General features: G+C 69.7%; 45 protein-coding genes and 1 pseudogene (1 of these 46 running past the window's edge). 28 read left to right on the forward strand and 18 right to left on the reverse strand.

The genetic code is table 11. The features are described from left to right. Window positions 1-385 precede the first annotated feature (385 nt). Window positions 386-862: a hypothetical protein gene (locus JCR33_RS22015; RefSeq protein WP_198884298.1), complete on the forward strand. Its 477-nt coding sequence runs from the start codon at window positions 386-388 to the stop codon at window positions 860-862. 119 nt (window positions 863-981) lie between these two features. Further along, a complete protein-coding gene (locus JCR33_RS22020) occupies window positions 982-1947 on the forward strand; it encodes an NAD(P)H-dependent glycerol-3-phosphate dehydrogenase (RefSeq protein ID WP_198884299.1) in 966 nt (321 codons plus the stop codon). A 199-nt stretch (window positions 1948-2146) separates the two neighbouring features. Here JCR33_RS22020 and JCR33_RS22025 read toward each other — a convergent pair whose 3' ends face one another. The 3 genes from JCR33_RS22025 to JCR33_RS22035 are packed head-to-tail and all read right to left on the reverse strand — an operon-like array spanning window position 2147 to window position 5953. After that, window positions 2147-4399 carry a xanthine dehydrogenase family protein molybdopterin-binding subunit gene (locus tag JCR33_RS22025; protein ID WP_198884300.1) on the reverse strand — a complete coding sequence of 751 codons (2253 nt, stop codon included), beginning with the start codon at window positions 4397-4399 and terminating at the stop codon, window positions 2147-2149. Beyond that, window positions 4392-5462 (reverse strand): FAD binding domain-containing protein, encoded by a 1071-nt coding sequence (locus JCR33_RS22030; protein ID WP_198884301.1) that lies wholly within the window; start codon window positions 5460-5462, stop codon window positions 4392-4394. Before JCR33_RS22030 ends, JCR33_RS22025 begins: the two co-directional genes overlap by 8 nt. Beyond that, window positions 5459-5953: a (2Fe-2S)-binding protein gene (locus JCR33_RS22035; protein WP_198884302.1), complete on the reverse strand. Its 495-nt coding sequence runs from the start codon at window positions 5951-5953 to the stop codon at window positions 5459-5461. The genes JCR33_RS22030 and JCR33_RS22035 overlap by 4 nt, the downstream gene beginning before the upstream one ends. A 176-nt stretch (window positions 5954-6129) precedes the next feature. Between JCR33_RS22035 and JCR33_RS22040 the strand changes: the two genes are divergently transcribed. Beyond that, complete coding sequence (locus tag JCR33_RS22040; RefSeq protein WP_198884303.1) at window positions 6130-6696, forward strand: TetR/AcrR family transcriptional regulator; 567 nt, start codon at window positions 6130-6132, stop codon at window positions 6694-6696. A 52-nt stretch (window positions 6697-6748) separates the two neighbouring features. On the opposite strand, the gene JCR33_RS22045 is transcribed toward JCR33_RS22040, so the two are convergent. The 6 genes from JCR33_RS22045 to JCR33_RS22070 all read right to left on the reverse strand — a co-directional run bounded on the left by JCR33_RS22045 (window position 6749) and on the right by JCR33_RS22070 (window position 13275). Further along, entirely contained in the window at window positions 6749-6889 is a 141-nt protein-coding gene (locus JCR33_RS22045) for a DUF3096 domain-containing protein (RefSeq protein ID WP_198884304.1), read from the reverse strand. A 72-nt stretch (window positions 6890-6961) separates the two neighbouring features. Further along, a complete protein-coding gene (locus JCR33_RS22050) occupies window positions 6962-7561 on the reverse strand; it encodes a CarD family transcriptional regulator (RefSeq protein WP_198884305.1) in 600 nt (199 codons plus the stop codon). Between the two features lie 317 nt (window positions 7562-7878). Continuing rightward, window positions 7879-8217, reverse strand: a complete 339-nt coding sequence (gene fdxA, locus JCR33_RS22055) for a ferredoxin FdxA (RefSeq protein ID WP_198884306.1) — start codon at window positions 8215-8217, stop codon at window positions 7879-7881. A 104-nt stretch (window positions 8218-8321) separates the two neighbouring features. Further along, window positions 8322-8618 carry an RNA-binding S4 domain-containing protein gene (locus tag JCR33_RS22060; RefSeq protein WP_211110511.1) on the reverse strand — a complete coding sequence of 99 codons (297 nt, stop codon included), beginning with the start codon at window positions 8616-8618 and terminating at the stop codon, window positions 8322-8324. Further along, the gene (locus tag JCR33_RS22065) at window positions 8593-12375 is read right to left on the reverse strand and encodes a helicase-related protein (RefSeq protein ID WP_408628777.1); all 3783 of its coding nucleotides are present in this window, start codon (window positions 12373-12375) and stop codon (window positions 8593-8595) included. The genes JCR33_RS22060 and JCR33_RS22065 overlap by 26 nt, the downstream gene beginning before the upstream one ends. A gap of 90 nt (window positions 12376-12465) precedes the next feature. Further along, window positions 12466-13275, reverse strand: coding sequence for a DUF3108 domain-containing protein (locus JCR33_RS22070; RefSeq protein WP_198884307.1), 810 nt, complete (start codon window positions 13273-13275; stop codon window positions 12466-12468). A 237-nt stretch (window positions 13276-13512) separates the two neighbouring features. Between JCR33_RS22070 and rpmB the strand changes: the two genes are divergently transcribed. From rpmB to JCR33_RS22110, 8 genes are all read left to right on the forward strand, one after another. Further along, window positions 13513-13827, forward strand: coding sequence for a 50S ribosomal protein L28 (gene rpmB / locus JCR33_RS22075; protein ID WP_198884308.1), 315 nt, complete (start codon window positions 13513-13515; stop codon window positions 13825-13827). 113 nt (window positions 13828-13940) lie between these two features. Further along, entirely contained in the window at window positions 13941-14507 is a 567-nt protein-coding gene (locus JCR33_RS22080) for a VUT family protein (protein ID WP_198884386.1), read from the forward strand. Window positions 14508-14604: 97 nt separating this feature from the next. Then, the gene (locus JCR33_RS22085; protein WP_198884309.1) at window positions 14605-16773 is read left to right on the forward strand and encodes a protein-disulfide reductase DsbD family protein; all 2169 of its coding nucleotides are present in this window, start codon (window positions 14605-14607) and stop codon (window positions 16771-16773) included. After that, the gene (locus JCR33_RS22090) at window positions 16773-18038 is read left to right on the forward strand and encodes an ABC transporter substrate-binding protein (protein WP_211110512.1); all 1266 of its coding nucleotides are present in this window, start codon (window positions 16773-16775) and stop codon (window positions 18036-18038) included. The genes JCR33_RS22085 and JCR33_RS22090 overlap by 1 nt, the downstream gene beginning before the upstream one ends. Next, a complete protein-coding gene (gene nth / locus JCR33_RS22095) occupies window positions 18035-18874 on the forward strand; it encodes an endonuclease III (protein ID WP_198884310.1) in 840 nt (279 codons plus the stop codon). Before JCR33_RS22090 ends, nth begins: the two co-directional genes overlap by 4 nt. Before the next feature lie 81 nt (window positions 18875-18955). Continuing rightward, window positions 18956-19681, forward strand: a complete 726-nt coding sequence (gene otsB / locus JCR33_RS22100; protein ID WP_198884311.1) for a trehalose-phosphatase — start codon at window positions 18956-18958, stop codon at window positions 19679-19681. Then, window positions 19678-21456 carry a glycoside hydrolase family 15 protein gene (locus tag JCR33_RS22105; RefSeq protein WP_198884312.1) on the forward strand — a complete coding sequence of 593 codons (1779 nt, stop codon included), beginning with the start codon at window positions 19678-19680 and terminating at the stop codon, window positions 21454-21456. Before otsB ends, JCR33_RS22105 begins: the two co-directional genes overlap by 4 nt. A gap of 42 nt (window positions 21457-21498) precedes the next feature. Further along, complete coding sequence (locus JCR33_RS22110; RefSeq protein WP_198884313.1) at window positions 21499-22893, forward strand: alpha,alpha-trehalose-phosphate synthase (UDP-forming); 1395 nt, start codon at window positions 21499-21501, stop codon at window positions 22891-22893. Window positions 22894-23021: 128 nt separating this feature from the next. Here the strand turns inward: JCR33_RS22110 and JCR33_RS22115 are convergent, their stop codons facing one another. Both JCR33_RS22115 and JCR33_RS22120 read right to left on the reverse strand, forming a co-directional pair. Beyond that, a complete protein-coding gene (locus JCR33_RS22115; protein ID WP_198884314.1) occupies window positions 23022-25163 on the reverse strand; it encodes a methyl-accepting chemotaxis protein in 2142 nt (713 codons plus the stop codon). A 129-nt stretch (window positions 25164-25292) separates the two neighbouring features. Further along, window positions 25293-25850: a TetR/AcrR family transcriptional regulator gene (locus tag JCR33_RS22120; RefSeq protein ID WP_198884315.1), complete on the reverse strand. Its 558-nt coding sequence runs from the start codon at window positions 25848-25850 to the stop codon at window positions 25293-25295. Between the two features lie 91 nt (window positions 25851-25941). Between JCR33_RS22120 and JCR33_RS22125 the strand changes: the two are divergent. Beyond that, window positions 25942-26898 (forward strand): annotated as a pseudogene (locus tag JCR33_RS22125) (aldo/keto reductase); the annotation flags it as partial. Window positions 26899-27243: 345 nt separating this feature from the next. Here JCR33_RS22125 and JCR33_RS22130 read toward each other — a convergent pair. Continuing rightward, a complete protein-coding gene (locus JCR33_RS22130; RefSeq protein WP_198884317.1) occupies window positions 27244-28998 on the reverse strand; it encodes a methyl-accepting chemotaxis protein in 1755 nt (584 codons plus the stop codon). Between the two features lie 702 nt (window positions 28999-29700). Between JCR33_RS22130 and JCR33_RS22135 the strand changes: the two genes are divergently transcribed. Continuing rightward, window positions 29701-29979, forward strand: coding sequence for a hypothetical protein (locus tag JCR33_RS22135; protein WP_211110513.1), 279 nt, complete (start codon window positions 29701-29703; stop codon window positions 29977-29979). A 451-nt stretch (window positions 29980-30430) separates the two neighbouring features. Here JCR33_RS22135 and JCR33_RS22140 read toward each other — a convergent pair whose 3' ends face one another. The 5 genes from JCR33_RS22140 to JCR33_RS22160 form a co-directional block, all read right to left on the reverse strand. Further along, window positions 30431-31708, reverse strand: coding sequence for a hypothetical protein (locus tag JCR33_RS22140; protein ID WP_198884319.1), 1278 nt, complete (start codon window positions 31706-31708; stop codon window positions 30431-30433). Beyond that, the gene (locus tag JCR33_RS25415) at window positions 31705-32460 is read right to left on the reverse strand and encodes an ABC transporter ATP-binding protein (protein WP_198884320.1); all 756 of its coding nucleotides are present in this window, start codon (window positions 32458-32460) and stop codon (window positions 31705-31707) included. Before JCR33_RS25415 ends, JCR33_RS22140 begins: the two co-directional genes overlap by 4 nt. Further along, entirely contained in the window at window positions 32453-33535 is a 1083-nt protein-coding gene (locus JCR33_RS22150) for a FecCD family ABC transporter permease (protein ID WP_211110514.1), read from the reverse strand. Before JCR33_RS22150 ends, JCR33_RS25415 begins: the two co-directional genes overlap by 8 nt. After that, complete coding sequence (locus JCR33_RS22155) at window positions 33510-34565, reverse strand: ABC transporter substrate-binding protein (RefSeq protein ID WP_198884321.1); 1056 nt, start codon at window positions 34563-34565, stop codon at window positions 33510-33512. Before JCR33_RS22155 ends, JCR33_RS22150 begins: the two co-directional genes overlap by 26 nt. A gap of 281 nt (window positions 34566-34846) precedes the next feature. Continuing rightward, window positions 34847-35416, reverse strand: a complete 570-nt coding sequence (locus tag JCR33_RS22160; protein ID WP_232372765.1) for a helix-turn-helix domain-containing protein — start codon at window positions 35414-35416, stop codon at window positions 34847-34849. 270 nt (window positions 35417-35686) lie between these two features. Between JCR33_RS22160 and JCR33_RS22165 the strand changes: the two genes are divergently transcribed. The 11 genes from JCR33_RS22165 to JCR33_RS22215 all read left to right on the forward strand — a co-directional run bounded on the left by JCR33_RS22165 (window position 35687) and on the right by JCR33_RS22215 (window position 51426). Then, a complete protein-coding gene (locus JCR33_RS22165; RefSeq protein WP_198884323.1) occupies window positions 35687-37090 on the forward strand; it encodes an LLM class flavin-dependent oxidoreductase in 1404 nt (467 codons plus the stop codon). Between the two features lie 140 nt (window positions 37091-37230). Next, window positions 37231-39249 carry a hydantoinase/oxoprolinase family protein gene (locus JCR33_RS22170; protein WP_198884324.1) on the forward strand — a complete coding sequence of 673 codons (2019 nt, stop codon included), beginning with the start codon at window positions 37231-37233 and terminating at the stop codon, window positions 39247-39249. Then, a complete protein-coding gene (locus JCR33_RS22175) occupies window positions 39246-40922 on the forward strand; it encodes a hydantoinase B/oxoprolinase family protein (protein ID WP_198884325.1) in 1677 nt (558 codons plus the stop codon). The genes JCR33_RS22170 and JCR33_RS22175 overlap by 4 nt, the downstream gene beginning before the upstream one ends. Next, window positions 40915-41100, forward strand: a complete 186-nt coding sequence (locus tag JCR33_RS22180; protein ID WP_198884326.1) for a hypothetical protein — start codon at window positions 40915-40917, stop codon at window positions 41098-41100. Before JCR33_RS22175 ends, JCR33_RS22180 begins: the two co-directional genes overlap by 8 nt. Next, window positions 41100-42392: an NAD(P)/FAD-dependent oxidoreductase gene (locus JCR33_RS22185; RefSeq protein WP_198884327.1), complete on the forward strand. Its 1293-nt coding sequence runs from the start codon at window positions 41100-41102 to the stop codon at window positions 42390-42392. Before JCR33_RS22180 ends, JCR33_RS22185 begins: the two co-directional genes overlap by 1 nt. Before the next feature lie 151 nt (window positions 42393-42543). Next, the gene (locus tag JCR33_RS22190) at window positions 42544-43509 is read left to right on the forward strand and encodes an ABC transporter permease (RefSeq protein WP_198884328.1); all 966 of its coding nucleotides are present in this window, start codon (window positions 42544-42546) and stop codon (window positions 43507-43509) included. A gap of 316 nt (window positions 43510-43825) precedes the next feature. Then, complete coding sequence (locus JCR33_RS22195; RefSeq protein ID WP_198884329.1) at window positions 43826-45433, forward strand: ABC transporter substrate-binding protein; 1608 nt, start codon at window positions 43826-43828, stop codon at window positions 45431-45433. Between the two features lie 107 nt (window positions 45434-45540). Beyond that, window positions 45541-47124: an ABC transporter substrate-binding protein gene (locus tag JCR33_RS22200; protein ID WP_198884330.1), complete on the forward strand. Its 1584-nt coding sequence runs from the start codon at window positions 45541-45543 to the stop codon at window positions 47122-47124. Window positions 47125-47503: 379 nt separating this feature from the next. After that, window positions 47504-49576, forward strand: coding sequence for an ABC transporter ATP-binding protein (locus JCR33_RS25155; RefSeq protein ID WP_232372760.1), 2073 nt, complete (start codon window positions 47504-47506; stop codon window positions 49574-49576). Window positions 49577-49640: 64 nt separating this feature from the next. Further along, window positions 49641-50534, forward strand: coding sequence for an ABC transporter permease (locus JCR33_RS22210; RefSeq protein ID WP_232372766.1), 894 nt, complete (start codon window positions 49641-49643; stop codon window positions 50532-50534). Between the two features lie 19 nt (window positions 50535-50553). Continuing rightward, window positions 50554-51426 (forward strand): aldo/keto reductase, encoded by an 873-nt coding sequence (locus JCR33_RS22215; protein WP_198884332.1) that lies wholly within the window; start codon window positions 50554-50556, stop codon window positions 51424-51426. A gap of 170 nt (window positions 51427-51596) precedes the next feature. Here the strand turns inward: JCR33_RS22215 and JCR33_RS22220 are convergent, their stop codons facing one another. Then, on the reverse strand, window positions 51597-53279 hold the full coding sequence (locus JCR33_RS22220; RefSeq protein WP_198884333.1) for a tetratricopeptide repeat protein: 1683 nt from the start codon (window positions 53277-53279) through the stop codon (window positions 51597-51599). Window positions 53280-53573: 294 nt separating this feature from the next. Between JCR33_RS22220 and JCR33_RS22225 the strand changes: the two genes are divergently transcribed. The 4 genes from JCR33_RS22225 to JCR33_RS22240 form a co-directional block, all read left to right on the forward strand. Continuing rightward, complete coding sequence (locus JCR33_RS22225; RefSeq protein WP_198884334.1) at window positions 53574-54713, forward strand: phosphatase PAP2 family protein; 1140 nt, start codon at window positions 53574-53576, stop codon at window positions 54711-54713. A gap of 13 nt (window positions 54714-54726) precedes the next feature. Then, a complete protein-coding gene (locus tag JCR33_RS22230; RefSeq protein ID WP_198884335.1) occupies window positions 54727-56802 on the forward strand; it encodes a S8/S53 family peptidase in 2076 nt (691 codons plus the stop codon). Between the two features lie 56 nt (window positions 56803-56858). Continuing rightward, a complete protein-coding gene (locus JCR33_RS22235; protein WP_198884336.1) occupies window positions 56859-57242 on the forward strand; it encodes a hypothetical protein in 384 nt (127 codons plus the stop codon). 98 nt (window positions 57243-57340) lie between these two features. Then, on the forward strand, window positions 57341-57671 hold the 5' end (the start) of the coding sequence (locus JCR33_RS22240) for a DNA/RNA non-specific endonuclease (protein ID WP_198884337.1). It continues 1622 nt past the right edge of the window; only the first 331 of its 1953 coding nucleotides appear in the window; the start codon lies at window positions 57341-57343; the stop codon falls past the right edge of the window.

Genomic DNA, 57671 nt, shown 5'->3' on the forward strand with positions numbered 1-57671 from the left:
ATCATCATCCGATGGTGGTGCTGATTGAGTCCGCAGCCTAGAGAGCGTCTTGATGCGCGCGGCGACCGTTTTTTGTGCCGCGTTCGGCCATGCCCGACGGGAAGTTCTCCACGTCTGGCCGCAACGGCGGAGCGCTCGACGCGTCGCCGGAGAGGGGCACGGTGGTCGTCCGGCACGCAACCGGATGGTGAAATTTCTCGTGGGTCGATGCCCATCCATGCGCGACTATTTGGCAAAACTTCGTTGATCGCACCGACCGAGACACATCATCGCTTATCCTCTGCGACGAAGCCGCTCTGTGACTCCCATCCGCTCTAGTGTCATCAGATTTTGGCCTGTCGCTTGCTAGAATCGAGGGGCTGGGCAGAGGAGCACTGAGAACATCATGAACTTTTGGCGCTCAATGTGGAACTTTTGCCGGAATGTCGGCGGTGTACTCATGGTATTTTTTGGTATTATTGGTGTTTTGTCATGGATTTTCACCAGCGCAGGTTTCGATGGCGGGGATAAGACCGCAACGTCGGATGAAAATCCGTTTAGCCTGGCATGCAGCACAACACTCAACAGTGACGGGAAGACGAGTTACATCCGTTTTAAGCTGACGATCGAGCCGCGGATGGGAGACTACTATCAATACGATTGGAGTGGCTATTCCACCAGCGCCGATGGGCGATACACCTATAACACCGGCCACCGCGGCATGACGGATGAGATTCGCAAGCTGAGCCGGATCAACGCCGAGCAGATCCGCAGCGGCGCTGCGGTGCTCTATCGCACCACCGGAAAGTACGAATACTCGGATATCGTCGACGGGACCTGCAAGAAGATCCAATACAGGAAGATCCCGCGCCAGTCGTTCTGACGCGGGGGCGGCCGGGCCCGTCGACCATCTGCCGGCGGCCCGGCTTGACGCGGCGGCGCCCAGGGTGCTCGGGTCGCGCCCGGCAAGATGGGGCGACGGGGACGGGTGAGGATGGCGGGATGAGCGAACTCTCCATCCTCGGAGCCGGGGCCTTCGGCACCGCCCTCGCCATCGCCCTGTCGCGGCACGGCAACGCGGTGACGCTGTGGGCGCGGGACAGCGAAGCGGTGTGGGCGATGCGGCGCGACCGGCTCAACGTGCGCCGGCTGCCCGGCGCACCGTTTCCGGCCGAGCTCGTCGTGACCGCCGATCTCGCGGCCGCGACGGCACGGCAGACGATCCTTCTGGCGGTGCCGATGCAGTCGCTCGCGGGGCTTCTCGAGGAGGTCGTGCCGCCGACGGGGAGCGCGCTCGTCGCCTGCTGCAAGGGCGTCGATCTTACGAGCGGGCTCGGGCCGACGGGGGTGATCGCGGCGGCGTGCCCCGACGCGGTGCCCGCCGTGCTGACCGGGCCGAGCTTCGCCGACGACATCGCTCATCTCCTACCGACGGCGCTGACGCTCGCGGCGGCCGACGCCGCCGTCGGCGCCCGCCTCCAGCGCGAGCTGTCGACGTCGACGCTGCGCCTCTATCTCAGCCGCGACATGGTGGGGGCGGAGCTCGGCGGGGCGCTGAAGAACGTCGTCGCCCTCGCCGCCGGCATCGCGATGGGTGCGGGGTTCGGCGAGAGCGCGCGGGCGGCGATCATCACCCGCGGCTTCGCCGAGATGCAGCGCTTCGCCGCGACGACGGCCGCCGACCCCGACACGCTGCGCGGCCTCTCCGGGCTCGGCGATCTGACGCTGACGGCGACGTCGGACAAGTCGCGCAACTACACCGCGGGCCTCGCCCTCGGCCATGGCGGTGGCGTGCCGCAGGGCCAGACCGTGGAGGGTGTCGCGACGGCGGCGGCGGTCGCCCGGCTCGCCGCCGAGCGCGGCGTCGCGATGCCCCTCACCGCCATGGTGGCGGCGGTGACGCGGGGCGAGGTCTCGGTGCACGAGGCGGCGATGGCGCTCCTCGCCCGCCCGCTCAAGGAGGAGTGAGGGCGCGGCCCGGGCGAAGGGTGCCCCGGCCGGCACCCGCAGAGGACGCCGGCCGGGTGCGACTGGAGCCGGTTCAATGAACTCGCGTTCACCGAACCGGCTCCCGAGTGCTTGTCTGCGCGCGTTCCGAGCGGAAAACCGGCTCCACTTGTCCTGAACGCGCTCCGGCTCAGCGCAGGAGCGCTTCGGCCCCGATCGCTCAGCGCAGGAGCGCTTCGATGTGGATCGGGAAGCGGTGCACGCGCACCCCCGTCGCATGCCAGACCGCGTTGGCGATCGCTCCGACCGAGCCGGTGATGCCGATCTCACCGACACCCTTGATGCCGAGCGCGTTGACGTGGCGGTCGTCCTCCTCGACGAGGAAGGCCTCGACGGAGGGGGCGTCGGCGTTGACGGGGACGTGGTAGCCGGCGAAGTCGGCATTCATCGGCCGCCCGGTGCGCGGGTCGTGCACCCCCTCCTCGTGGAGGGCGAAGCCGAGACCCCAGATCATGCCGCCGGTGAGCTGGCTCTTGGCGAGGCGCGGATTGATGATGCGCCCGGCCGCGAACGCCCCCACCAGGCGACTGACGCGGACCTGGTAGAGCTCGGGATCGACCTTCACCTCGGCGAACACCACGCCGTGGGAGAACATCGCATAGTCCTCGGCGTCGGCGGGATTGCGGGCGCCGCTGCCGTGACCTTCGACGTGGTCGAGGCCGGCGCGATCGAGGATCGCGGTATAGGGCTCGCTGCGACTCTCGTCGTCGGCCCGGTGGAGACGCCCGCCGCGAGCGACGACCCCGGCGTTGCCGGCGCCGAAGAGCGGCGAGGCGGGATCCTGCGTCGCGATGTCGGCGAGGCGGCCCATCGCGTCGCTTCCGGCCGCGAAGATGGCGTTGCCGGCCGTCGCGGTGTGGCCGGAGCCGCCGGCGATGCCGCCGTCGGGAAGCTCCGACGAGCCGGCGCGGAACTCGAGCTTGTCGACGTCGATGCCGAGGCCGTCGGCGGCGATCTGGGCGAGCGCCGTCAGCGCCCCCTGCCCCATCTCCACGGCGGAGATTTCGACGAGGCCCGTCCCGTCCGCACGCAGCACGGCGCGGGCCTCGGCCTGGAACATCGGGTTCGGGAACAGCGAGCTGCCGACGCCCCAGCCGACGAGGTGGCCCGCCTCGTCGCGCATCTGGCGGGGGGCGAGCGGGCGACCGGCCCAGCCGAACTGCTTCGCCCCCTCCGCATAGCACTGGCGCAGCGCCTTGGAGGAGAACGGCCGGCCGGTGGCGGGGTCGGTCTCGGCGTAGTTGCGCATGCGGAACTCGAGCGGGTCGAGACCGGCCGCCTCGGCCGCCTCGTCCATGGCGCACTCGAGGGCCGCCGAGCCGCTCGCCTCGCCCGGGGCACGCATCGGCCCGGGCGTGCCGGTATCGATCCGCACGCCGGTGTGGCGGGTGAGGATGGCCGGCGACGCATAGAGATTGTGCGAGGCGTTGGCGGCGGGCTCGAGGAAGTCGTCGAAGCTGCTCGTGGTGGACTGGGCGTGATGCTCGATCACGGTAAGGTGGCCGCCCTCGTCGACGCCGAGCGAGAGGCGCTGGCGCGTGCCGCCGCGGTGCCCCACCGGGCCGAACATCTGGTCGCGCCGCAGCACGAGCTTGACGGGCCGGTTGGTCATCCGCGCGGCGAGGATGCACAGGACCTGCGGCCCGTTGAGGATCGCCTTGGAGCCGAAGCCACCGCCGATGAACGGGCTGCGCAGCTCCACATTCTCCGCCGGCACGCCGAAAAAGCCGGCGAAGTCGCTGCGCGCGATGGCGATCGCCTGGTTGGGCACGTCGAGCGTCAGCCGGTCGCCGTGCCACTCGGCGACGATCGCGTGCGGCTCGAGGGCGTTGTGGTAGTGAAGCGGCGTCTCGATGTCGACGTCGACGTGGTGGGCGGCCGCGCGGTGGCCGACCTCGGCGTCGCCCTTCGTGAGGTTCGGCTCGGCACCGACGCCGACGACGGGCGGGTCGAAGACCTCACCGCGGTCGTGGCCGATGCGGGCGGGCTCGACCTCGTAGCGGGGGGCGAGCAGGCGGGCGCCCTCGTTGGCCGCCTCCAGCGTCTCGGCGACCACCACGGCGATGGGCTGGCCGGCATAGCGCACGCCGTCGTTCTGCAGCGCCTCGATGCGCCAGCTGAACCCGTGGGCCTTCTCGTCGGGGTTGCGGGCGAGCGGGGGGCGGTTCGCGGGCGTGATGACCTCGACGACGCCGGGGTGGGCCTTCGCCGCCGCGACGTCGAGGAAGGTGACGCGGCCGCGGGCGATGGCGCTGACGGCGTAGACCGCGTGGAGGAGGCCGGCGGGCCGGTTGTCGGCGGCGTAGGTGGCCGCACCGGTGACCTTCAGCATCCCGTCGCGCCGGGTGAGGGGCTGGCCGGCGTTGGAGCCGAGGCGGACGTGGCCGGTGGGGAACTCGAGGGTTTCAGCCATGGACGGAGCCTCCGTTGGCGTTGACGCCGGCGGGCGCGAAGACGGATCCGGGCAGCGCCGGCATGCGCTCGGGCGTGCCGGCGGCCGCGAGAGCGAGGGCGCGGGCGGCGACGCGGGCGGCGAGCTCGATCTTCTCGGCGTTGTCGCCGGAGGGGTGGGCGCCGTCGAGGGCGGCGTCGGCGGCGCGGCGGAAGGCCTCCGGCGTCGGCGCGGCGCCGGCGAGGAGGCGCTCGGCGTCGCGGGCGCGCCAGGGCTTCGCCGCGACGCCGCCGAGGGCGAGGCGGGCTTCGAGGATGCGGCCGTCCTCGATCCGCAGCGCCGCCGCGGCGGAGACGAGGGCGAACGCGTAGGAGGTGCGCTCGCGCAGCTTCAGATAGCGGGCGTTGGGGGCGAACGTCGCCGCCTCGGCCGGCAGGCGCACCGCGGTGATGAGCTCGCCGGGCAGAAGCGCCGTCTCCGCCGCGCTCGTCTCGCCGGGAAGCGCATGGAACACCTCGAGCGCCACCTCGCGCGTGCCGCCCGGCCCGGCGATCTCCACCACCGCGTCGAGCGCGACGAGGGGGACGCAGAGGTCGGAGGGGTGGGTGGCGATGCAGGCGTCGGTCCAGCCGAGTACGGCGTGGTTGCGCGTGTCGCCGCCGCGCGCGTCGCAGCCCGCCCCCGCCTCGCGCCGATTGCAGGCGCTGTGCGGGTCGTAGAAGTAGGCGCAGCGGGTGCGCTGCATCAGGTTGCCGCCGATGGTGGCGGCGTTGCGCAGCTGCGGCGAGGCGCCGGCGAGGAGCGCCTCGGCCACCGCCGGCGCGGCGGCGAGGAAGGCCGCATCGCGGGCGAGGTCGGAGTTCTTCACCAGCGCGCCGATGCGGATCGTGCCGTCGGCGGCGAACTCGATGTCGTCGAGCCCCGGCAGGCGGGTGATGTCGACGAGCCGGGCGGGGTGGCTCGCACCGGCCTTCATCAGGTCGAGGAGGTTGGTGCCGCCGGCGAGGAAGGCCGCATCGCCCTCGGATGCGGCCGCCACCGCCTCGGCGACGGAGGCGGGGCGAACATAGTCGAAGACGTTCATGCGCTTTTCCGTTGGTTCTGCGACAGGCGCTCGGTCGCGTCGCGGACGGCCTCGGTGATGCCGGGATAGGCGGCGCAGCGGCACAGATTGCCGCTCATCCCTTCGCGGATGCGCTCCGGATCGCCGCCCGCCTCGCCCTCCGCGATGAGGCCGATCGCGCTCATGATCTGGCCGGGCGTGCAGTAGCCGCACTGGAAGGCGTCGTTGTCGATGAAGGCGGCCTGCACCGGGTGCATCGCCCCGTTGCGGGCGACGCCCTCGATGGTGGTGATCTCGGCCCCGTCGACGCTCATGGCGAGGGTGAGGCAGCTGTTGATGCGGCGACCGTCCACGAGCACCGTGCAGGCGCCGCATTGGCCACGGTCGCACCCCTTCTTGGTGCCGACCAGCCCGAGCCGCTCGCGCAGGACATCGAGAAGAGTGGGTCGGGCATCCTCGAGGTGGACCTCGTGACGGTCTCCGTTGACAGTGAGACTCAGGGAAAGGGTCATCGTCCCTCCGTTGAGGTGTATGTCCTGAGGTGTGGGGCAGGCTTCGGCGCGGGGGACTGGCGGAAGAGGACGTCCCCGGTGGAAGCGAGCGGCCCGAGGGGACATATACGGAGGTGTCCTCCGTTTTCAAGTTGGAGGAAGTCATAACTGACGAGGAGGCGAATAAGGGGAGACCGATGCGCAAACCCCGGGCGGATTCGGTGCGCAACCGCGAGCGACTGCTGGCGGCGGCGCGCGAGGTGTTCTCGGCCGGCGGGCCGGACGCGAGCCTCGACGCGGTGGCACGCACGGCGGAGGTCGGGATCGGCACGCTCTACCGGCATTTTCCGACGCGGGAGGCGCTGTTCATCGCCGTTTACCAGCGCGAGGTGGACGAGCTCGGGACGCTCGCCGAGCGCCTGTCGAAGAGCACGCCCCCCGTCGAGGCGCTGCGGCAGTGGCTGCGCGCCGGCGTGCGGATGATCGCCACCAAGAAGGGCATGGTGGCCGCGCTGGAGCCGACGGTGGACAGCTCCGCGGCGGTCTATGTCGACACTGCGACGCGCGTGCGCGAGGCGCTGGCGGGGCTCGTCCGGCGCGCGGTGGACGCGGGCGAGCTGCGCGGCGACGTCTCCTCGGAGGAGATCCTTCGGGTGATGATCGGCCTCTGCTACACGCGCGAGCAGCCCGACTGGCAGGAGAGCGTGGTGCGTCTCATCGACATCTTCGTCGACGGCCTGACGCGACGGGGCGAGGATCGTTGATCGGCACGGACCAGACGGGCGTGCGGGCTGGCGCCGGGCGGGCGCGGCCGGGTCAGAAGAGGCCCGGCCAGAGACCGGTGACGCCGATGAAGATCAGGTAGGCCGCGATGGCGTAGTTGAGGATCTTGGGAAAAATCAGGACGATCAGGCCGATCACCAGAGCAACGACCGGCTGCGCGCTGAGAGCTTCCATGACGGGACTTCGAACCTTCTGTGGGCCACATGCGAAGAGGGCGGCCCGAAGGCCGCCCTCTGGGACATAGGCTCAGGCGGCCTTTTCCTGCAATTCGTCGGCGCTCGCTTCGGCCTCCTCGTCGTCCTCGGTCTCCTCGACCTTGGACGTCCGCTTGGGGCTCTTGGCGAGCTGGCTCTCGATCAGCTTGATGGCGGCCGTCTCGTCGGTCTTGTTGATCGCGGCGATCTCGCGGGCCATGCGGTCGAGCGCGGCCTCGTAGAGCTGCCGCTCGGAGTAGGACTGCTCGGGCTGGCTCTCGGCGCGGTAGAGGTCGCGGACCACCTCGGAAATGGCGACGAGGTCGCCGGAGTTGATCTTCGCCTCGTATTCCTGTGCGCGGCGGCTCCACATCGTCCGCTTGACGCGGGCGCGGCCGGCCACGGTGTCGAGCGCCTTCTTCATGGTGTCGGCGTCGGCGAGCTTGCGCATGCCGACCTGCTTGGCCTTACCGACGGGGACACGAAGGGTCATCTTGTCTTTGGCAAAGGTGACGACGATCAGCTCCAGTTCGTGACCGGCAAACTCGGTCTTCTCGATCTTTTCGATCTGGCCCACGCCATGAGCCGGATAGACGACATGCTCGTTCGGCTTGAACGCCGGCTTGGCGGCGCCCTTTTTCACCGTTGCCATAGGGTCTGACTACTCCTCGAGGGAGCACGTGCCCGATCGGGCGACCGTGCCGTTGTTTTTGTGGAAGCGCAGCCTGGCGGGTGCCCGCTGCACACGTGCGGACTACAACTCAAGCGCCGTGTTTCGACGACTTCGGGATGTCGACTGAAACCTCACTGTCGCTCCTGCTGCTGCGCAAACCACCGCCCGTCGCGGCCTTGAGCGACGTCACTCTGCCGGGCGGCATTTGACTAATGTAGCACACCGAAGGACAAAATTGAAGGGATGGCGACCGGGAGCGCTAAAATTTCACTTAGAAGCAAGCTTTGAAGCCCGCCTCAGTCCCCCGCTCCAGGCGCGGGCGAGAAGTAGCTCTCAAGTTTGTTTTCGACGCCGTCGAACTCCTCCGCCTCCGGCAGCGGGTCCTTCTTCACCGTGATGTTCGGCCATTCGGCGGCATATTTGGCGTTCAGCTCAGCATACTTCTCAAGCCCGGGTTCGGTATCCGGCTTGATCGCATCCGCGGGGCACTCCGGTTCGCACACGCCGCAATCGATGCATTCGTCCGGATGGATCACGAGCATGTTCTCACCCTCGTAGAAGCAGTCCACCGGGCATACTTCGACGCAATCGGTGTACTTGCACTTAATGCACGCGTCGCCGACGATATAGGTCACTGAGATAAGCCTCCTGTTCGCGTCGATTTACGATCTTGGGTGCCATGGCACAAGCTGCCGGGCCGCCGCCTCGGCGCATGGCTGTTTGCCGTCTGTGAAGAGGCTCAGCCGTCGTCGCTCAAGATCACGTAGAGCGCCGCGGTCTCCGCGGGAGACACGCGGCGGTCGGAAAAGCCGATCACGCGCACCACGCGCACGTCGCGCGGCAGGCGGATGGTGAGGACGTCATCGGTGCGCACGGTGCGGCTCGGCTGGGTGATCTTCACCCGATTGACCCGCACCTTGCCGCCCTCGACGAGGGCTTGCGCCACGGTGCGCGTCTTGGCGAAGCGCGCGTAGCACAGCCATTTGTCGAGGCGCTGTCCGGTGGCGTCGTCAGCTATCGCCGTCCCCCTTCTCAAGGCGTTGCTTCAGGGCGGCGAGAGCGGCGAAGGGCGAATCGGGATCGGCCTCGCGCTCGCGCCGCGGGGGCCGGGACTCGGCCTCGACGCGCGGCGGCTTGCCGCGCTTCTTGCCGCGCTTGCCCTCGCGGCGATCGTCGCGCCGCTCGTCCCGGCGATGGTCGTCCCGGCGGTGATCGTCGGGGCCTCGGCTGCGGCCGGCGGGGGCTTCGGCGGGCCCGGACGGTGCCCCGGCGGCCGGCGCGCCGGCGGTGGGCTGCGCCCCTGCGGCAGGCTGCGCGCCACCGCCGCGCGAATGCGAGCCCTCGCCGCGGTGGCGCCGACGCCCCTCGTGCGGGCGGTCGCCGCGCTCGCCCCCCTCGCCCGGCCGGCCGCCGCCGCCGCGCCGGCGGCGATTGTCGTGGCGCTGGAAGCGCGGCACGCGCCAGACCTCGATGACCGTCGGCCCGGCGTCGGCCGCCGCCTCGGCGGACGCCTCCGACGTCGCTTCGGCCGGCGCCTGCACGGCATCGGCGCCGGGCTCCTCCGGCCGAGGCTCGACCGCTTCGGGTTCGGTAGGCTCGGCGGCCTCGGGCTCGACGGCTTCGGATGCGGCGGCCTCGGGCTCGATGGCCTCGGGCTCGATGGCCTCGGGCTCGATGGCGTCCGGTGCGGCGGGCTCGGGCGTGGCGGCGGGCTCGAGGCTCACGGCGGCCGCCGGCGCCTCGTCGTCGGTGAGGAACGGGGCCAAGGTGGCCGCCTCAGCGACCGGCGAGCTCTCCTCCGGCGCCACCTCGTCCTGCGCCGGCTCCGCCTGCTCGTACGGCGTGGCGGCACTCTCGGCGGAAACCGGCTCGGCGGAGATCGGTTCGACGGAGATCGGTTCGACGGACTGGGGCGCGGCCTCGACGACGTCGTCCGGGCGCGGCGCGGCGGGCTCCTCGCCGGCGCCGGCGGCGGGCGGCACCGCCTCCATCTCCACCTCCGTGGACGGCGTCTCGGTCGGGGACGCCTCGACGGCACCTTCGGCCGTGGCAGCGTCGCTCACCGGTGCGTCCATCGCCGCGGCGTCGGTCTCGGCTGCTTCGGTCTCGGCCGCGTCGGTCTCAAGTGCGCCCGGCACCGACGCGCCGGTCGTCGGAGCGTCGGTCGTGGGGGCGTCGGTCGTGGGGGCGTCGGGCGCGGCGGCGTCGGTCGTGGAAGCGGCCTGGGTGGGGGCGGCCTGGGTGGCGAGGCGCGGCGGCTTCGGCTCGCGCTTGGTGCGGCTCTTCACCTCGCTCGCCGCGGCCATCGCGTCGCGCTCGGCGGAGCTCGCCTCGTGGCGGTCCACCCGGTAGCCGAGCGAGGTGAGGATGGCGGCGAAATCGTCGCCCGAGCAGCCGAGCAGCGAGGTCATGGTGACGGTGACGAGGAAGCCGCCGCCCTGCGGCACCGCGCCGGCCGGCGGCTCGCCGCTGTCCGGCCCCGGCCGCCAGGCGACGAGGGGGCGGATCTGGTCGGCGAGGCGCTCCAGAATGTCGATCCGCACCGCCCGCGGCCCGCACACGCGGAAGCCGACGATGCGGTAGAGCTCGGCCGGCACCGCCGGGTCGACCACGATCGAGGTGCGCCCGGAGGCCGACAGCTGCGGAACGTCGACGAGGCCGGGCACGTCGAGGTCGGCGTTCTTGAGCGCCCAGAGCATCGCGAGGAGCTGGCTCGGCGCCGGCTTCAGAAGCACCGGGACGAAGATGTGGTAGGCGCCGAAGCGGACCCCGAGCGCCCGCATCTTGGCGCGCGCGGTCTGGTCGAGCGCCTTCGCCTCCTCGGCGACGGCGCTGCGCTCGACGCTGCCGAGCTGTTCGGACATGCGGTAGGCGAGGCCGCGGGCGTTGCCGTCGAGGTCGTCGGCGGCGCGCAGGTCGAACAGCGGCTTGAGCAAGCCCTCGATGTGGGCCGCCAGCCACTGGTTGAGTCGGCCCTGCACGCGCTCGCGGGAGGGCTGCGGCAGCGTCTCGTCGGCCAGGAGCAGCACCACGGGCTTCAGCGCATCCTCGCCCGCGGCGACCTTGGCGATCACCGCGCCCTGCCAGCGCACGGCCGCGTCGGAGCCGAGCGTGAAGGCGGAATCGGGCGCGGCCGCGACCTTGTCGGCCCGTCGTTCGAGCTCTTTCGTCAACGACTTGGCCGCAGCGGCACGAAGCGCCTTCTGGTCGCGCGGATCGCCCGAGGAGGCGTCGGCCTGGAAACGGAATCCATGGAGGGCACCGACGTGCTGCCCCTCCACGATCACCTCACCAGCGTCGTTCACTTCTGATTCCAGCATCGCATTCTCTCTCAGCCGCTTCATCAGCACGCTGGTGCGCCGGTCCACGAACCGCTGCATCAAACGCTCATGGAGGGCATCCGACAAGCGGTCCTCGACCTTTCGGGTCGCCTCGCGCCACTCTTGGGGATCTTTTAGCCAATCGTTGCGGTTGGCCACGAATGTCCACGTCCGTACATGTGCGATCCGGTTGGACAGAGTATCGATGTCCCCGTCGGTCCGGTCGGCGTAGCGCACCTGGCGGGCGATCCAGTCGTCGGGGATCGCCCCGTCCCGCACCAGGAACTCGAACAGGGTCAGGATGAGGTCGGCATGGTTGGCCGGCGCGATCTTGCGATAGTCCGGCACCTGGCAGACTTCCCACAGCCGCTCCACGGTGTCGGCGGTGCGCGCCATGTCCATGACGTGCGGCGTCTTGGTGGCGTGCTCGAGCGCGGTCTGATCGTCGGCGAGCGGGGCGCGCGTCAGCCCCTCCTCCGAGGGCGGCTCGTCGAGCGTGGCCCGCAGCGCCGCCACCGAGGAGAAGTCGAGCACGGGGTTGCGCCACTGGAAGACCTTGTGGGGGGCGAAGGCGTGGGTCTCGAGCGCTTCGACCAGGTCGTCGGGAAAGGGGGCGACGCGGCCCGTGACGCCGAAGGTGCCGTTGCGCGTATAGCGGCCGGCGCGGCCGGCGATCTGGCCGAGCTCGCCGGCGTTGAGGTTGCGATATTGATAGCCGTCGAACTTGCGGGCGGCGGCGAAGGCGACGTGGTCGACGTCGAGATTGAGGCCCATGCCGATGGCGTCGGTGGCGATCAGGAAGTCGACGTCGCCGGACTGGAAGAGCTCCACCTGGGCGTTGCGGGTGCGCGGCGAGAGGGCGCCCATGACGATCGCCGCCCCGCCGCGCTGACGGCGGATGAGCTCGGCGATGGCGTAGACCTCGTTGGCGGAGAAGGCGACCACCGCCGAGCGCGGCGGCAGGCGCGTGAGCTTCTTCTCGCCGGCGTAGGAGAGCACCGACATGCGCGGGCGCGTGACGACGTTGATGCCGGGGATCAGCCGCTCGAGCAGGCCGCGCGCGGTGAGCGCGCCGAGGAGCAGCGTTTCGTAACGCCCGCGCACGCGCATGAGGCGGTCGGTGAAGACGCGGCCGCGCTCGAGGTCGGCGGCGAGCTGCACCTCGTCGATCGCGACGAACTCGGTGTCGAGGTCGAGCGGCATCGCCTCGACGGTCGCCACGTAGTAGCGCGCGCCGGCGGGGATGATCTTCTCCTCGCCGGTGACGAGGGCGACCACCTCCGGCCCGACGCGGGCGACGACGCGGCCGTAGACCTCGCGCGCGAGGAGGCGCAGCGGCAAGCCGATCAGCCCCGTCCGCCGCGCCAGCATGCGGTCGATCGCAAGATGAGTCTTGCCGGTGTTGGTGGGTCCCAGCACCGCGGTCACGTTGCGCGCCCGCTCGGTGCGGATGAGGAGGGGACTGGTCGTCACTCTCCGGTCCTCTGCAGCGCCGGCGCAACGGAGCGTCGGCGCGGGTTTCGTTCGACGCGGTGCGTCAGGCGGGCGGGTTCATGATCACCGTCAGGCGCCGGGGCCCGACACGTGCATGCGGCTCGGCACGATGAGGATCTCCCCGTTCGGCGTGCCGATGCTCACCCGATACGGGATCGCGACGCCGGCATTGGGAAGGGCGATCACGGACATCTCGAGCATCTTGTTGTCGGCAAGATACTGCACTTCCTTCTTGGCGGGTCGATGGCCCGACACCGGCACCCAGCGGGCGCCGCACACCGCCACTTGGCCTTTGTAGCCCTCGGTTGCAACATCTTCGAAGCGCTTGAAGGAGAGTCGCACGTCGTAGCGGGTCCAGCCGTCGAAGATCCTGAGGGTGTGGCGGCAGGCGTCGCGCCCGTCGTGGCTGCGGATCGGCAACAGCCCGGACGACAGCGGGTCGACGATGCCGCGCTTGTGCGCCGTCGTGACGGGGACGCGGCCGGGCTTCTGCTTCAGCGGCGGGCGGGCGCGCAGCGACGTCACGGTGCCGGCGTTGAGGTCCATGTCGACGGCGACGGGACGGTCGGTCTCGGTCGCGCGCACCTTGTAGCGGTCGGGCAGCACGCGATCGCCCCGCACGGCGCCGGCGGCGGCCACCGAGGTGCGCACGGCGGTGACGATCTTGGCGACGCCCTTCGGCTGCATGAAGAGGTCGGCCTCGTAGCGGCCGTCCTCGAGGGTGAGGTCGAGGCTGGCGCGGGCGATGCCCCAGCCGGCGATCGAGATCTCGTACACCGCGTCGACGGAGATCTTCTCGGGCGCGGTGACGCCGGCGCTGGGTGCGATCACGACCGCCGTCATCGCGGCCGCCACGGCGACACATGTCCAGGCTCTCAAGGCACCCTCCTCACCCGCGCACGGCGCGACCGGCCTCGCCAGTCTTCGAGATGTATGGGATGGCCGGGGTGAGATCAAATGCCTCGCCCCCCTGAATCAGACCTGAATGCACAGCCGTCATGCGCCATGATGCCGCCCTCGCGGATGAGGCACGCTTGACGGGAGGTCGCAAGATGCCTATTCACCCGCTCTCACCGAAATTCTTGTGAAGGGGTCGGCTCGGGCCGACGGATGACGATGGCGCGACGCTGCGAACTGACGGGCAAGGGCGTGATGGTTGGCAACAATGTCAGCCACGCCAACAACAAGACGAAGCGGCGCTTCCTGCCGAACCTCGTCGACGTGACGCTGATCTCCGATGCGCTGGACCGGCGCGTGAAGGTGCGCATCTGCGCCTCCACGCTGCGCACCGTGGAGCATCGCGGCGGGCTCGACAAGTTCCTGCTCGCCGCCGACGAGGCGAAGATGTCGGAGCGCATGGCGCGGCTGAAGCGCGAAGTGGCGGAAGCCGCTGCCTCCGCCGCAGCTGCCGCGGCCACCCCGGCCACCTGAGCCGCGCGCCGCGCTCCCGGGCGCGGCACCGACGACCGCCCTGTGATCGACGAGCCCGCGAGGGATGTGACGTGACGAACGCGAAGAGCGCCCTGGCCGCCGGCGTCGCGGCGATGGCCGTGGTCGTCGTGACCTCCAACATTCTGGTCCAGTATCCCGTCGAGGGGCAGATCGGCGGGCTGAACCTCGCGGACATCCTGACCTGGGGCGCCTTCACCTATCCCATCGCCTTCCTGGTGACGGACGTGGTGAACCGCACCTTCGGCCCCGAGCTCGCCCGCAAGGTGGCGCTGACGGGCTTCGTCGTCGCCGTGATCATGTCGACGGTGCTCGCCTCGCCGCGCATCGCCATCGCCTCGGGCACCGCCTTCCTCGCCTCCCAGCTGTTCGACGTCGCGATGTTCCACCGGCTGCGCTACGGCGTGTGGTGGCGCGCCCCGCTCGCCTCCTCGGTGGCGGCCTCGGTGCTCGACACGGTGCTGTTCTTCACCATCGCCTTCTCCGCCGCGATCCCCTTCGCGGTGGACGGCTTTGCCGTGGACTGGGCGCCGATCTTCGGCCTGACCGGCCTGCCGGAGGCGCCGCGCTGGGTGTCGTGGGCGATCGCCGACTTCTCGGTGAAGGTGCTGATCTCCGCCTTCGCGCTCGGCCCCTACCGCTTCATCACCCAGCCTCGCTGACGCCTCGCGGCCCCGTCGCGCGATCGTGACGGACAGCCGCTTTGCGAGGCGGGGCTCTCGGGGATACATCAGGCCCGGCATCATCAGGGGCCTTTGCATGCGTCGTCTCTTCGTTGCGGTGTGTCTTCTTCTCACGGTGGGGGTCGCCCATGCGGCCGCCCCGGCGACGATCGAGACCGACCACGTCACCGCCCGCTTCCTCGTGCGCAACGCGACGACGGCGCCCGGCGACAGCACCGACATCGCCATCGTCCACACCATCGCGCCGGACTGGCACACCTACTGGCTGAACCCCGGCGATTCCGGCGAGCCGCCGATCTTCGACTTCACCCTCGAGCACGGCGGCAAGGCCGGCGAGGTGCGCTTTCCCGCCCCGAGCCGCCTCCCCTACCCGCCGCTGATGAACTACGGCTACGAGGACGCCTTCACCCTCCTCACCGGCGTGACGGTGCCGGCCGACTGGCCCGCCGGCAGCCCCTATCCGGTGACGGTGCGGGCCGACTGGCTCGTCTGCGCCGACATCTGCATTCCCGAAGGCGGCAGCGCGACCTTCGAGATCCCGACCGCCGCCGCGACGAGCACCGACTCCGGCGTCGCCTTTACCTTCATGCAGGCGGAGTGGGCGCTTCCCGCCGAGAGCGACGCCGCCGCCACCTATTCGCGCGACGACGGGCACATCCATCTCACCGTCCCGATCGCGGCGTCGGCGCAGGACACCGTCTTCTTCGCCTACGATCGCGAGGCGATCGACCACGTCGCCGAGCAGGAGGTGACCGAGGCGTCCGACGGCGACGGCCTCTTCATCACCCTGTCGGCGGGGCGCGGCCGGCTCGACGGCACCTTGCGCGGCGTGCTGAAGACGGCCGACGGCGCCTTCTCGATCACCGCGACGGGCGACGCGGACCCCGAGCCCCCGACCGCCGCGGCGGCGACCGGTCCCGCCGCGGACGGCGCCTCGCCGAGCGGGCCGGGCCGACCGGCCGCCGCCCCGGCGCCGGCTCTCGCCGTGGTCGCCCCCGACGCCGGCGGGAGTGGCGGAGGTGGCGGCATCGGCCTCGCGCAGGCGATCGCCTTCGCCTTCATCGGCGGGCTGATCCTCAACCTGATGCCGTGCGTGTTCCCGGTGCTCGCCCTCAAGGCGCTGAGCCTCGTCTCCCACGCCGGCGAACCGCTGCCCCGGCGCGCCGCCCTCGCCGGCGCCTATACCGCGGGCGTCGTCGCCGCCTTCATGGTGCTCACCGGGACGCTTCTCGGCCTCAAGGCGGCGGGCGTCTCCGTCGGCTGGGGCTTCCAGCTCCAGAGCCCCGCCTTCGTCGCGGCGATGGCGCTCCTCACCTTCGCCGTCGGCCTCAACCTCTCCGGCCTCTTCGAAGTGGGGGCGGGCCTCACTCGGTTCGGCGGGCGGGGCGGGGACGGCGGCATCGGCGGCTCCTTCGCCACCGGGGCGCTCGCCACCGTGGTCGCGACACCCTGCACGGCGCCCTTCATGGCGGTGGCGATCGGTGCCGCCCTCGCCACCTCCCCGCTCATCGCCCTCGCCGTGTTCGCGGCGCTCGGAGTGGGGCTCGCGGCGCCCTTCGTGCTGATCGCGCTGATCCCGGGGCTTGCGCGGATCCTGCCGAAGCCCGGCGTCTGGATGGTGCGGCTGAAGCAGGCCCTCGCCTTCCCGCTCTACGCGACGGCGGCTTGGCTCGTCTGGGTGCTCGCCCAGATCGTGGGCGTCGACGCTCTCCTCGCCGTGCTCGCCGGGGCCGTCCTCCTCGCCATGGCGGGGTGGCTCTACGGCCTCTCCCAGCGCGGCACGGGGCGCTCCCACCGCATCGCCTCCGGCCTCGCGGTGGCAAGCCTCGCCGCGAGCCTCGCCGCGATCTGGCCCGCCGCCAACGGCACCCCCGTCTCCGTCGCGCCGGCGAGCGCGGCCGGGCCGGCGGCACCGTTCACCCCCGACCGCCTCGCCGCCCTCACCGCCGCGGGCCGGCCGGTGCTCGTCAACGCCACCGCCGCCTGGTGCATCACCTGCAAGGTCAACGAGCGCGTGGTGTTCGACACCGCCGAGTTCGACCGCATGCTGAAGGCGCACGACGTGACCTATCTCGTCGCCGACTGGACGCGCCGCGATCCGGACGTGACGCGCCTCATCGAGCGCTTCGGCCGCGCCGGAGTGCCGCTCTATCTGATGTTCGACAAGCGCGGCGAAGCGACTATCCTGCCTCAGATCCTCTCCTTCTCCACCCTGAAGTCGGCCTTCGAGAAGAGCGAAATCTGATGACCCTGCGCGCCCCGCCGAGCCGTGCCGGCCTGTCCCTGACGAGCCTCCGTCCCCGCGTGGACGCCCGTTGCTTGGCCGGCGTCCTGCTCTTCACCGGTCTCGTGTTGGCGGCCGCCGTGCCGGCGCGCGCCGAGCCCGCGCCGGACGTGACCGACTGGCCGGCGGTCGTCGCCGCCGCCAAAGGGCAGGAGGTGCACTTCTACGCCTGGGGCGGCGAGCCACGCATCAACGACTACATCGCCTGGGTCGGCAAGGAGATGGCCGAGCGCTACGGCATTACGCTGACCCAGGTGAAGCTCGCCGACACCGCCGAGGCGGTGACCCGCGTCCTCGCCGAAGTGACCGCCGGCAAGACCGACGGCGGCGCCGTCGATCTCGTCTGGATCAACGGCGAGAACTTCGTGGCGATGAAGGAGAACGGCCTTCTTCTCGGCGACGCGTGGGCCGAGAAGCTGCCCAACCGCCCGCTCGTCGACCTCGCGCACTACGGCGCGGCGATCCTCGACGACTTCGGCGTGCCGGTGGACGGCCAGCAGTCGCCCTGGGGCCGGGCTCAGCTCGTCTATCTCTACGACACCGTCGCGACCCCCGAGCCGCCGCGCACCCTCGACGCGCTGATCGCCTTCGTCGAGGCCCATCCCGGGCGCTTCACCTATCCGGCGCCGCCCGATTTCGTGGGCACCTCGTTCTTGAAGGAGATCATGCTCCTCGCCCTCGACGATCCCTCGGTGCTCTACCGCCCCGCGGGCGCGGATGCGGAAGAGCTGGTGCGCGACACGCTGCTGCCGGTACTCGAGCGCCTCCACCCCTATCTGTGGCGCTCCGGCGAGGCGTTTCCCAACGGCGTCGCCGAGACCCGCGCCCTCTTCGCCGACGGCGCCCTGAAGCTCGCCCTCACCTTCAATCCCGCCGACGCCGACGCCGCGATCTACGAGGGGCTGCTGCCCGAAACCGTGTCGGTGACCACCTTCGAGGACGGCTCGCTCGGCAACGTGCACTTCGTCGCCGTGCCGTCGAACGCCGACGACAAGGCGGGCGCGCTGGTGGTGGCGAACTTCCTCCTGTCGCCGGAGGCGCAGGCGCGCAAGGCCGATCCCGCCGTGTGGGGCGACCCGACGGTGCTCGCCGTCGACGCCTTGCCGGAGGCCGAGCGGGCCCGCTTCGCCGACGAGGCGGGCATCGACGCCCCGACCCTTTCCGAGCCGCACGCGAGCTGGACCGCGGTGATCGAGCGGGTGTGGACGGAGACGTTCGTGAAATGAGCGGCAAGACTCCCGCCCCCACCGCCGCGTCCGGTCCCGCCGAGCCGGGTCGCGCCAAGACCCGCGCCACGAAAGCCCGTGCCGCGAAGCCGCGCGCGGCGAAGGCCGGCGCCAAGGCGGAGGGCGCGGCGGCCGGCGCGGGAGCCAAGAAGGCCGCGCCAAAGCCGCGTGCGCTGAAGCGCTCGCGCTACACCCGGGCCGAGGCCGACGCCCTCTTCCAGCGCCTCGCCGACGCGCTGCCCGAGCCGCAGACGGAGCTGCACTACACCAACCCCTTCACCCTCCTCGTCGCCGTGCTCCTGTCGGCGCAGGCGACGGACGTCGGCGTCAACAAGGCGACCGGCCCACTGTTCGCCGTCGCCGACACGCCGGAGAAGATGCTCGCCCTCGGCGAGGAGAGGGTGCGCGACTACGTCAAGACCATCGGCCTCTTCAACACCAAGGCGAAGAACGTGATCGCCCTCTGCCGCACGCTGGTGGACACCTATGGTGGCGAGGTGCCGGCCGACCGCGCCGCGCTGGAGGCGCTGCCGGGCGTCGGGCGCAAGACCGCCAACGTGGTGCTCAACGTCGCCTTCGGCGAGCCGACCATCGCCGTCGACACCCACATCTTCCGCCTCGGCAACCGGCTCGGCCTCGCCCCGGGCAAGACGCCGGAGGAGGTGGAGCGGGGCCTCGAGAAGATCGTGCCGCAGCGCTTCCTGCGCGGCGCGCACCACTGGCTCATCCTGCACGGGCGGCACGTCTGCAAGGCGCGGCGGCCGTTGTGCGAGGCCTGCGTGATCTACGACCTCTGCAAGGCCCCGGATCGCCGCGTGTTGCCCCACGCCACCTAAGGAGGCATGGTGCCGCCGGTGGCCAATGGGGGCCGCCCCCGCCACCCGCGCCCCGCGCAAGCTGCCGTCGGACCTCATTCCATGATCCCACCCGTGCCGGCCACACCGGCGCTGTTCCTGGATTTCGACGGCACCCTCGTCGACATCGCCGACCGCCCCGACGGCATCCACGTGGCGCCGAGCCTGCCCGGCCTGATCGAGCGCCTTCTCGCGGCGACGGGGGGCGCCGTCGCCGTCGTCACCGGCCGCAAGGTGGAGGACATCGACGGCTTCCTGAAGGTGCCGGTCGCCGCCGCCGGCATGCACGGGCTCGAGATCCGCCCCGCCCCCGGCGCCGCCATCGAGACCGCGCCGCCGCCGCCCGAGATCGCCGTGCTGCGCGGGCGCATCCTCGGCTGGCCGATCCTCGGCGGCGGGGTGACGATGGAGGACAAGGGCGCCGGCCTCGCCGTCCACTATCGCGCCGCGCCGGACATGGAAGCCGCGGTCAAGGCGGCGATGCACGAGACGATCGCCGACCTTCCCGCGCTCCACTTCATCCCGGGCAAGATGGTGGTGGAGGCGAAGGGCAAGGGCTTCGACAAGGGCGCCGCCGTGCGCACCTTCATGACGCACGCCCCGTTCGTCGGCCGCACCCCGATCTTCATCGGCGACGACGTGACCGACGAGGACGGCATGCGCGCCGCGACCGCGCTCGGCGGCTTCGGCATCAAGGTCGGCGAGGGCGACACCGACGCCGCCTATCGCCTGCCGGACGTCCCCTCGGTGCACGACTGGCTCTCTACATTCCTGGGAATTCCTGCATGACCAACCTCGCCCTCGGCATGATCGGCAACTGCTCGGTCAACGCCCTCGTCGACGACAAGGCGAAGATCGTCTGGTGGTGTCTGCCGCGGCCCGATGGCGACCCGGTGTTCCACGCTCTCCTCGGCACCAACGGCAATCCCGGCGACGGCGGCTTCGCCATCGAGATCGAGGACTTCAGCCACTCCGACCAGCACTATGTGGAGAACACCGCGATCCTCAGGACGCGGCTGATCGCCTCCGACGGCTCGGCGGTGGAGATCGACGACTTCTGCCCGCGCTTCCTGTCGCGCGGCCGCGTGTTCCGCCCGGCGCAGATCGTGCGCCGCATCCGCCCGGTGTCGGGCCGGCCGCGCATCCGCATCGTGCTGCGCCCGCGCTTCCACTGGGGCAAGATGAAGCCGCAGATCACCTCCGGCTCGAACCACGTGCGCTTCGTCGCCGACGGCCAGACGATCCGCCTCACCACCGACGCGCCGATCACCTATATCCGCGACGAGACCTTCTTCGTGCTGGAGCGGGCGTTCAACCTGTTCCTCGGCCCCGACGAATCGCTGACCGAGCGCCCCGGCACCCTCGGCCGCGAATTCCAGGAAGAGACCGAATATTATTGGAAGCGCTGGTCGCTCCGCCTCGGCCTGCCCCTCGAGTGGCAGGAGGCGGTGATCCGCGCCGCCATCACGCTGAAGCTGTGCACCTTCGAGGAGACCGGCGCGATCATCGCCGCCGCCACCACCTCGCTGCCGGAAGCCCCCTATTCGGAGCGCAACTGGGACTATCGCTTCTGCTGGCTGCGCGACGCCTTCTTCGTGGTGCGGGCACTCAACGCCCTCTCCGACCTCGAGACCATGGAGAACTATCTCACCTACATCCGCGACATCATCGCCCTCACCAAGGGCGACCACATCCAGCCGGTGTTCGGCATCGGCATGGAGGCGGCGATCACCGAGCGGATCGAGGAGCTGCCGGGCTATCTCGACATGGGTCCGGTGCGCGTCGGCAACCAGGCGCACGAGCACCATCAGCACGACGTCTACGGCAACATCGTGCTCGCCGCCGCCCAGGCCTTCTTCGACAAGCGTCTGCTGCGCCAGGGCTCGATGGAGGATTTCCGCCACCTCGAGGTGATCGGCGACCGCGCCTACATGCTGCACAACCAGCCCGACGCGGGCATCTGGGAGCTGCGCACGCGGGCGCGCGTCCACACCTCGTCCTCGCTGATGTGCTGGGCCGCGCTCGACCGGCTCGCCAAGATCGCCAACCAGCTCGGCCTCAGCCCCCAGCACTGGCGCGCCCGCGCCAACGAGGTGCACGAGAAGATCTGCCGCGAGGCGTGGAACGAGGAGGCCGGCGCCTTCGTGGAGAGTTTCGGCGGCCAGGACCTCGACGCCTCGCTGCTCCTGATGGCCGAGGTGGGCTTCCTGCCGCCCAACGATCCGCGCTTCGTATCCACCGTCGACCGCATCGGCGAAAAGCTGCGGCGGGGCGACCATCTGTTCCGCTATCATGCCGCAGATGACTTCGGTCGGCCGGAAACCGCCTTTAATGTGTGCACGTTCTGGTTTATCGATGCCTTAGGGAGGATCGATGACCGACGCGAAGAAGCGCGCGAGATGTACGAAACCATGCTCTCGTGCCGAAACCATCTCGGCCTCCTGTCGGAGGATACCGACCCGCAGACCAACCAGCTCTGGGGCAACTTTCCCCAGACCTACTCGATGGTCGGGATCATCAACGGGGCGGTGCGCCTGTCACGTCGGTGGGACAAGGTGATCTGATGCAACGACGCCGAAAACGGTAACGAAGAAGAGGCCAAGCCAATGACCCGCATCGTTATCGTGTCCAACCGCGTCGGCCCGCTGACCGACACGGGTCGGGCCGGCGGCCTCGCCGTCGCCCTCGTCGACGTCCTGCGCGAGCGGGGCGGCTTGTGGTTCGGCTGGTCGGGCGAGGTGTCCGAGGACGGCACCTACAGCCCGCTGCGCCTCTACGAGGACGGCAACGTCTCCACCGCCACCATCGACGTCGCCCAGGCCGACTACGACGAGTTCTATGCCGGCTACTCCAACCGCGCGCTGTGGCCGACGCTGCACTACCGCCTCGACCTGACCGACTTCGACCGGCGGCTCGAGGAGGGCTATCGGCGGGTCAACGAGCGCTTCGCCTCGCGCCTCGTGCCGCTGCTGCGGCCCGACGACATCGTGTGGGTGCACGACTACCACTTCTTCTTCCTCGGCGAGACGCTGCGCGCGGCGGGGGTCGAGAACCCCATCGGCTTCTTCCTGCACATCCCCTTCCCGGTGCCGGAGGTGCTGACCGCGCTGCCCAACCACAAGGACATCGTCAAGGCGATGCTCGCCTACGATCTCGTGGGCTTCCAGACCTCGCAGCACCTGTCCGGCTTCGAGCGCTACCTCCTCGAGGAGGTGGACGGGGAGCGCCTGGAGGACGGCTCGATCGCCGCCATGGATCGGCGCGTGGTCGCCGACGCCTTCCCCATCGGGATCGACGGCGAGGCCTTCTCCACCTTCCACGAGACGACGGAGGGGCGCGAGAATTTCACGCTGATGCGCAGCGAGCTCGAGACGCGCAAGCAGATCGTCGGCGTCGACCGCATCGACTATTCCAAGGGGCTGCCGGAGCGCTTCGAGGCGTTCGAGCGGCTTCTGGAGCTCTATCCCGAGCACAAGGGCGAGGTCTCGCTGCTGCAGATCGCCCCGCCCTCGCGCTCCGAGGTGCGCGCCTACACGCAGATCCAGCGGCTGCTCGAGGGGCTGTCGGGGCGCATCAACGGCCGCTTCTCCGACCTCGACTGGACGCCGATCCACTTCATCACCCGCTCCTTCCCCCGCCGGGCGCTCGCCGGCATCTACCGCGCCTCGGCGGTGGGGCTCGTCACGCCACTGCGCGACGGGATGAACCTCGTCGCCAAGGAGTATATTGCGGCGCAGGACCCGGAGGACCCGGGCGTGCTGGTGCTGTCCCGCTTCGCCGGGGCGGCGGAGGAGATGCGCGAGGCGCTGATCGTCAACCCCTACTCCATCGACGAGCTCGCCGAGGCGCTGCGCCGGGCGATCCAGATGCCGCTCGAGGAGCGCAAGGAGCGCTGGACGGCGCTCAACGCGAAGGTGATGACGAACACCGCCTCCAACTGGTCGCGCCGCTTCCTCGACCGCCTGGTAGAGATCCACACCCCCGCCGAGGCCGACGGGTAGGCTCGCCGGCCCGCCGTCGGCGCGCCCGCCCGTGCGAGGATCCGTGCCGGCCCGCAAACGACGTGCCGGCGGCACGCGCGAGAGGCGGGCCGCCGGCCGGTCGGTGATCGTCGAGCCGCTGGCTCGGGTCAGGCCGCCGTCATCTCGGCGAGGAACTGATTGACCTCGCCGTTGAGGTTCGCCGCCTGCTCGGTGAGCTGGCGGGCGGCGGCGAGGACGTCGTCCGCGGCGACCCCCGCCGAGTTCGCGGCGACGTTGACGTTGCCGACGCTGACCTTGAGCGCCTGCATGTTGGACGCCGAGGTGTTGGTGTTGTGCGAGATCTCCTCCGTCGCCGCGCTCTGCTCCTCCACCGCCGCGGCGATGGCGCCGGTCGCGCGATTGACGTCGCGGATCGTCTGGCCGATCTCCAGGATCGCGGCGACCGCGTCGCGGATCTGAGCCTGCACGGATTCCACCTGGGTCGAGATCTCGTTGGTGGCGCGCGCGGTCTCCTCGGCGAGCGACTTCACCTCGTGCGCGACGACGGCGAACCCCTTGCCCATGTCGCCCGCCCGCGCCGCCTCGATGGTGGCGTTGAGCGCCAGGAGGTTGGTCTGGGCGGCGATCGCGCTGATGGTCGAGACGATGGAGCTGATCTGGGCGGAGTTGGACTGCAGCGTCTCGATCTGCCGCGAGGCGCTTTCGATGCCGCTCGCGGCAATCTGCGTCGAGCCGCTCGCATGGGTGATCTGCTGGCTGAGCTCGCGGATGGCGCTCGTCAGCTGCTCGGCGCTCGAGGCGACGTTGGCGATGTTGGCCGCCGTGGTCTCCGAGGTGTCGGCGATGGTGCTCGACTGCTCCTTGGTGTCCTGTGCCACGCGGAACATCGACTGCGCCGTCTTGTCGAGCGTGCCGGCCGACGTGCCGAGCCCCTCCACGAGATCGGTGAACGTCGCCTTGAAGCGGTCGGCGAGGCCGGCCATGCGCTCGGCCCGCTCCACCTCCTCGGCCTGGCGCGCCTCCCGCTCGGCGGCGAGACGCTCCGCCTCGATCCGGCTGTCGCGCAGGATGTCGAGGGCGCGGGCCATGTCGCCGATCTCGTCGCCACGCTCCTTGTCGGTGACCGGGGTGTGGATGTCGCCATCGGCGATGGTGCCCATCGCGTCGCGGATGCGCGTCAGCGGCGCGGTGATGCTGCGCGCGAAGAACAGCCCCGCCGGCGCGACGATGGCGAGCACGCCGAGGCCGACGAGCAGCAGGTGGTTGCGCAGCGTGACCACGCTCTGCAGCATCTCGCCGTCGTCGATTTCGGAGACGACCGCCCACCGCGTGCCCTCGAAGTCGAGCGCATACCAGGCCGCGTGCGCCGGCGCGCCGCGACGGCCCGTCGCCGCGCCGGCGCCGTTCTCACCAGCGAGCGCGCTGCGCGCCGCGTCGGTGTCGACCCGCGTCGCGAGGATCTCGCCGGTGCCGGTGAAGCGGGAGTCGCTGCGCATCGCGAGGTCGCCGCCGACGAGGTAGGTCTCGCCGGTCGTGCCCATGCCGGCGGCTGACTGGACGATGGCGTTGAGGCGCCCGACCGGCATCTGGAAGGCGAGCACGCCCACCGCCTGCCCCGCGCCGTCGACGACGGGCGTCGCGATGAAGCTCGCGGGCGCGTCGGCGCTCGGGGCGTAGGGCCGGAAGTCGAAGAATGCGACCTCGCCGGTGCGCTCGCGCAGTGCGGCGCGGAAGGCGTTGGCGAGGTCGGTGTCGCGCCACTGGCCGGTGTTGACGTTGGTCGCGTAGTCGGCCTCCTTGAAGACGCTGTAGATCAGGTCGCCCGCAGCATTGAACAGGAAGACGTCGTAGTAGCCGCGGTTTTGCAGCAGCGAGCGGAACCAGGGATGATGGCGGGCGTGGGTCGCGTCGTAGGCGGTTCCGCCGTCGGCGGCGTCGAGCTTCTCCTTCTGCCCCGTCGGATGGGGGTTGGTGGTGATGTAGGCGTTATGAAGGCGCCGCATCGCGTCGTCGCCGAGCGCGGTCCAGTCGGCGTCGAAGGCTTTGATCGCCTCGAGGGTCTGCGGCCGTGCCGCGACCGCGACGAGGTTCTCGCGAATGCCGCTCAGATATTCTTCCAGCTGCTCGGCCCGGGCCTCGGTCACGCCGACGATCGCGTCGGTGCGCGCGTCGAGAATCGCGCGGCGCGCCTCGACGTAGGCCACGGCCCCGACCGCACCGCCGGCGATGATCGTCGCCGCCGCCACGACGATCGGAAGCTTTCGCGAAATTCTGTACTTCCCCAACATGTCGCCACCCTTCGCAAACTGAAACATTGAGCGGAGTTCAGGGCGGAGAACGAGAGTATAGAGGAATGGTTACATGCCAGCCTCGACTTTCAGCTAGCCTGACACGAGCGCCGGGCGGCCGCTTCGCCGTCAGCGTGCCTCCAGGCCACGGATGACGAGATCGAGCATCCGCTCCGCCTGAGAGGGGTCCGCATCCGGGTCCTTGATGCGCCAGAGAAACGCCAGAAGCAGCAGCACGTCCTCGGCCTCGATGTCCGGACGAAACGCGCCGACGGCCTGACACGCCGTCACGAGGTGACCGACCGCGCCCACCATCGGCCCATAGACCTCGGCATGGACCGGGGCGGCCGCCGCCGAATGCAGCACGTCCGTCAGCCCGTGCTTGACCCGGCCGTAGCTCGCCAGCCGGTCACACCACAGCCGAAACGCCTCGACCGGCGGATGCTGCGCCGTCAGCTTCGGCGCAAGCGTCACGAGAGCCTCGATTTCGTGCCGGTAGACGCCGATCACCAGCGCCTCGCGATTGGGGAAGTGGCGGTAGAGCGTCCCCGGCCCGACACCCGCCAGCTTGGCGATGGAGTTCAGCGAAGCGTCGGGCGACCGGGCGAAGGCATCCCGCGCCGCGTCGAGGATCTTGTTGCGGTTCGCCAGCGCATCCGACCGGCGGACGTCGTTCTGGTCGCTCACGGGCCCCTCCTTGACTAAACGGAGAGATCTCCGCTAAGCGGTGCCGAAGCGGAGATGTCTCCGCTTCGGCATGCCAGAGAGAGGGACCATCATGCAATATGTCAAACTGGGTCCGACCGGCCTCGAGGTGTCTGCGATCTGCATCGGCGCGATGAGCTATGGCGAGCCGGCCCGCGGACACCCCTACTGGTCCCTTCCCGAGCCCGAGAGCCGCGCGATGATCCGCCATGCGCTCGATCTCGGGATCAACTTCTTCGATACGGCGAACATGTATTCGCAGGGCTCGAGCGAGGAGATCCTCGGCCGTGCGCTCAAGGACTTCGGCAACCGTGACGATCTCGTCGTGTGCACCAAGGTGCGTCACGAGATGCGCTCCGGCCCCAACGGGCGCGGACTTTCGCGCAAGGCGATCATGACCGAGATCGATCATTCGCTGAAGCGGCTCGGCATGGACTATGTCGACATCTACATGATTCACCGCGCCGACCCGCAAACGCCGTGGGAGGAGACCCTCGAGGCGCTCCACGACGTGGTGAAGGCCGGCAAGGCGCGCTATCTCGGCGCCTCCTCGATGATGGCCTGGGAGTTCTCCAAGGCTCTGCATCTGCAGAGGGAGCGCGGTTGGGCGCGGTTCATCACGCTCCAGAACCACTACAATCTGCTGGCGCGCGAGGAAGACAAGGAGATGCATCCGCTCTGTGCCGACTGGGGCGTCGGGACGATGATCTGGAGCCCGCTCGCCCGCGGCCGTCTCTCGCGCCCTTGGGGGGAAGGCACGGCGCGGTCGCAGAAGGACCCCTACCAGGGCATGCTCTATGCGGGCACCGAGGAGGCGGACCGGGCCGTCGTCGGCGCGGTGCAGGCCGTCGCCGATGCGCGTGGCGTGTCGATGGCGCAGGTGGCGCAGGCCTGGCTTCGCCGCAACCCGGTGGTGGCCGCGCCGATCATCGGTGCGACGAAGCCGCATCACATCGACGACGCCGTCGCCGCCCTGAACCTGACGCTCACCGACGACGAGGCCGCGCGGCTGGAAGCACCCTACACGCCGCGCTACGACTTTCAGGGCGTCTCCGATCCGAAGGTGATCAAAGAAATCTCCGAGCGGGTGGGCATCAGACCCGCCGATAGTTGAGCTCGCCGGGACGGAGCCGGGCCGGCCGCGGCGGCCGTCCCGCGAGGGCGGCCCTCCTCCGAAGCCATCTCGCGTCGCCGATGCTCCCGACACGCCCCGCGTCGACGGGTGGCGCGGGTCGCGGCGCGGACGCCGGGGACGGGTCCGGCGTTGGCTGCACGCCGCCGGCGCTCCGAGGAGATGTCGGCGCCGTGCTCCTTGCTCTCCGCGCGTTGTCCCGCGCGCCCCCCCGCTCTGCGTGCGAGGGCAGATCCGCAGCCGCTACAGGGCGGTGATGGCACCGACGAAGTCGCCGACCTCCTTGCGCAGGTCCTCGCCGCGGCGTGACAGGTCCGCCGACGACTGACGCACCTTCGCGGCGCGCTCGTTGAGGCTTTGGGTGGACGCGCTGACGACCTTGATGTTCGCCGTCACGTCGCGGGTGTGGGAGGAGGCGTGGCTCGCGTTGCGCGCGATCTCCTCGGTCGCCGCGCCCTGCTCCTCCACCGAGGCGGCGATCGACGAGGCGATCGCGGCGATCCGCTCCACCGTCTGGCCGATCGCCTCGATCGCCGTCACGGAGCTGCGCGTGGCGGCCTGGATGCCGCTGATCTGCTGGGTGATGTCCTCCGTGGCCTTGCCGGTCTGCTCGGCGAGGCTCTTCACCTCCGTCGCCACCACCGCGAAGCCCTTGCCGGCCTCGCCCGCCCGCGCGGCCTCGATGGTGGCGTTGAGGGCGAGGAGGTTGGTTTGCTCGGCGATGTCGCGGATGAGACCGACGACCGTGCCGATCCGCTGCGAGGTCTCGGCGAGCTGGCCCATCTCGATGTTGGTGCGGCCGGCCTCGGCCACCGCGTCGGAGGTGATCTCGGCCGACTGGGTCACCTGCGAGCGGATCTCGCTGATCGAGGACGAGAGCTCCGCCGCGGCGCTCGCGATCGTCTCGAAGGTGGATTCCACCTGCTCGGCGCCGTCGGCCACGGTGCGGGCCTGCTGCGCGGTCTGCGACAGCGTATCGCCGAGCGCCTTGGCGGTGACGTCGAGCTCGCCGGCCGCGTGGAGCACCCCCTCGGCGACGCCGCCGACGGTCGCCTCGAAGCGCGCCGACAGCTCCGTCATCCGGTTGCCGCGCTGCTGGAGCGCGGCGGCGTCGGCCTTCTGCCCCTCCTCCAGGCGGATGCGCTCGATCGCGTTCTCGCGGAAGATCTCGACCGCCTGCGCCATCTTGCCGATCTCGTCGCCACGCTCCTGCGAGGGCACCTCGGCCGACACGTCGCCGGCGGCGAGGCGATGCATGACGGCGGTCATCATGCCGATCGGGCGTGCGATGGTCTTCGCGAGCATCAGCCCCAGGAGGCAGAAGAGCCCGGCCGTCACCAGCGAGCCGACGACGATCACGCTGGTGGCGCTGGTGGTCGCGCCCGCCTGCGCCTCCTCGCGGACGGACAGGAGGTCGCGCTCGACGTTGGCGATCTCGCTCAGGAGCGCGCGAAAGCCGTCCATAGAGGCCTTGCCGGCGCCGGAACTCTCCATGGCGCGGGCCTGCTCCTGCGTCGCGGGATTGCCCATCAGCGCGATCTCGCGCTCGGCGATGTCCCCGCGCCAGGTCATGGCGAGGCCGTTCAGCCGATCGAGACGGGCCTGCTGCTTGGCGTTGTCGGCGGTCAGCGTCTTCGCGGCGCCGAAGGCGGTCTCGTACTGACGCACGCCGGCGTTGTAGGGTTCGAGGAACGCGGTGTCGCCGGCGACGAGGTAGCCGCGCAGGCCGGTCTCCTGGTTCACCATGGCGAGGAGCACCCGATCGAGCTGGCCGAGCACCTCGTAGGTGTGGGTCTGCCACTGCGAGCTTTTGTTCAGGAAGCCGAGCCGCTCGAGGGTGAAGGCGTTGATCGATCCGACGAGCACGACGAGGACCCCGAAGCCGAAGAGGAGCTTCCGCGAGATCTTGAGGTTGTCGAGAAACGATCCGCCGGCGCCGTGACGTGGCCCGATGCCGATGTCGGCGCGCAGCGTGGCGGCGTGCAATCCCTGTCCCATCCTGGTGATCCACCTCGTCGTGAGTGTCGCCCCGACGTCATAGGCGATCTAGCGTGACCGAGGCTTGGACGGTGGTACCGACGGCGCTTCGGGCGCCCGCCGCCGCCCGTCTCGCTCCGAGCGGGCTTGCTGAGCGACGCTCTGCCGGTCCGGCCGAGCCCATGCAGCAAGGGACAGCGGCCTTGCGCCCCGATCGGCGGGCAACGGATGAGCGGCCATGCGCGACGGGGGGCTGGGCGATGGCGGCAACGATGGGCGGGATCGTGCCAATTGCGAGCGTAACAAGCGCAACCCATCAGTACCAAAGCAGACGCTCGGACCTGAACCCATGGCACCGCTCGATATTGTTCAATTAATCAATGGATAAAGGATATTATCATATGATTATGGACGCAGTTCCTAGATTGACGGTTCACGGGACTAGTCGCCGCTACCGAAACAGATGCTACAATTCTGTTTCACGCACTCGGGGATACCTTACGCGATTAACCAACGATCAATCCGATGACGGCATCGATAACCGCGCCCCTGGCACAGTAATCCGAGATTTATACTGAGTCCTTTTTTTGCCTTTCAACGGGTTTCCGAGACAGAAGGGGGCGAGTAGCAGCCTTCAGATGAAGCTGCGTGGGTAGCCTCGGCGACGGGTTGAAACGAAGCCGAAAGGACGGTAATTGTTGATGATTATGAATTTAGGAAGGCATGCTCGTGGAATCTAAATCTTCTCAGATCAAACCTGAAGATCGACTGACGAATAAAGAAAAAGAGTACCTGAAGATATTAAACGACAACATGAAGGAGATACGCTTAGAAATGAGCGAGGTGCTGAAGCGTATGGGTATTAACCTGTATGTTGATAATTTTTCACTGTCTTCCGATCCGGGTGTGCTTGAGAAGCACCCCCTCGATTATGGGGCCTGCTGCGAAGATGGGACATACGTTGCTGAAGGTTGGATGTGTGATTGGATTGGATCACGCTGATACAGCGCAGTATGTGATGAGACTTTGGCGCTCTTTATAAGCGTATGGTCTGCGAGGAATCGGCAGGGCCTCCGCTGCCAATGATGGCTCGTTCTGGAAAAATGTATTTACGCTTGGCTGACTAAGCGAAGTCGCCACCAATCGGCGATCAGTTTATCTCAGGTCGCCTATGCTCCATCTGAAACACTTCTGATGTAAACTGTTTCAGATGGACTGCCGATGCCCGGTTTCGAAACGGGACCGGCTCGGTTCCATAACCTCCCGTTCTCAGACTCGACGGGCTAAGCAACCGGATGTCCGCTATTCGAGGTCGTTCACGTTTGAGTGAACAACCGGAATGGGTCACAACCGCCGCTCTCCGCAAAGTCGCCCCCGAACCCGGCGCTCGCTCCTTCGGCACACGGTTCGTCCGCGCTGCCGTGGCCGGCCGGGCGCTCCCCCGGCGACACCGTCAGATTACCGTCGCTCCCGTCTTCAGGGCGCGGAGGGATTGGCAGATGCTGCGGACGAGGTGGTTCTTCGTCGGGCCGTGGTCGGGGTAGCGGATCAGGTTGTCGCCGTTGTGCATCAGGACGAAACCGCCGGTGCCGCGCTCGCTCGGATAGCGCCAGAGCCAGTCGGCGGGCTTCGGATCGTCCGGCGGGCCGACGTCGGTGAGCCAGATCGCCCCCGGCGGCATCGCGCTCCAGCCACGCGCATACTGGCCGAACACCCCCTGCCAGCCGTCGAAGTCCTCCGGCATGTCGGCGAAGACGCCGGCGCGGTCGTCGCGCACGCGCACCTTGAGGTTGGTGAACGGCCGCGCCGGCACGGCCTGGAAGCGCGACAGGAACGGCAGGAAGGCGGTGTGGGGCTCGCCGCAGATGATCATCGACCCGCCGCGCTCCAGATAGGCGAGAAGGGCCGCGCGCCGGGAGGCGAGGAAAAACTCGTCGTAGTTCGACGGCAAGTAGAGGATGTCGGTCGCGGCGAGGACCTCCTCGTCGAGCGCGCGGTGCGGGTGGACGCGGAACGAGAAGCCCGCCGCCTCGAGGCTCGCGGCCGTCGCCGCCGGTTCCCAGTTGTCGAGCGTGTGGACGCACTGGAGATAGGTGACGCGGCTCGGCGCCGGGCGGACGATCCCGAGCTCGCGGTTCAGCCATGGATAGAAGCCCTGCAGAAAGCGCGTGGCGGCGGGCATGAAGCGCTGGCCGTTGTGAAGGTGGGGGTCGAGCGTCGCGACCATCAGCCGGCCGCCCTCGCCGACCTTGATGTCGAGGAAGAGCGAGCCCGTGCCGTCGCAGAGCGACAGGATCGGCACCGCGTCCGGATGCGGCGCGTAGGCGCCGCCCCAGTGCCAGGTCATCGCCGCGAGGGGGATCGCCTCGCAAATCGGATGGCGCGGCTCGTTCTGGTGGATCTCGACGCTCCCGCCCTTCGTCCACCACAGCCAGTCGCGGATCGTGCTCGGCCACCATGCGAGGTCGACGACGTCGATCCAGTCCGCCTCGCCCTGGAAGAAGACGACGAGGAAGCCGCCGCCGCGCACATAGTCGTTGAGCTGGGGCCCATGCGCGGCGATGCGCACGCTGTCCATCGCATCGGGCACGATCACGGCGGCATAGTGCCGGAGGTCGCAGCCCGGCAGGTCGTCCAGATAGACGAGATCGTCGAGGTGGTGGGAGAAGTCCTCGAAGCTGCGCAGCTGGGCGTTGTTGCCGCCGTGGAGGAAGGCGATGCGCGGGCTCATCGCGCCGTGTCGCCGGCGTGGCCGTAGAGCGGCGCGTAGGTGTAGGCCTCGCGCCCCACGAAGTCGGCCCGTCCGATCGGCACGCCGTAGAGGGCGCTGAGGTTGGCGGCGTTGAGGACGTCCGCGCGCGCCCCGCCGAGCGGCGGAGCAGAGGGGTACATCAACAGCACGTCGCTCGCGATCTCCACCGCGTGCTGCGGCGCGTGCGTGGTGAACACCACGGTGAGGTCGTGCTCGCGGCTGAGGCGGTCGAGGAGGTCGATCACGATGCGCTGGTTCTTGTAGTCGAGGGCGGCGCAGGGCTCGTCGAGGATCAGCACCTCGCACTCCGAGGCGAGCGCCTGGGCGATCATGACGAGCTGGCGTTGGCCGCCGCTGAGGGTGTTGAAGGTCCGCTCCTCCAGATCGGCGATCCCCATGAGGGCGAAGAAGCGGCGCACGACGGCGTAGTCGCGCTGGCGCGGCGCACCGAAGAGGCCGACATGGCGCGCCCGCCCCATCAACGCGATGTCCATCGCGGTGTAGGAGAAGGCGACGTCGTAGAGCTGCGGCACGTAGCCGGTCCGCCCTCCGACGGTGCAGCGCCCGGCGTCGGGACGGTGCACGCCGATCAGCGTCATCAGCAAGGTGGTCTTGCCGACGCCGTTGGCACCGAGCACGGCGAGGATGCCTCCCTTGGGCACGACGAAGTCGCAACCCTCGATGACGCGCCGCCCGCCGCGGCTCACCACGAGCCCCTCGACCTCAATCACCGCGCCAGCCGCCGTGGGAGTGGAGCCGCCTGAGAATCAGCGCGAACACCGGCACGCCGATCAGCGCGGTGATGATCCCGAGCGGGATCTCGGCGGTGGTGGCGGTGCGGGCGATGTCGTCGACGAGGAGCAGATAGATCGCCCCGATCAGCCCGGTCGCCGGCAGGACGCGGCGGTGATCGGCGCCGACGAAGGTGCGCGCCACGTGCGGCATGACGAGCCCGACCCAGCCGATGATGCCGCTCGTCGCGACGACGCCGGCCGAGATGAAGGCGCTCGCGAGGAGGATCGTCCAGCGCACGGTCGCGATCGGCGTGCCGAGCGCGCGGGCCCGCTCCTCGCCGAGCGACATGATGTTGATCTGGTAGCGCAGCAGATAGATGACCAGCGCCGACGGTGCGACCGCCACGGCGAGGAGGAGAACGTCGCCGTAGTTGTTGGACGCGATGCTGCCCATCAGCCAGTAGGTGATGGCCGGCAGCTTCTGGAACGGGTCGGCGAGGAGCTTGGCGATCGAGATCGCCGCCGCGAAGAAGGCGGAGACGACGACGCCGGCGAGCACCAGCATGAGGAGCGAGGTCCGCCCGCCGACGGTGGCGAGGAACTTCACCACCACGACGCTCGCGATGCCGAAGCCGAAGGCGATGGCGAGGAGGCCGTAGCCGGACACCCCGAGGAGGATCGCGAGCGTGCCGCCGAAGCCCGCCCCGGCCGTGACGCCGATGATCCCCGGGTCGACCAGCGGATTGCGGAAGAGCCCCTGCAGCGCGGCACCGGAGATCGCGAGGCCGAAGCCGATGAGCACCGCCGCGAGGATGCGCGGCAGCCGCACCTTCTCCACCACCGTCTGCGCGATCTGGCTGTGCTGCGCGTCCGATCCCGGGACGAGGTTGCTCCACAGGATCGAGACGACCTCGTGCAGGCTGACGTCGTAGCGCCCGATCGTCACCGAATAGAGCATCGCGGCGACGAGCAGGACGAGGAGGAGCGGCAGCAGGACGAGCGAGCCGGCGCGCCGCCCTCGGCCGCCGACCGCGGGTGTGGCGAGCTTATCGGAAGATGGCGCTGTAGCCATCGGAGGCGGCGTTCTGATCCATGTAGAGGACGCTGTCCATCTGCGCCGCGCCGAGGTCGATGCCGTAGATGGCGGCGTAGGCGTCGTGAATCTCTCCGCGCAGCTGCGGCACCGTGTCGGCGCCGTGGGCGACGGCGGCGAGCCACGGCGACGACAGGAAGATCTCCGGCGCGTCGGGCGAGCCGGCGAAGGCGGGGATCTTGTAGACGCGCCGGTTCTTCACCGCGTCGAGATCGGCGAGGAGCGCGTTGCCGTAGAAGCTCGCCGGCGTGAGGTCGTGGGCGTAGGGCGGGATGAGGATCATGTCCGGGTTCCAGGCGAAGAGCTGTTCCAGATCGATCGTCTGCCACCACTGGCCGGTGTCGTCGGCCGCCGGATTGGTGACGCCGCTCAGGGAGAGGTCCAGCGATCCGTTGGCGATGATGCGGATCTGGTCGCCGAACTGGTCGATATAGAGGGCGCTCACCTTGTCGGCGTCGGGCATCGCGGCGAAGGTCTCGCGCATGGTCGCGGCCGAGGCGTCCTGCAGGTCGAGGATGGCCTTGGCGTGCGCCTCCTTGCCGGTGAGGTGGCCGGTGAGGGTGACATAGTCCCGCCGCTGCTCGGCGGTGCAGCAGTCCCAGATGATGACGTTCAGCCCGACCCGCTCCAGCGGCTCGGCGCCTTCGCTCGCCCACTGGATGACGGCGTCGGGCGCGATCTCGAGGATCGCCTCGATGTTGGGAACGAAGCCTTCGATCGCCGCGGTGGGGGTGAGTGTGCCGAGCTCGGGCAGGAGCTCGCCGTAGAGGCCGGCGACGTAGTCGCGCTTGAAGAAGCTCTGGTTGACGGCGGCGATGTGGTCGGCCGAGCCGTCGACGGCGCGATAGAGGATCGGCCCCGAGCGCACGATGGTCACCACCTTCTGCGGCGGCGCGTCGAGCACGATTTCCTTGCCGCGGTGATCCTTGAATTCGACTTGTGCCGCAGCGGTCTCGGCGGTGAGAACGAGACCGGCGGCGATGATCGCAGCGACGGTGACTGGCTTCACGGGACGGTTCCTTGTGTGGACGCGCCTAGTTTGAAGTTATTTCAACTTCAGTTTCAGAGTATTGTTATCGTGTGGGATACAATCTCTAAAACTCGACCCGTCGGATACACATTCCCATGGTGATTTGCAAACGCCCGCGCAGGGCGGATGGCGCCGCTCGGGCGCAGCGGTCGGGGGCTGCGCGGGCATGGCGCCGCGCGCGTTCGGTCGCATGGGGAGGTCGGGACCGCCCGGGCGCGGGGATCGGCCCGCGCGCGCCTCGCCCGCGTGCGCGCGCCTCGTCAGACGGCGCTGACGGCCCAGAGGACCACGGCCTGCTCCTCGCCGGGGTTGCGCCAGCGGCGGGGCATCGCGTTGTCGTACCAGAAGCTGTCGCCCGTCTTGAGGCTCAGGAGGCGCTCGGCGAGCTGAAGCTCGAGCTGGCCGCTGACGACGTAGCCGATCTGGTGGCCCGTCTGCGTGGTGAAGAAGGTCGGGCCCGTCGACCCGCCCGGCTCGATCACCGCCCGATAGAGCTGCAGGTTGCTTCCGTTCGCGACCGGCGGCGTCAGGATCTCCTTGTGGATCCCCCCGAGCTTGGCCGAGTCGACGCTGCGGTGGCTGCCGGCGCGCGTCACCGCGCCCCGCGCGTCGTCGGTCTGGTCGGCCTCCACGTGGAGGTTCGCCAGGAACGTCTCGATCGGCGTGTCGAGCTCCTCGGCGAGGCCGTGGAGCGTCTGGATCGAGACCGACCGCAACCCGCGCTCCATCTGGCTGAGCAGGCTGACCGAGATCTCCGCGCCGTCGGCAACTTCCTTCAGCGACTTGCGCAACTGCTTGCGGCGCAGGCGCAATTGCTCGCCGAGCCACATATCCACGAATGAGCGAATATGCGTCGGGCGGGACCGCTTGACGCTCTGAGTCCGCTTCTGTCCGACCCTGGACGATCTGGTCTCCTCAGGATCCGACGGCTGGAGGTTCTCGTGCTGATCTGCCGTCGTCGCGCGCACCGGTATCCTCCGTTTTGTGCAGTTTCACAGCGAATCCGCATCCTGTCCAACGAGACATTTGACAGACATGGGACGCTGTGTAAATTTCACTAACGTGAAAATTGCACACCAAACTTTCCCAGGAATCACGGCGTGAAGCAGATCCTGCTCAACTCATTCGCTTCGTTCTCGGTGTCGCATAATCATCAGGGACTGTGGCAGCATCCGCGCGACCAGTCGTTGGATTACTGGCGGCTCGAGACCTGGACGACCCTCGCCGAGCTGCTGGAGCGGGGGCTGTTCGACGGGCTGTTCATCGCCGACGGTCTCGGTGTGTTCGACGTCTACGGCGGCGGGCCCGAGGCGACCATCGAGCACGCGGTGAACTTTCCGAAGAACGACCCGGCGACGATCGTGTCGGCGATGGCGGCCGTCACGCGTCATCTGGGCTTCGGGATCACCTTCAACGTGATCGAGGAGCTGCCCTACGCCTTCGCCCGCCGGATCTCCACGCTCGATCATCTGACGCACGGGCGCATCGCCTGGAACATCGTCACCGGCTATCTCGACAGCGCCGCCAAGGCGCGCGGCATCGCCAAGCTGATGCCGCGCGAGCAGCGCTACGCCATCGCCGACGAGTTCTGCGAGCTGACCTACAAGCTGTGGGAGGCGAGCTGGGAGGAAGACGCGGTCCTGCGCGACAAGGCGCGCGGGGTCTTCGCCGACCCGAAGAAGGTCCACCGGATCGTCCACGAGGGCGAGTTCTTCTCGCTCGACGCCGTGCACTATTGCGAGCCCTCGCCGCAGCGCACGCCCGTGCTGTTCCAGGCGGGCACGTCGCCCTCGGGCGTCGACTTCGCCGGCAAGCACGCGGAGTGCGTCTTCGTGAACGGCCCGTCGACCGAGAATGTCGGCGGCCGCGTGCGCCGCCTGCGCCAGGCCGTCGCCGATGCGGGACGCGATCCGCGCTCGCTCAAGGTCTTCGCGTCGCTGACCCCGATCGCCGCGGCCACCGACGCCGAGGCCTTCGACAAGCACGCCGAGTACAGCTCCTATATCGACAGCGTCGGCAGCCTCGCCCGGCTCTCCGCCTTCATCGGCCAGGACCTTTCGACGCTCGATCCCGACGCCTCGATCTCCGGCATCGAGAGCAACTCGATCCAGTCGATCCTGGAAAACCTCACCGCCAACGGCGGGCGCAAGGTGCGCGACGCCGCCAACAGCCTCAACCCCAACGGCGTCCAGCCGATGGTCGTCGGCTCGGGGGCGACGGTGGCCGAGGAGATGATCCGCTGGGTCGAGGAGGCGGACGTCGACGGCTTCAACCTCGTCCAGACCGTCAAGCCCGAAGGGGTGGAAGACTTCGTAACCCACGTCGTGCCGGAGCTGCAGTCCCGCGGCGCCTACAAGACCGCGTACGCCGAAGGTACGCTGCGCGAGAAGATGTTCGGCGCCGGGGCCTATACGCCCGACGATCATCCGAGCGCCAAGCTGCGCCGCGCCGCCAACGCCGGACCGTCCGCCGTGGCGCAGCCCGCTGCCGACGTAAACGCGTGAGCGGACCGGACGACGGCGGCCGGCGGGCCGCGGACCGCCACTCATCGCACCTCGAGGCGGCGCTCGCCCGACACGCTCCGGCCGACCCCGGCGGTGGGCGAGCACCCCGCCCCTTGCGACAGCGGCTCGGAGAGGACTGAATGCGCACCGGAGTGGAAGTCGGCGGAACCTTCACCGATCTGGTGGCCGTCGACGGGGACGATATCTTCCTGACCAAAGTCCCGAGCACGCCCTCGGCGCCGGACCGGGGTGTGCTCGAGGCGCTGTCGCGCTCGCCCGGGCCGCTCGCCCGCATCGAGGACCTCGTTCACGGATCGACCGTCGCGACCAACGCCATCCTGGAGCGGAAAGGGGCGAAGATCGCGTTCGTCACCACCGTCGGCTTCCGCGACATCCTGTTCCTGCAGCGCCACGACCGGCTGAACATCTACGACCTCGCCTATGCCAAGCCCGAGCCGGTGGTGAAGCGGCGCGACTGCTTCGAGGTCACTGAGCGGTGCGATTCCCAAGGCCGGGTGATCCGCCCGCTCGACGTCGAGGCGGAGGTGGAGCGCCTGTTGCCCCAGCTCAAGGCGGGCGGCTATGCGGCGATCGCGATCTGCCTGCTGTCGTCCTACGTGAACCCGACGCACGAGCGGCAGCTCCAGGCCGAGCTCATGCGCCGGCTGCCGGGGATCTTCGTCACCGGCTCGGCCGACGTCAGCCAGGAGTTCCGGGAGTTCGAGCGCAGCTCGACCACCACCCTCGCCGCCTACGTGCAGCCGGTGATCGACGCCTATCTCGATCGCCTGTCGAGTGCCGTCGCGGCGCAGGGCTTCGCGGGGCGCTTCAGCGTGATGCAGTCGAACGGCGGGCGGCTGCCGTCCGAGGGCATGCGCCGCAACGCGATCGCGGCGCTGTTCAGCGGGCCGGCGGCGGGCGTCGTCGGCGCGGTCCGCCAGTGCGGCCGCTCCGGCGTCGGCAACCTCATCGCCTTCGACATGGGCGGCACCTCGACCGACGTGTGCCTCGTCACCGACGGGCGGCCGGGCATCTCGGCCGACACCACCATCGGCGGTCTGCCGGTGCGCACGCCGGTGCTCGACATCGAGACGGTGGGCGCGGGCGGCGGCAGCCTGGTGTGGATCGACGAGGGCGGCATGCTGCGCGTCGGGCCGCAGAGCTCCGGCGCGGAGCCGGGGCCGGCCTGCTACGGCCGTGGCGGCACGGCGCCGACGATTACCGACGCCCACGTCATCCGCGGCACGATCCGCCCCGAGGCCTTCCTCGGCGGCGCGATGACGATCCACGTCGACAAGGCCCACGCCGCGTTTGAGCCCATCGCCAACGAGCTCGGCATGTCGATCCCGGCCGCCGCGGCGGCGGCGCTGCGGCTCGCGGTGGCCAACATCGTCCAGGCGATCCAGCTGGTCTCGACCGAGAAGGGGCGCGACCCGCGCGACTATGCGCTCGTGCCCTATGGCGGCGCGGGGCCGCTGCTCGCCGCCGAGGTGGCGGAGGAGCTCGGCATCACCACCGTGGTGGTCACGCCCAACCCCGGGGTGCTGTCGGCCTTCGGGCTCATCGCCTCGGATTTCTCGCGCATCTATGCCCGCACCCAGCGCTTCACGGTGGACGACGACACGGGCGAGGTGATCCGCGCGGCCTTCGCCGATCTCGAGCAGATCGCGCGCCGGGACTTCGCGACCTACGGGCTCGGCGGCGAGCTCGACTTCGTGCTCATCGCCGAGATGCGGTTCGCCGGCCAGGCCTTCGAGGTGCCGGTCGAGCTGCCGCTCGACGCGCTCTGCCGGCTCGACCGCCACGCCGTCACCGCGGCCTTCGTCGCCGCGCACGAGCGGATCTTCTTCCACGCCGGCCTGCCGAACCAGAAGATCGAGGTGGTGGGCTTCCGCCTCGAGGTCGCGCGCCCGGTCGACAGCCTGCCGAAGTTCCGCGAGCGCCCGCTGGGGCGTCCGACGGCCGCGCGGGCGACGATGTCGGGCGAGGCCGGATCCTTCGAAGCGGCGGTGTTCTCCTGCCCCGACCTGCCGACGGACGAGACCTTCGCGGGCCCCCTCCTCGCCGAGGGCTTCTCCTCGACGCTCTACGTGCCGGAGCGCTGGAGCCTGACGCGCGACGCCAGCGAGAACATCATCTTGACGAGGGAGGCGACATGACCGTCGACCCGATCGACTACGCGGTGATCAGCCAGGCCCTGCTTTCCGTTGCGCGGGAGATGGGGGCGAAGCTGATCCGCTCGGCCTATTCGACCATCCTGCGCGAGGCGCGGGACGGCTCGGCGGCGATCCTCGACCGCGACGGATACACCGTCGCCCAGGCCGAGCTGATCCCGATGCAGCTCGGCACGATCGGCTCCGTCTTCCAGGCCTGCGCGGCGGCCTACGACCTCGACGCGATGACCGAGGACGAGTTCTTCGCCATCAACGACCCCTATTCGGGCGGCCAGCATCTCCAGGACGTCTTCTTCTTCCATCCGATCTTCGTCGACGGGCGGCGCATCGGCTTCGCCGCCTCCGTGGCCCATCATCTCGATCTCGGCGGCGGCAGCCCGGGACTGAGCGTCAACGCGCTCGACGTCCACTCCGAGGGCATCATCATTCCGCCGACCAAGTGCTCGATGTCGCGGGACTGGAACGGCGGGGTGCTCGAGCGCCTGCTGCGCGCCAACGTCCGCGCGCCGTTGCAGACGATGGGCGACTTCGACGCCCAGATCGCCGCCAACCGGATCGGCATTCAGCGCGTGCAGGAGCTCGCGGCGAAGTATGGCGGGGCCAAGGTGGAAGCGGTGATGGCCGCCTTCCAGGACTATTCGGAGCGGCGGGCGCGCGCCGGGATCGCCGCCGCCCCCGACGGGGTCTATCACGGCGAGGCGACGCTCGACGACGACGGGCTGAGCGACACCCCGATCCGGATCTGCTCCACGGTGACGATCGAAGGCGACCGCCTCCTCGTCGACTACGAGGGGACGGACCCGCAGGTGGCGACGACGCTGAACGCGCCGCTCGCCTCGGTGCTGTCGGCGACGATGTCGTGCGTGAAGATGGTGCTCACCTCGCCGGACATCCCGTTCAATGCGGGGCTGCTGCGCCCGGTCGACGTGGTCGTGCCGGTGGGCTCGATCCTCAATCCGCGCTACCCGGCGCCGGTGCGGGCGCGGATGCTCGCCTGCTACCGCGCCTTCAACGCCACGATGAAGGCCTTGGCGCAGGCCGTGCCCGAGAAGGTGATCGCGGGCGGCTACGACGCCACGACGTCGGGCTGCCTCGCCTGGCTCGGCCCGTCCGGCTACTCGGTCTATCTCGAGATCTTCGGCGGCGGGTTCGGCGCCGGCGCCCGGCGGAACGGCTGCGACGCGGTCGACAGCCCGCTGTCGAACTGCGCCAATACGCCCGTCGAGGCGATCGACCAGGACTACACCTTCTTCCGCGTCGAGGACTACGCGCTCTTGCCCGACAGCTTCGGGCACGGCCGCCACCGCGGCGGGACGGGCTTTCGCCGCGCCTTCCGGATCCTGGAGGACGGGGCGACCATCTCGCTCTACTCGGACCATTTCCGCGGCACGGCCGAGCCGCTGTTCGGCGGCGGTCCGGGGACGACCGGCAGCTGCGAGATCCACCGCGGCGACGAGGTGATCTCGCTCCCCTCCAAAGCCAAGGCGGACCTCCGCAAGGGCGATCTCGTGGTGTTCAGCTTCGGCGGCGGGGCGGGCTACGGCGATCCGGCCGATCGGCGACCCGCCGAGATCGAGGCGGACATCGCCGACGGGCTCATGAGCCGCGAGGCGGCGCTCTCCGCCTATCCTCAGCTGCGGGAAGCCACCGATGCCTGAGCCCCGCTCCCCGCACGACGGCGGAAGCGTCGCCACGCTCATGGTCGGAGCGGCCACCGCCGGCCACCCGTCGACGACCCTCGTCGCCGAAGGCACGGCTCGGGCGTTTCTGGCTCGGGCGGGGATGGTGCGGGCGATCGTCGGGGCGCCCGCCGGTCGGCGCGCGGAGGCGGTGTGATGGCGTCCAGCGCGGAGTCCTTCCAGACCTCGCTGTGGTGGAATTCGGCGCTCGAGCCGCCGCTCGATCGGGCGTCGCTCGACGGCGAGCACCGTGTCGACGTGGCGGTGGTCGGGGCGGGATATACCGGCCTGTCGGCCGCGCTGCACCTCGCGCAGTCCGGCGCGAAGGTCGCCGTTCTGGAAGCGCGGCACACGGGCTTCGGCGCGTCGGGGCGGAACGGCGGGCAGATCATTCCGGGGCTCAAGCTCAATCCGGACGAGCTCGTCCGACGTTTCGGCGATGAGCGCGGCGGCGACCTGGTCGACGCGGTCGGCGGCGCCGCGGATCTGGTGTTCGACCTCGTCGAGGCGCACGGCATCCGCTGCCGGGCGGAGCGGAACGGCTGGGTCCAGGCGGCACACTCGGATCGCGCGCTGGAGACGGTGCTCGCGCGCGCCGAGCAGTGGAGGGCGCGCGGGGTGGCGGTCGAGATCTTCGACGCCGCACAGGTCGCGCGCGCGTTGGGCACGACCGTCTATCGCGGCGGCTGGCGCGACCCGCGGGCGGGCACGGTGCAGCCGCTCGACCTTGCCCGAGGTCTCGGACGCGCGGTGCTCGCGGCGGGCGGCGAGATCTGGGAGCAAAGCCCGGTCCGCTCGCTGACCCGCGCGGGCGAGGGCTGGACGTTGGCGACGGACGCCGGACGGGTGGTGGCGAACACGGTGGTGATCGCCGCGAACGGCTACGGCGACGGGCTCTTCGGCGGCCTCTCGCGCTCGGTTCTGCCGGTGCAGAGCATGGTGGTGGCGACCGAGCCGCTGAGCGAGGCTCTGCGCGCGGACGTGCTGCCGCGCCGCTTCTGCGCCTCGGAGACGCGCAAGATCGCGTTCTACTTCCGCCTAGACCCCGAGGGGCGCCTGGTCTTCGGCGGCCGCGGTCCCGTCGGGCCCGAGATGAGCGAGGGCCTCCAGAGCGCGCTCATCAAGGGACTGGCGCGGGTGTTTCCGCAGCTCGCGCAGACGCCGATCGCCCATCGCTGGTCCGGGCAGGTGGCGCTGACCCTCGACGATCTGCCCCACGTCCACGAGCTCGCGCCGGGGCTCTTCGCCGGGCTCGGCTACAACGGGCGGGGTGTCGCGATGGCGACGCTGGTGGGTCGGATGCTCGCGCGGCGGATCGCCGACGGCGTCCCGACGCCGCTGCCCGCGAGCCCACTTCGACCGGTTTTCTGGCACCGCTGGCGGCGTCCGGTGATCAACGCGGGCGTGCGCTGGTACTGGGCCCGCGACGCCGCAGGCTTCGCGGCCTGACGCGGCGCCCGACCTCTGCCGGAGCGGGGCCGACGCGCCCCCTCCGGGTGGCAACGAAGGAAAGGGCGGCTTTGCAACCGCCGGCGGCGGCTCGACGGCCCGCAGAAGGCCGGCCGTCATCGATCGAGACGGGAACGATGGGGATGACGGAATGATCGTCTGGCTCTTGATGCGTATCGCGCAGGCCTGCGGGATCATGCTGGTGATGACCGTGCTGGTCTTCATCGGCGTCCATGTCATCGGCGACCCGACCGCGATGCTCGTGTCGCCGGAGGCGAGCGCGCAGGACCGGGCCCGCATGATCGCCGCGCTGGGGCTCGATCAGCCGCTATGGCTGCAGTATCTGCACTTCCTCGGCGGCATTCTGCAGGGGGACATCGGCAACAGCTTCGTCTTCCACCTGCCGGCGATGGGTCTCATCCTGCAGCGCATGCCGGCGACGCTCGAGCTGGCGTTCTGCGCCCTGCTCTTCGCCCTGCTGATCGGAGTCCCGCTCGGCCTCTACTGCGGTCTGCGGCCGAACACGACGCTGTCGAAGATCATCATGACGTCGAGCATCGTCGGCTTCTCGATCCCCACCTTCTGGTTGGGGTTGATGCTGATCCTGCTCTTCTCGGTCAATCTCGGCTGGCTGCCGAGCAGCGGCCGCGGCGAGACGGTCAAGATCCTCGGCATCGGCTGGTCGTTTCTGACGCTCGACGGGCTGTCGCACCTCGCGATGCCGGCGTTCACGCTGTCGCTCTACAAGGTCGCCCTGGTGCTGCGCCTGGTGCGCGCCGGCGTGCGCGAGATCATGCCGCTGGAGCACGTCCGCTTCGCGCGGGCCAAGGGCCTGTCGCAGCGGCGCGTGGTCGTGGTGCACGTCCTCAAGAACCTGATGATCCCGGTCGTCACGGTCACAGGCATGGAATTCGGAACGCTGATCGCCTTCTCCCTCGTCACCGAAACAGTCTTCGGATGGCCGGGGATGGGAAAACTGATCATCGATTCGATCAACTTGCTCGATCGCCCCGTGATGGTTGCCTACCTGGTGATCATCGTCGCGCTGTTCAGTGCCATCAATATTATCGTCGATATCCTCTACATGCTGCTCGACCCCCGAATTCGGCCGCGTTGACGTCCGCGCCGTGCCCGAGACCCGCAGAACGCCGCCCGACCCGATCACCCCCGAGACGACGGCCCGTCGCCGCGCCGCCAGGAGCACCATGGACGAACAGCTGGATCAGATGCCCCGCCCTCGCCTGCGCGACGCCGGTGGCGGCGCGGGCCGACGAGCGGGCCGGCGGCTCGGAAACGGCGATGCCGTCCGCGGTTCCATTCTCGCCGCCCGCGACGGGCTCGGACCGGCCGAGCGCGCCGTCGCCGGTCCCGTGACGCGCATACGCAATCAAGCCTGCACCACCCCCCTACCGCTAGCTCTGAGGGAGACCGCCATGAACCGTTTGTCCCGGGTCGTCCGTTCCAGTCGGCGTCTGGCCGCCGCGATCGTGATCGCCACCGGTGCCGCGAGCGCCGCCCACGCCGACGAACTGACCATCGGATCGCGGACCGAGATGTCCACGATGGACCCGCACGCGCTGTGGTCCGGCACCAGCGCGCAGTTCTACAACCACTATCTCGGCTTCCTGACGAACATCGGACCGGACAACAGCGTCCTGCCGGCCATCGCCGAGAGCTGGGAGAGCGAGGGCGAGAACCTCTGGGTGTTCCACATCAACCCGGACGCGGTCTTCCAGGACGGCACGAAGATCACGGCCGAGGACGTGATCGCCTCCTACGAGCGGGCGATCAACAGCCCGAAAGGGTCCTATGGCGGCCTCTTCGCCGGGGTCACCGGCTTCTCCGCGCCCGATCCGCTGACGCTCGAGATCCACACCGAGCGCGCGTATCCGACGCTGCCCAACGCCATGACCCAGATCGCGGTCCTGCCGAAGTCGGTCAACGAAACCGCGACGCCGGAGGACTTCCTGACCGCGAAGGCCAACGTCAGCGCGGCCCCCTACAAGTTCATCGAATATATCCCCGGCGATCACCTCACCGTGGAGCGCAACGAGGCGTGGTTCGGCACGCCGGCGAAGTGGGACCGGATCACCTTCCGCTTCCTGTCGAACCCCGCCACCCGCGTCACCGCGCTGCTGTCGGGCGACGTCGACCTGATCGACGGGGTGCCGCCGGAAGACGCCGCGCGCCTGCGCACCGACGACCGCTTCAACGTCGTCTCGGGGCCCAGCGACCGGGCGGTCTACATGACCTTCGACCTGGCGCGGGACGTGACGCCCTATGTCGCCGACAAGGCGACGGGCGAGCCACTGCCCACGAACCCGTTCAAGGATCTGCGCGTGCGCGAGGCGCTCTCGCTCGCGGTGGACCGCCGGGCGATCACCGAGCGCGCGATCGACGGCATGGCGGAGCCCGCGAACCAGGTCGGCACGCCGACGCTCGGCGGGTTCGCCGAGGACTATCCGCCCAAGGCGTACGATCCCGCACGCGCGAAAGAGCTGCTCGCCGAGGCGGGCTATCCCGACGGCTTCGCCCTGACGGTGAGCTGCATGCAGGGCCGCCTGGTGAATGACGCGCGCGTCTGCCAGGTGCTGGGCCAGATGTTCCAGCGCATCGGCCTCGACGTGACCGTCGACGTCGAGCCCTACGCCGTCTTCATCACCAAGGCGACCTGCCACTGCGACGACCGCAAGAGCTTCTTCATGAGCACCTGGGCCTCCTCCTCGGCCGGCGAGGTGGGGATCGCGCTGCGCAACGTGCTGCACAGCTACGAGCCCGACAAGAAGCTCGGCGTGTGGAACCTCGGCGAATACTCCAACCCCGAAGTCGACGCCCTGATCGAACAGTTCTCGACCGTTCTCGACCAGGAGAAGCGGCGCGACATGGAAAAGCAGGCGATGCGCATGGCGATGGACGACCTCGGCGTGCTGCCGCTGCACATGCAGTCGGTCATTCTCGCCGCCAAGGCCGGGCTCAAGCCCACGATCTTCGGCAACGAATACACCCTCGGCGACTACGTCGAGCAGACGGACGCGCCGTGAGGGCTCGCGCCGCTTTCGCCGCCGGCGCCTTGGCGATCCGACGGCCCCGCGCCGGACGCGCCGGCATCGCCGGCGATCGCCGCCCAGAATGGAAGAAGGGGAAGACGATGAAGACTTGGATGAAGTCCGTCCTGCTGGCTTCGGCCGTCGCGGCCGTCTGCAGCCACGGGTCTCGGGCCGACGACCTCGTGATCGGGGCGAGGACAGAGATGGCCTCGATGGACCCGCACACGCTGTGGTCGGCCGCGACGTCGCAGTTCTACAACCACTATCTCGGCTATCTGGTGAACATCGCGCCGGACAACAGCGTGCTGCCCGCCATCGCCGAGAGCTGGGAGGCGCAGGGCGACGATCTTTGGGTGTTCAAGATCAACCCCGACGCGCAGTGGTCGGACGGGACGCCGATCGTGGCGAGCGACGTCATCGCCTCCTACGAGCGGGCGATCAACAACCCCAAAGGCTCCTATTCGGGGATCTTCGCGGGGGTCGACGGCTTCGACGCGCCGGACGAGCACACCCTCGAGATCCACACCGCCGGGCCCTACCCCACCCTGCCCAACATGCTCACCCAGGTTGCCGTGCTGCCGCCGTCGGTGATCGAGGGCGCCGAGCCCGGCGACTTCATGACGCCGAAGGGCAACGTGGGCGCGGCACCCTACAGGTTCGTCGAATACGTGCCCGGCGACCACCTGACGCTGGAGCGGTCCGAGACCTATTTCGGCGACCCCGCGCTGTGGGACACGGTGACGTTCCGCTTCCTGACCAATCCCGCGACGCGCGTGACGGCGCTGCTGTCCGGCGACGTCGACATGATCGACGGCGTCCCCCCCGAGGACGCCGCGAAGCTGAGCGACAATCCCGACTTCAACGTCGTCTCGGGCCCGAGCGACCGCGTCGTGTTCATGACGTTCGACATCTCCCGCGACGTGACGCCCGAAGCCGTCGACAAGAACGGTGACCCGCTGCCGGAGAACCCGTTCAAGGACGTTCGCGTGCGCAAGGCGTTCGCGCTCGCGATCAACCGCGAGGCGATCGCCGCGCGCGCCATGGACGGCATGGCCACCCCCTCGAACCAGATCGGGACGCCGACGCTCGGCGGCTTCGATCCGGACTATCCGCCGATCGGCTACGACCCCGAGGCGGCGAAGAAGCTCCTCACCGAGGCGGGCTATCCGGACGGCTTCGGCCTGACCGTCGCGTGCATGAACGACCGGCTCGTCAACGACGAGCGGATCTGCCAGATCGTCGCCCAGATGCTGCAGCGGATCGGCATCCGCACCACGGTGGACATCGAGCCCTATTCGGTGTTCGCCACCAAGGCGACCTGCCACTGCGACGACCGCCGCAGCTTCTTCATGAGCACCTGGGCCTCGTCCGCGGCCGGCGAGGTGAGCATGGCGCTGCTCAACCTCTTGCACAGCTACGAGCCCGAGAAGAAACTCGGAACCTGGAACCTCGGCGAATACACCAACCCCGCGCTCGACGAGAAGATCGAGACGCTCGCCACCGTGCTCGATCCGGACGAGCGGCATGCGCTGGAGCGCGAGGCGATGCGCATGGCGATGGACGACTACGCGGTGCTGCCGCTCCACATGCAGTCGGTGATTCTCGCGGCGCGCAAGGGGCTCGAGCCCTCGGTGTTCGGCAACGAGTACACGCTCGCCAACTACGTCCGGCCCGAAGGCGAGTGACGGGCGCGCGGGTGCGCGGGGCGGGGCTCCCCGGCCCCGCCCCGCGGCCCGCAGTCCGACCCGGGATCGACGGCAGGGAGAGCGCACCTGAAGGATCTGGAGAAGAGCATGACGACGTGTCTGAAGCGCCTTCTGGTCGGCGCGCCGGCCCTCGCGGCGAGGACCGGCGCGCGCATCCGCGTCCGCAAACGGACCGATCGGCGGCCCGCATCGCGGAACGAGCCCGATCGATCCAGAGCGATGCCTCGCGCCCGAGGCCTCGCCCCGCCGCGGCGGGGCCTCGCCGAACGGCCCACCCGCACGACGATGCTGCCCGTCCACCCCGGCTGACCGCTAGCGCCGCCCGCCCCGCACCGCCGCGATCTCCTTGGAGCCACTGATGTCCACGCCCCCAACTCCCACGATTTCCGTGCGCAACCTGTCGGTGCGCTTCGGCGAAAGCGAGGTCGTGAAGAACGTGTCGTTCGACGTCGCGCCGGCCGAAACCCTCGCCGTGGTCGGGGAATCGGGCTCGGGCAAGAGCGTGACGTCCTATGCGATCATGCGCCTGCTCGGCCGATCCGGCGTGACCGTCAGCGGCTCGGTCGAGATGGGCGGACGCAACCTCCTCGACCTCTCCGAGCCGGAGATGGAGGCGGTGCGCGGCGGCGAAATCGGCATGATTTTCCAGGAGCCGATGACGAGCCTGAACCCGGTGCTGAAGGTCGGCTTCCAGGTCAAGGAGGCGCTGCGCGCCCACAAGACGCTGTCGAGCGCGGAGGCCAAGGAGCAGACGCTCGAGCTTTTCGACCAGATGCGCATCCCCGACGCCCGCCGCCGGCTCAACGACTATCCGCACATGTTCTCCGGCGGCATGCGCCAGCGGATCGTCATCGCGACCGCGCTCGCCTGCCGGCCTTCGCTGCTGATCGCGGACGAGCCGACCACCGCGCTCGACGTCACGATCCAGGCGCAGATTCTCGAGCTCCTGAAGGACATCCAGCGCCGCAACGGCATGTCGGTCATCTTCGTGACCCACGACATGGGTGTGGTCGCGAACATCGCCGACCGCGTGCTGGTGATGCGTCGCGGCGAGGTGCTGGAGCAGGGGAGCGTGGAGCAGGTCTTCAACGAGCCACAGCACGCCTACACGAAGCTGCTGATCCAGGCGGTGCCGCGGCTCGGCGATATGACCGGATCGGCAACCCCGCGCCGGTTCGGTCGGGGCGCGGGCGAAGCGGCGACGGTCCCGCTCACCGCCCCGCCCTCCCCCACTGTGCCGACCTCCGCGGCACCTTCCCCCAGAGTGCCGACCTCCGCGGCACCTTCCCCCACTGTGCCGACCGCCGCGGCACCGTCCGCCGGAGTGCCGGCCTCGTCGGCGCCGTCCCCCGCGGTGCCGGCCTCCGCCGTGCCCGTGCCGGCCGCGCCGGCGGAGGCGAAGCCGCACCTCGGGAAGGCGCGCCCGGTGCTCGAAGTGCGCAACCTCGTCACCCGCTTCGCCGTGCGGGGCGGCCCGCTGCGCCGCCACGTCGGCAACGTGCACGCCGTCGAGAACGTGTCGTTCAGCATCGCGCCGGGCGAAACCCTCTCTCTCGTGGGCGAATCGGGCTCGGGCAAGTCCACCACCGGACGGACGATCCTCGGCCTGGAGCAGGCGCAGTCGGGGGAGATCCTGCTCGACGGATACGAGGTCCGGCCGAGCACCCGGCGCGGGATCCGCGAGCTGCGCTCCTCCATCCAGATGATCTTCCAGGACCCGTTCGGATCGCTCGACCCTCGCCAGCGCATCGGCAGTGCGGTCGCCGAGCCCGTGATCTCGCGCGGGCTCGCCAGCCGGGCGGAGGCGTCCAGGAAGGTCGACCATCTCCTGCGCCGCGTGGGCCTCGATCCGGCGGTCCGAACGCGCTACCCGCACGAATTCTCCGGCGGGCAGCGTCAGCGGATCTGCATCGCGCGCGCCCTCGCCGTCGATCCGCGGCTCGTCATCGCCGACGAGGCGGTCTCCGCGCTCGACGCCTCGGTCAAGGCGCAGGTGGTCGACCTGATGATCGACCTGCAGGAGGAGTTCGGCCTCGCCTACCTCTTCATCAGCCACGACATGGCGGTGGTCGAGCGCATCAGCCACCGGATCGCGGTGATGTACATGGGCGAGATCGTCGAGATCGGCAGCCGCGCCGACATCCTCGAGCGCCCGCGGCACGCCTACACGCGCCGGCTGCTCGATGCCGTGCCGGTTCCCAATCCGGAGCACCGGCGCAAGCGCCTTCCCGCGCCCGAAGGCGAGCTGCCGAGCCCGATCCGGCCCGTCGGCGCCCACCGTCCGCAGACGCGGATGGTCGAGGTCGCCCCCGGCCACTTCGTCCTGCGGACGCTCGAGGAGATCGCCGACGAGCCCCTGCCCCAGATCGAGCCGGTGCCGTCGGTCGACGACGCGCTCGCCGACGAGATGATGCGGTTCGGCCGCGCATGATCCCGTCTTCGCCGGCGAGCCCCCACCCCTTCGCGCGCATGAGAGAGACCCGAACATGAGCAGCATGGATCTCACCAACCAGGGCCGGGCCCACTCGCCCTGGCGGAGCTTCGCGCGACGCTTCGTGCAGTCGAAGGTCGCGCTGGCGGGGCTCATCATCCTCGCCTTCGTCGTGATCCTCGCCGTCTTCGCGCCGTGGATCGCGCCGCAGGACCCCTACGACCTCATGCAGCTCGACATTCTCGACAGCCGCCTGCCGCCCGGATCGGAGGCCTACGGCGGCGGCGTCTACTGGCTCGGCACCGACGACCAGGGCCGCGACATGCTCTCCGCGATCCTCTACGGGCTGCGCATCAGCCTGACCGTGGGCGTCGGCGCTGCCCTGCTCTCGGCCGTGATCGGGGTCACCCTCGGCCTCATCGCGGCCTATTTCGGCGGCCGCATCGACGCCGCGATCATGCGGCTCGTCGATCTGCAGCTGTCGTTCCCGACGATCCTCGTGGCGCTGATGATCCTCGCCTTTCTCGGCAAGGGCGTCTTCAACGTGATCCTCGCCATGGTGGTGGTCGAGTGGGCCTATTATGCGCGCACCATGCGGGCCGCCGCGATGATCGAACGCAAGCGGGAGTACATCGCCGCCGCCGAGTGCATGATGCTGCCGAAGTGGCGGACGCTGTTCCTCCACATGCTGCCGAACTGCTTTCCGCCGCTGATCGTCATCGCCACCCAGCAGGTCGCCCGTGCGATCGCGCTCGAGGCGACGCTCAGCTATCTCGGCCTCGGCGTGCCGATCACGCAACCCTCGCTCGGGCTGCTGATCGCCAACGGCTACGCCTACATGACCTCCGGCGGATGGTGGATGAGCGTGCTGCCGGGCATGGCGCTGCTCATCACCATCGTGGCGCTCAACCTGATCGGCGATCAGCTTCGCGAGTTGGTCAACCCGCGCGAAGCCTGACCAGAGGACCCATCACGCTATGATCTACAGAACCCTCCTCGGCGGCCACCGCATGCCGGCGCTCGGCTTCGGGACGTGGGAGCTCGAGGGCGACGTCTGCCGCCAGGCGGTGGAGACGGCGCTCGAGGTCGGTTACCGCCACATCGACACCGCGGTGCGCTACGGCAACGAGGCCGCGGTGGGGGCGGCGCTGGCGGCCTCGGGCGTGCCGCGCGAGGCGCTGTTCGTCACCACCAAGGTCTGGCACGACTCGTTGACGGCGCCGGCGGTCCGCGCCTCCGCCGAGGCGAGCCTCGGCTGCCTCGGCCTCGACTATGTCGACCTCCTGCTGGTGCACTGGCCGAACCCCGAGGTGCCGTTGGAGGAGACGCTGGAGGCCTTCGCCGCGCTGCAGGCCGAGGGGCTCGCCCGCTCCATCGGGGTCAGCAACTTTCCCGTCCGCCTGATCGAGCAGGCGGTGGACGCGATCGGCGCCCGGGTGGCGACGAACCAGGTGGAGTTCCACCCCTTCCTCGACCAGAGCCGGCTGCACGCCGCGCTGGAGGCGCGCGGCATCGTCCTGTCCGCCTACCAGCCGCTGGCGGGCTCCCGCGCGCTGAGCGAGCCGGTCGTCGTCGAGATCGCCGCCGCGCGCGGGCGCACGCCGGCGCAGATCGTGCTGCGCTGGATCCTGCAGCAGGAGGGGACGGCAGCCATCCCGCGCTCCCGCAACCCGGTCAACATCCGCCGGAACTTCGAGATCTTCGACTTCACCCTGTCGACGGCCGAGATGGGGCGCATCTCCCGCCTGCGAGGAGAGCGCCGCTTCCTGACCCCTTCCTTCGCGCCGGAATGGGACGACGGCGACGCATCGACCGACCCCACCCCGAAGCGATCCGCACGAAGGATGTAGGCGGGACGACGCTCGCCCCGAGCCGCTTGGCGCCGGAGCCTCGCGCCGAGGGCTCGTTCGCCCGGGCGATGATGGGAGCGGTGGCAGCGAGCGCGGTCGTGCGCGTCGATGCGGTGGGGTGCCACGGGCCGCATCCCCGTCCCGGATGGGCACCGTCATGGAAGCGAGCGTCAGAGGATCTCTTCGGAGTAGTTGAGGAGACCGGAGGCGCGGATGGCGGCGTTGGGGTAGTAGGCGTCGCGCAGCGCGGCGAGCGAGAAGCTCGGGTCCACCTTGCGCAGGTGTTCGAGCATGTCGCGCGCCTTCTCCTTCTCGCCGGCGCGCATATAGAGCGGCACCAGATAGCGCTGCGGCGAGAGATAGCGCGGCCACAACGCCCGCATCAGCTCGCCGATGCGCAGCGCCTCGTCGTACTGGCCGCTCTCCAATGCGGTGAGGCCGCAGATGAGGTCCAGCGTGGGCTGATAGGGGGTGGGGCCGGCGAGCTTGCGGGCCGCCGCCGCGTAGCTGTAGCCGCGCTGATGGTCGCCGAGGTGCGACTTGACGCGGCCGAGAAAGGCCATCGCCAGCGCGTTGTGCCGGCTCAGCGCGAGGCTGCGCTCGGCGAGCTCGTGCGCCACGTGATACTCGTCGAGCACCAGGCTGTAGACGTAGCTCGTCAGCGCGTGGACCATCGAGTTGTGCGGCTCGAGCTCGATCGCCTGACGGGCGTAGGCCTTCGCCTCCTCCCGCAGGACCTGCCGGTTGGCGGGATTGTGCTCCACATAGTCGTAGGTCTGCGCGTAGGCCCGCCAGGCGAGGAAGATGCCGCGCCCCTCCATGGCGAAGGCGGTGTCGAGCAGCCGGCGCGCCTCCTGCAGGTCGTCGTAGTCGAGGGTGCACATGCGCTGGATGGCGTCGTAGCCCATGGCGAAGGCGGTGCGCCGGTCGTCGGCGCTGTAGAGGTTGCGCAGCTGGATCGAGCCGACGCTGATGCCCTCGTTGATGAGGCGCTTCAGCTCGTCCGCGTCGACGATGAACCCGTCGTTGGGCACGAGCCCCGTGCCGGACCAGAGACGCCGCGTGGTGTGCGGGCAGGTGTAGGTGAGGTGCACGGCGGTGACCTTCGCCATCGCCTGCGCCTCGACGCGGATCTCGATGCCGGGCGTCTCGAGCGGTGTGTCGCGCACCTCGATGGAGTTGAGCTCGGCGAGCCCGCCCGCCACCGCGTCGCCCACCACGCGCGACAGGAAGGCGTCGTTGTCGCCGCGCGTCAGCTCGGGCGGCAGCACCCTGACCCACGGCCGCTCCACCTCCGGCGCCTTGCCGTGGCCGAGCCGCGGCGCGGGCTGCCAACCGACGAACGACGCTCCCGTGGCCGGCCGGTCGATCCGCTCCGCCGGGCCGGTCGAACGCGCCGAGCCGGCGTCGAGCCGGTCGTGCACCTTCGCCCGCTGCTCGCGGAGCCAGTCCTCGAACTCGGGATCGCGAATGGTGAGATCGTCGAGCAGCATCGCGGCCGCCGCCGCACCCTCGCCGGCCGGCGGATCGACCGCCACGGCGACCCGCTCGGGGTCGAGGCTGATATAGCGCGGCTCGGCGAGGAGGCAGTCCTGATAGTCGCCGAGGCTGCGACGAATGTCGGTCAGCGCCTGCCGCAGATTGGCGGCGCTGTGCTCCGGGCCCATCAGGCTCCAGAGCTTGTCCTGGAGGGCGGTGCGAGAGCGGCCGAGCTCCGGCGACAGCGCGATGATCGCGAGCACGGCGCGGGACTTCTGGCGCGTGGGCGTGAGGTCGCTCCCGTCCGGCCCGCGCACGCGGAAGGCGCCGAACAGCGAGATCGTCAGCCGTCCCGCGCTCCTGACGTCCGCCATCGCGGCCCGCTCCCATCGTTCGCACGCATGCGCACCGCCCGCTCGCCCGGGCTCGCGCCGATATAAGACGCACTGATTGGCCGAGGGAAGACTACGTTATGGCCGCGAACAATCAAGTAATTTCGCCGGCGTGAAAAGTGCGTGAATTACGAATGGCCAACTCTGCACACGGTTGAGACACAGCCGTGAATGGATTTCACATTTGGTGAAATCAAGATCGAAGCATCCGCGACGCAACCCGGTCTCTCCATGACATTGACCTCTGGGTCGCGGACCAGAAGAGGGTGGAAGCCATTGTCGACCTCAGCCTACCTCGCGGAACTTAACGGGGCCAACGGCGCGAATGGCGCCAACGGGGCCAATGGGGCGAACGGCGCCAACGGGGCCGGCGGTCTTCTGCCGGAATCGGGCTTCGTGGGCCGCCTCGCCTCCCCCTTCACCTCCGGCGCCACCATCACCAGCCGGGACGGCATCGTCGGCCCCTGGGTGGAGCCCGTCGGCCTTCCGGGCACGCCCGACTTCGACGATCCGGAGGCGATGGGCGTCTGGTCGCCGCGGGTGCGCGCCAACATCTACGCCTTCGAGCTCGGCAGCCTGTTCGGCTTCACCGGCGACGGCACCGGCGCCACCGTCACCGCGCGCGACGCATCGGGCGATGCGCTGCCCCTCGTGACGTTGCGCCGCCCGTCGGTCGCCACGCTGCGCGCCCAGCTCGCCCTCGTGCGCGGCTACGCCGATCTGCGCTCCGATCGCGCCCCGGAGATCCTGTCGCAGCTCTCGATGATCGAGATCTTCTTCGGCGGCATCACCGGCCTCCATCGCCAGAAGCACCGCTACACGCTGGAGCTCGTCGCCGTGCTCAATCACATGATGGTGCTCACCGAGATGCGGGTGAAGCACGCCATCGCCGCACCGCGCCCCACCGCCTTCAGCGCCCAGATCAACCCGATGATCCAGAACCCGGGGCACGGCTCCTTCCCGAGCGGCCATTCGGGCGAATCCTTCCTGATGGCGGGCCTCCTGTCGCACCTCAGCGAGGCGCAGGATCTCGCCATCCACGGCCCCGCCCGTCACTACCGGGCCCAGATGATGCTTCAGGCGCACCGCATCGCCGTGAACCGCGTGGTCGCCGGGGTGCACTTCCCGACCGACAACGTCGCCGGCCAGGTGCTCGGCCTCACGCTGCTGCCCTACCTCCTCGCCGCCTGCGGCAACGACGGCACCGGTTCCGTCGCGACCACGCCGGTGACGTTCGACGCCGACGCGTTCGGCGCCGGCGATCACGACTTCGCCACCATCAACGAGATCCTGGACGGCGGCGGACCGCAGCAGACCTACCTCACCCGCGGCACCGGCACGGTGACGCCGCCGGCCGGGTCGTGCCCGACCATCGCCTGGCTCTACGCCAAGGCGAAGGCCGAGTGGCCGAGCTGAGCGAGCGCCCGCCATGCCGATGCAGTGGACCACCCCCACGCCGATCCCGCCGGCGGCCGGCGCCGCCGATCCCGCCTGGCACTTCCTCACCGCCGTGAGCGCCCCGGAGGACGCCATCGTGCGCCCTCTCCTCGTCACCCTCGCCATGACCCGGCAGGGCGCCCGCGAGCTGATGAACGCGCGATGGAACCGCGGACCCGGCCAGCACCGGCCGCTTCTGCGCAAGATCGCCGACCGGCTCGACGCCATCGACGTCGACGCGGTCGAGGTCTTCCTCGCCGCCGACCGTCACGAGTTCCCGATCGTCGGGGTCGAGTTCGACGTGCAGCCGGACGAGATGCCCTTTCTCGGCGACATCGCCGCCCTCACCCGCCGTCATGACGGGCTGTGGCTCGCGCCCGCCCCGCTCGACGAGATCGGTCCCCTCTGGGCCGCGGCGATCGTGGACTATGAGCGCCGCGCCATCGGCCCGGTGCCGGAGCCGGCCGACCACATCGCCGCCAACGCGGTGGTGATGGCGATCATCGACGACGGCATCGCCATCGCCAACGACCGCTTCCGCCGCAGCGCCGGCGAGACGCGGGTGGAGACGTTCGTCAGCCTCCGCCTCGCCGGCGGGCACGTGACGGCGCACCGCTTCGAGCGGGAGGAGATCGACCAGCTCGTCGCGAACGCCGGCGGCGACGAGCGGATGGTCTACCGGATGATGGACCTCATCGACCCCGCCTCCGACAGGCGGCAGCCGCTGCGCTTCTCACGCAGCCACGGCACCCATGTGCTCGATCTGATGGCCGGAGACGCCTGGCGCGGCCGGCCGCAGACGCCGGAGGAGCGGCCGATCATCGCCGTCAACGTGCCGTCGGAGGCGATCGAGGACCGCTCCGACTCGCTGATGCCGGCGAGCCTCGACCGGGCGCTGCGCGAGGTGCTCCTCGCCGCGGTCCGCCTCGGGATCCGCATGTCGGTCGACCCCGACGCCCCGAGCTTTCCGCCGCTGGTGCTCAATCTCAGCTTCGGCATGTTCGCCGGCCCTTGCGACGGCATGGGCAAGAACGAGCGCCTCCTGCGGCGCTTCCTCGAGATCTATCGGGCGCTGCCGGGAGCGCCGCGCTGCGAGATCACCGTCGCCGCCGGCAACTCCTTCCAGTCGCGGGCGATGGCCAACACCCACCTCGCCACCGGCGAGCCGCTGACGCTCGACTGGTCGGTCCTGCCCGACGACAAGACGTCGAGCTTCGTCGAGATCTGGCTGCCGGAGCGGTCGTCCGGCGGCGCGGAGATCTCGGTGACGCTGACGCCGCCGGGCGGGCCCGTCTCGCCCCCGTCCCGGCTCGGCGAGATGATCGACCTGTCGGCCGGCGGCGACGCCGCGGCGCGGATCTACCACCAGGAGGTGTCGCGGCAGGGCGGTCCCGCCGTGCGCGAGGTGGTGACGCTCGCCGTGCGGCCGACGACGGGCGACCGGCCCGGCGTGGTGGTCGCACCGGCCGGCATCTGGACGCTCACCCTCACCGGCACCCCGGTGGAGGGGGTGACCGTCGAGGTCGACATCCGCACCCAGCGCGACGACAAGGTGACCTTCCGCCCGCCCCGGGGCCGCCAGTCCTACTTCGACGATCCGAACTATCGCCGCTTCGACGCCACCGGCCGGATGATCAACGACACCAACGGCGAGGTGGGTCCCGTGACGCGCTCGCGGACCCTCAACGCCTACGCCTCGGGGCCGGAGGCCGGCGGGCCGCTGCTCGTCGCCGGGGTGCGCCGCACCGATCTGAGCCCGGCCCTCTACTCCACCGCCGGACCCTCGGCGGGCGGACGGCCGGGCCCGACGGTCTGCGCCCAGTCGGAGGGCAGCCCCTCGCACATCGGCGTGCTCGCGACCGGCACCTATTCCGGCAGCGTGGCGGCGATGCGCGGGACGAGCGTCGCCGCCCCCCAGGCGGCCCGGCAGATCGCCAACGCCATCGCCGCCGGCCTGCCGAGCACCGCCGGAATGGCGCCGCTCGACCCCGGCGTGCGCGACCGCCTCGGCACCCACCGCGTCGACGTGGTGGTGAGCGAGACCGAGATGCGCCGGTTCCGCGTCTGAAACGCGGCGGCGCGGCCGCGACCGCGCCGCCCCCTAGCGAGAGGAGGCACCCGAGGGTGTTGTTCGATCCGCTGAAGATCCAGGACTATCACGACCGGGTCCGCGACTGCATCGAGGCCGGCAAGCCCGGCTTCGCGCAAGGCTATCTCTTCGACGTGCTCGTCTCCTACGAGACGGCGTCGCCCGGCGGCCCGTTCCTCTTTCCGGTCGGCTTCTGCATCCCGATCCGTCCCACCGGGGTGCTCGAGGAGCTGATCCTCGACGTGGCGCGGGGCGAGGCCACGGCCTCGCCCTACACCTTCCGCCGCAGCCGCATCGAGCGGATGATCGACGAGCGTCGCACCCATCCGATGCCGATCCGCAAGCTGCGCCGCCAGGCCGACATGCTCACCGCCTTTTACATGGCCCCCGACAGTACCGGTCACCGAATGATATTCTGAGCCCCAGACGGTCTAAATATTGGCTGTTGCGACCGCCCGATCATCCTGCTAATATAAATGCAATTTACTAAACGTTATTTGAATTAAGGAATATGATTATGGACATGCGTGCGCGCATGGCGTCCGTCCTCGAGGACGACGAGGTTTTCGAGTCGCTGCGGGACGGCGGCTTCATGTCCAACGTGCTGGACGATCCCGACGCCGAATCCGCCCCGGCCGGTGCCACGATTCCGGACCCCAGAGACCTTCGCCGCGCCGCCGAGACGCTGCGCTCCGGACAGTTCGACACCGACAATCTGACCCCGGCCGAGGCGATCATCGTGCGCTTCGGCTATCCGCCGCTGCTCGTGCAGAACGGCACCTACGTGAAGCCCGCCCTCCCGGTCTGGTCGAGGCGGCTCGATCCCCATCGCGCCGCCATCGACCGCG

It is taken from the genome of Acuticoccus mangrovi, from assembly GCF_016411865.1.
Taxonomy (GTDB): Bacteria; Pseudomonadota; Alphaproteobacteria; order Rhizobiales; family Amorphaceae; genus Acuticoccus; species Acuticoccus mangrovi.

What these genes read in the sequence shown, in the direction of transcription:
- JCR33_RS22015 (WP_198884298.1), top strand. Translation starts at nt 386, where the DNA reads ATGAACTTTTGGCGCTCAATGTGGAACTTTTGCCGGAATGTCGGCGGT.
- JCR33_RS22020 (WP_198884299.1), top strand. Translation starts at nt 982, where the DNA reads ATGAGCGAACTCTCCATCCTCGGAGCCGGGGCCTTCGGCACCGCCCTC.
- JCR33_RS22025 (WP_198884300.1), bottom strand. Translation starts at nt 4,399, where the DNA reads ATGGCTGAAACCCTCGAGTTCCCCACCGGCCACGTCCGCCTCGGCTCC.
- JCR33_RS22030 (WP_198884301.1), bottom strand. Translation starts at nt 5,462, where the DNA reads ATGAACGTCTTCGACTATGTTCGCCCCGCCTCCGTCGCCGAGGCGGTG.
- JCR33_RS22035 (WP_198884302.1), bottom strand. Translation starts at nt 5,953, where the DNA reads ATGACCCTTTCCCTGAGTCTCACTGTCAACGGAGACCGTCACGAGGTC.
- JCR33_RS22040 (WP_198884303.1), top strand. Translation starts at nt 6,130, where the DNA reads ATGCGCAAACCCCGGGCGGATTCGGTGCGCAACCGCGAGCGACTGCTG.
- JCR33_RS22045 (WP_198884304.1), bottom strand. Translation starts at nt 6,889, where the DNA reads ATGGAAGCTCTCAGCGCGCAGCCGGTCGTTGCTCTGGTGATCGGCCTG.
- JCR33_RS22050 (WP_198884305.1), bottom strand. Translation starts at nt 7,561, where the DNA reads ATGGCAACGGTGAAAAAGGGCGCCGCCAAGCCGGCGTTCAAGCCGAAC.
- rpmB (WP_198884308.1), top strand. Translation starts at nt 13,513, where the DNA reads ATGGCGCGACGCTGCGAACTGACGGGCAAGGGCGTGATGGTTGGCAAC.
- JCR33_RS22080 (WP_198884386.1), top strand. Translation starts at nt 13,941, where the DNA reads ATGGCCGTGGTCGTCGTGACCTCCAACATTCTGGTCCAGTATCCCGTC.
- JCR33_RS22085 (WP_198884309.1), top strand. Translation starts at nt 14,605, where the DNA reads ATGCGTCGTCTCTTCGTTGCGGTGTGTCTTCTTCTCACGGTGGGGGTC.
- JCR33_RS22090 (WP_211110512.1), top strand. Translation starts at nt 16,773, where the DNA reads ATGACCCTGCGCGCCCCGCCGAGCCGTGCCGGCCTGTCCCTGACGAGC.
- nth (WP_198884310.1), top strand. Translation starts at nt 18,035, where the DNA reads ATGAGCGGCAAGACTCCCGCCCCCACCGCCGCGTCCGGTCCCGCCGAG.
- otsB (WP_198884311.1), top strand. Translation starts at nt 18,956, where the DNA reads ATGATCCCACCCGTGCCGGCCACACCGGCGCTGTTCCTGGATTTCGAC.
- JCR33_RS22105 (WP_198884312.1), top strand. Translation starts at nt 19,678, where the DNA reads ATGACCAACCTCGCCCTCGGCATGATCGGCAACTGCTCGGTCAACGCC.
- JCR33_RS22110 (WP_198884313.1), top strand. Translation starts at nt 21,499, where the DNA reads ATGACCCGCATCGTTATCGTGTCCAACCGCGTCGGCCCGCTGACCGAC.
- JCR33_RS22115 (WP_198884314.1), bottom strand. Translation starts at nt 25,163, where the DNA reads ATGTTGGGGAAGTACAGAATTTCGCGAAAGCTTCCGATCGTCGTGGCG.
- JCR33_RS22130 (WP_198884317.1), bottom strand. Translation starts at nt 28,998, where the DNA reads ATGGGACAGGGATTGCACGCCGCCACGCTGCGCGCCGACATCGGCATC.
- JCR33_RS22135 (WP_211110513.1), top strand. Translation starts at nt 29,701, where the DNA reads ATGCTCGTGGAATCTAAATCTTCTCAGATCAAACCTGAAGATCGACTG.
- JCR33_RS22140 (WP_198884319.1), bottom strand. Translation starts at nt 31,708, where the DNA reads ATGAGCCCGCGCATCGCCTTCCTCCACGGCGGCAACAACGCCCAGCTG.
- JCR33_RS22150 (WP_211110514.1), bottom strand. Translation starts at nt 33,535, where the DNA reads ATGGCTACAGCGCCATCTTCCGATAAGCTCGCCACACCCGCGGTCGGC.
- JCR33_RS22160 (WP_232372765.1), bottom strand. Translation starts at nt 35,416, where the DNA reads ATGTGGCTCGGCGAGCAATTGCGCCTGCGCCGCAAGCAGTTGCGCAAG.
- JCR33_RS22170 (WP_198884324.1), top strand. Translation starts at nt 37,231, where the DNA reads ATGCGCACCGGAGTGGAAGTCGGCGGAACCTTCACCGATCTGGTGGCC.
- JCR33_RS22175 (WP_198884325.1), top strand. Translation starts at nt 39,246, where the DNA reads ATGACCGTCGACCCGATCGACTACGCGGTGATCAGCCAGGCCCTGCTT.
- JCR33_RS22180 (WP_198884326.1), top strand. Translation starts at nt 40,915, where the DNA reads ATGCCTGAGCCCCGCTCCCCGCACGACGGCGGAAGCGTCGCCACGCTC.
- JCR33_RS22185 (WP_198884327.1), top strand. Translation starts at nt 41,100, where the DNA reads ATGGCGTCCAGCGCGGAGTCCTTCCAGACCTCGCTGTGGTGGAATTCG.
- JCR33_RS22190 (WP_198884328.1), top strand. Translation starts at nt 42,544, where the DNA reads ATGATCGTCTGGCTCTTGATGCGTATCGCGCAGGCCTGCGGGATCATG.
- JCR33_RS22195 (WP_198884329.1), top strand. Translation starts at nt 43,826, where the DNA reads ATGAACCGTTTGTCCCGGGTCGTCCGTTCCAGTCGGCGTCTGGCCGCC.
- JCR33_RS22200 (WP_198884330.1), top strand. Translation starts at nt 45,541, where the DNA reads ATGAAGACTTGGATGAAGTCCGTCCTGCTGGCTTCGGCCGTCGCGGCC.
- JCR33_RS25155 (WP_232372760.1), top strand. Translation starts at nt 47,504, where the DNA reads ATGTCCACGCCCCCAACTCCCACGATTTCCGTGCGCAACCTGTCGGTG.
- JCR33_RS22210 (WP_232372766.1), top strand. Translation starts at nt 49,641, where the DNA reads ATGGATCTCACCAACCAGGGCCGGGCCCACTCGCCCTGGCGGAGCTTC.
- JCR33_RS22215 (WP_198884332.1), top strand. Translation starts at nt 50,554, where the DNA reads ATGATCTACAGAACCCTCCTCGGCGGCCACCGCATGCCGGCGCTCGGC.
- JCR33_RS22220 (WP_198884333.1), bottom strand. Translation starts at nt 53,279, where the DNA reads ATGGCGGACGTCAGGAGCGCGGGACGGCTGACGATCTCGCTGTTCGGC.
- JCR33_RS22230 (WP_198884335.1), top strand. Translation starts at nt 54,727, where the DNA reads ATGCCGATGCAGTGGACCACCCCCACGCCGATCCCGCCGGCGGCCGGC.